This is a genomic window from Mucilaginibacter sp. CAU 1740, assembly GCF_039839285.1.
In the GTDB taxonomy this organism is placed as follows: domain Bacteria; phylum Bacteroidota; class Bacteroidia; order Sphingobacteriales; family Sphingobacteriaceae; genus Mucilaginibacter.
Genome location: NZ_JBDOQS010000018.1, coordinates 56864 through 114534, shown reverse-complemented (window position 1 = coordinate 114534; position 57671 = coordinate 56864). Strand labels below are relative to the sequence as shown.

Sequence of the window (57671 nt, the reverse complement as noted above, 5' to 3'; positions counted from 1 at the left end):
TCGGCAACTACGTTAAGGTTTTTAAACATGGTAAACTCAAGGCCCAGGTTAAGCTGGCGCGAGGTTTCCCAGGTAATATTAGGGTTTGCGTAGTTGTTAATGTAAACACCTTCGCGCCTGTAATCATTAAGGGTACCAAAATAGGCAGGGTTACCTCCATTAAGGTTAACATCCGACAGGAAGAAGAACCGTTGCTGGCCAATGGCATCATTACCCACCAAGCCATAGCTGGCCCTTAATTTTACGCGGTTGAATACATTGTACAACCCTTCCCAGAATTTCTCATCAGATACGATCCATGAACCACCAATGGTAGGGAAGAAGCCAAACCTATGGTTAGATGAGAAACGCTCAGTACCATTGTAACCAAAGTTAAACTCTAAAAAGTAACGGCTTTTGAACGAGTAAGTGGCACGACCGGCTACTGTAAGGTTACGGTATGGTAATGAATACTGTAATGTTGTGTACTTCAACACCGGATCTTTAGCATCAGAGTACACGGTTTGTTGGCGCGTGCCAATTAATGAAGCGCTTATGTTATGATCGCCAAAGGCACGGCTATAATCCAAAACACCCTGAAAAAAGATGTAGGTGTTCAGGTTATCGTTGTCCCTGTCACGGCTGTAGGTAAGGTATTCGGTAGGTATGTTTGGTATATTGTTACCGGTTTGCGAGTTAAGCCAGGTTAACTTATACGTATTGGTAGCTTTGTCATAGTTGTTTTCGTCCGCGAAATAATAAAACGGCGAATAATTCATGTGCGATTGAAAGTACGCGTACCTGTTGGTATGGAACAACCCATGAAAATTAAGCCCATCGGTAATGAAATTGAGCTTTTGGTTTAACTCCAATTGTGCTGAAAGCCTTGACTCCGAAAAGTTTTTATGGCCACGCAGTAATGCGGCATAAGGGTTATTATAAGCGATTGAGTTTGGCCCCGGAGAGGTGCCGTTAGCAACATTAGGTGCCGCGTTACCAAATAAAATGTGTTTGGCGTTCATGTTTGCCGAATCGGCCGGGAAATAGGCCGGGAACAATACCGGGCTGGTGTGCACGGCAACGTTATACAAATCGGTAGAGAACGAGGCGTCGCTGGTCATCGGGCCATTGTACTCGTTAAATGAACCTACTAATCTTACCACCAGTTCGGTGCTTTTAGTTAGGTTAATGTTCACGTTTGAACGGAGCTGGAAATTCTCGAACTTAACGTTGTTATTATTATTGTTGGCAATATCCTCACGTAAAATACCGTGGTCAACGTTGTATGAGCCTGATACATAATAACGGGCAACATCACCACCACCGTTTACGCTAATATCGGCACGTTGGGTGGCGGTACGTTTTTTGAAAAGCATATCCAACCAGTCTACAGCCGGGTAAACGTATTTGTTACTGCCCGGATCACCGCGAAGAGCTGCTTCGGTATTTAATATTTTATTAGGGGTAAAGGGTGGAGGACTTGTTGGGTCGCGGGTGATGGTAGCTTCGTTAAAAAGCTTCATATAGGTAATAGGATCGGCAAGCTGTAGCGTTTTGGCCGATTGGCTGATCGAGTTCTCCACACGGGCGTTGATCTTGGCTTTACCTACCTTACCTTCTTTAGTGCTTACCAAAATAACACCGTTTGCACCACGGGCACCGTAAAGGGCTGTAGCGCTGGCATCTTTTAATATCGAAAAGCTGGCAATATCATCAACCTGCAAACGGGCAAGGTCATTAGCTGTCAACTCCACGTTATCAATCAAAATAAGCGGATCTTTTTTGTAACCAAAGGTTGTCACACCGCGGATAAAGAAGTTAGAGTTATCCAAACCCGGCTGCCCGTTAGGCTGAAAAGCGATAACACCCGCAACCTGGCCAGCCAAAGCATTGGTTAAGTTACTGGCCGGGATCTTCAGATCCATCGGTTTAACGGTTGTTACGGAACCTACTACGGCTTCGCGGCGTTCCTTTTTACCGTAGGCCAAAACTACAACCTCATCAAGGCCTCGTTTTGATTCTTTAAGTACGATGTTAACCACCAGCTTGCTGGCCGAAACGGTGAACGTTTGATCAACAAAAGTTACATACGATACTTTCAGGATGGTGCCCGGCTCGGCATCTATCACGAATTTACCGTTAACATCGGTAGTGGTAGCTACGTTTTTACGGTTAGTGGCTATGATGTTAGCCCCGACAATTCTTCCGCCAAGGGTATCGGCCACGGTACCGGTAATAGTTACCTTAGTTTGCGCATGTGTAAGGTTTGCCGAGAAAAGCAGGCTCAGCAGCAACAATACAAAGCAATAAAAACCCGGTGCAGGTTTGTATGGGAGTTTGCGCTCCCCCCGGGTTTTGATCATTGGGTAAAGTTTGTTCATAAATTTGGTTTAATAAATTGGTTAAGAGGTTTTTGAAATTGGTTTGAAGGGTTTTAGTTCGCGTTTAAGTACGAAGCAATGGTTTTGCGTTTGGTTTAATCATTCTATTAGGGGTTAAAATATGTTAGTTTGACAATTAAAATTTCAGGTACGGGTATGTGCTTTGCTACTATCCTTTTAAAAAAATCAGTTGGTTAAAAAGTAGATCACCTGGCACGTATTCCCCTTGCTGTTAGTGTTTTTATTGTTGTCGATTTTAAGCTTGAGTGTGTGGTTGCCCTTTTTTAGATCGGTACTGAAGGTTACATACCAGGGCAGGTACAGCCACGAACTGAACTGCGTGTACAGGTCCATTGATTTTTCTGCACCGCCATCAATGCTGTAGCTGATAATACCTGCATCCGGGCCGGATACTATAGCCATGCCGATAGCAGTTCCTTTAAAAGGCAAGGTTAGGCTTGAGCCTGATTTTGTACCGATAAGCATTGGCTTATGCACAAAGCCCTCGCGGGTACTGGTATTATCTGTAGGTGCCCAGTCCGGATTGATTGCCCATCCGTTTAGATCTCTGGCGTTTTGGATACTATAGTATTGACCATTGCTAATACTTAAGGTATTCAATGGTTTTGGGAGCGATTTATTGACTGATTTTTTACCTGCCGGTTGTTCATCAGTAAAACATTTATCCAACAGGCTTTTTATCGAAGCGAAATAAAGCTCCTGCCCGTAAATGGCGGGGTGGAGGTCTTTAAAATCATATTGCCATGAAAACTCGTGGTTGTTTAGTTTATCGGTTACTTCTTTAGCCAGGTTAATTGAGGGCAGGCCATAGTAACCAGCGATCAACTCGTGGTTTGCAATTTGAAAAGGTGTTTTGCCATTGTTATAATCCCTGATCTTGTCGGGATCAACAAACTCCATCATCACCACATCCATTGCCGGATTGGCTGTTTTAGCGTGGCGCACAATGCCTTCTAATGTTTTAACTTCGGTGAGGCTATCTAAACCGTTCACGTTATCGTTTACCGCGGCTTCAACAAACATCAAATCAACTTTGCCCGAATCCAACACATCGCGCTGTAAGCGGAACGAATGCGGTACACTACCCAAAGATGGAATACCGGCCTGTATAAAATGAAATTTGGTAGCCGGGAAACGCTCGGTAAGGTAACGGCTGATTTTTTCGCGCCAGCCTGGGTTGTAGGTTATTGATCCGCCTAAAAAAGCAACCGTAGCGGTTTTATTCGATTTGAAAGCAATAAGGCTGTTTGTTAATCCGTTACGGGTATTGAAATAATTGTTATAAGGCAGTGCTTTCTTAACCGGATAGCTATAACTGATAATCAGATTAGCCCATTGTTCCGGGTGCTCAATAGGGAAGTGGTGCCCATTCAACTCCTGCGGACCGGCAGTTACCGGGTAAACCATCATAGGCCCACCTAAAGCGGTGTAACGTTGTGCAAGGATATTGGTATTCTCTGCATTTGGCACTATTTTGTCATCAATACCGATGATGTGCATTACCGGTACTTTGAACGCGGCAAGCCCATCAAGGTTGTCGATAGGATTATCATGATAGGCAAGTGCCTGTTGTTCAGTAAAGTGATAAACTTGCTGTAGCTCTTTCCACAAAGCGGTATCGCCAACACCGGATAGTTTGCCACCCGGCCAGCTTTTAATATCGCATACCGGGGCTTCGTTATAAATACAGCTTACTTTATCCGGGTTGCGCTTGGCCCAGCCGTAAACGTACAAACCACCGCGACTAACACCTTCAAGTGCCACTTTTGCTGCAAAGCCTTGCTGTGCGGTTAAATACCGGTAAAAAACATCCCATACCTGCAAAGCGTAGGGGCTGCCATATTGGTTATCAACGTTAACATAAGCAACATGAAAACCCTTACTAAGCAAAATGCTATCGATATCAGTATGCCAATCGGGGAATGATGCACGCCAGATCCATGGATTTCCGTCGAGCGATTTTTTAGGATTTACAAAATATGCGCTATGTGGGCCTATGCTAAGGTTTACGCGCTCAAAACCCTTCCAACTGTCGTTGGCTGTTTTTTGAACACTATATGCGGCTGGGGCATTGCCCGCAAGCCCATTTTCATGATGCTGTGCTGAGGCAATACCGGCCGCGAACCCAAATAATAGCGCAATTAGTAAAGTTTTGATCATTCAGTAATGGTTATAGCAATCCCAGTCCAGGTTTGAGGCTCTTTTTTTCGGGCCGCTGTACCTGGTTTAATTCTTTTTAGTAAACCTTCAGTAGTTGTTGTTTATAATTAAGATAAAAGTATAGTGTACGTTACCAATAAATTGCGCTAAAATTGATTAGTTTCAATACTATTTTGACTATGTATTTTGGTAGATGTGTCAGAAAAACGATTTAGGAACAATTTACTTGCAATAAGTGTGTATTCAACAACAAAATAAGTGCAACTTTTTTATTTGTTGTTGCCAAAATTGTACAGAAATTTGAACCCGCATACCGCAAGTGGCAAATGAGGGTAAAACGTTTTAAAGTGCAGACCATCTGCCATTTTTTGTCTATCTATGCGGCGCAAAAACATATACCCCTATGAAAAAACATAAAATAGCCTGTTGCGCAATATTTTTGATGTTTGTTGCGCTAACTCAAGTATCTGCCCAAACAAAATCCCTAACCACCCGCGTACTGGTGGTAGAAAATTCAAAAAGCCCGATCTCTATCGCGATAGCAAACGACTACATGAAACGTCGCGGTGTAACTAATTTTATAAATGTAAGCTGCCCGGATGGCGCTGTAGATCAGCAAGCCGAAAGCATCAATTACCCGGATTATGTTACCGCCATCGAGACGCCTATAAAAGCCTATTTAAAAAGCCATACCGAAATTGATTTTATAGTTTTTACCAAAGGCGTACCCATCAGGGTTTACAACACGCCGAATAAACCTTATGGAGGCGTATGCTCCTTAGATAGCCGGATCTCGACGCTTGGATATGAGGCCGACCCAACCTCGAGCATTATCAACGTTACCGATCCTAATTATGGGAGCGATTATGTTGGCGATGCCTGGGCCAATAAGTTTTTTAACAGCGAAAGGCGTTTTAGCCATGCACAATTTGGCGGCTACCTGGTAACGCGCCTGGATGGATATACCCAAGCCGATGCCATAGCCGTAACCACACGCTCGTTAGCAGCCGAAAAGAACATGGAAAATGGTACCATTAACCAGGGCCCTATATTACTGGATGCCTGCTTCGATTTCGGTTTTCCGAATAAAGAAGGGCAACCATATTCATTGATCCCTGCTAATTACAAACCGGGCCAAAAGCTGTTTATTACTAAAGAGAGCGTGTATGGCGAATATAACTCTGATATGAGCGTGGCGCACGATTACCTGCTGAGTAAAAAGATCCCGGTTTTATATGATAGCACCAATGTTTTTGTTGGGCACAAATCTGGTTTGATGGGGTATATATCATGGGGGAGTAATGATACGCATTATGATCCGGCAGCCTATAACTCGTTAAAATTTGCCGCCGGTGCATTGTGCGAAACCGCCGTATCAACCAGTGCCCGTACATTTTTACCAACTGAAGGTGGACAATCATTAATTGATGATATTGTAAAACAAGGCGTAACCGGTGTTAAGGGTTATACTGACGAGCCCCTACTGCAGGGGATAGCTTCGCCAAGCATCCTGTTTAACCGCTACACCCGAGGCTGGACCCTGGCCGAAAGCTACTACGCGGCATCGCACATGGAAGGCTGGATGGGCATAGTAATTGGCGACCCGATTTGCCGGGCTTATGTTGATCCAACCATTGTTCCGGTTTTGCCGGATAGTACGGTTGTGCTGTATCCTAATCCCAGTGTCGATACCGTGCATGTAAACCTTGAAGGCGATCATACCTTTAAAATTTATGATATAGGAGGAAAGCTTTTAAGATCTGGTAAATTGGTTGATAAACAGATCAGTATTCGGGATCTGGAGGTTGGGGTTTACATTGTTACGATCTCAAACGGTGGAAAAGAGATCAGCAGGAAAGTGATCAGGAAGAATTGAGAGGTTTTAATAAAAAACTTCGCTATTCGAAGTCTCTGACTTCGAATTTCATATGTATGGAGTTTGTAACTCCATACATATGAAAAAGTGTTAGCCGTGCATGTTACTGGAGTTGCAAACTCCAGGCATAGTCGTCCGAAGTTGAAAACTTCGGACAGCATAAGAATTATTCTACACTCAATGCGCTATCACCCTCAATACCGCACCTTCCGCATCCTCAGCCAAAGCCTTATGCTTCACAACATACCCCTTCATCCCATAAAATAAAACATACAGGTAGCAAACCAATGGCGCTATAAATGCCAGCTTAATGCCCGAATGATCGGATATTAACCCCATTACAGGCGGAATAATAGCCCCGCCCACAACGCCCATGATCAATAATGAAGAGGCTACCTTGGTGTACTCGCCAATATTTTTAATGCTGAGCGTAAAGATGATCGGGTACATAACAGAAGTAAAGAAACCCACCAGCGATAAGGTGATGATAGCCACATAACCCTGCGTTAGCACCGAAACCAAAATCAAAGCGAATGCCCCGGCACTGCAAATAATGAGCACTTTATTAGGTTTGGTATGTTTTAAAACTAATGCACCTAACAAACGCCCGGCTAATACCAGCGCCATGTAAAGGGTAATGAACAGGGCGGCTTTCTTTTCGGTCATGCCAATAATGTTCAATGTTTTGGTGTACCTGATGATAAAACTTACCACCCCAACTTCGGCACCCAGGTAAGCGAAAACGGCCAGCACGCCCAGCATGGTGTGTTTAAACTTAAAAACATCCGATAGTTTTTTTCTTGATATACCTTCGTTGATAACCGGGAACTTTAAAAAGTACAGTAAAATACAAAGCGCTATAAACAAGCCTGCCAAAGTAAGGTATGGCGTAATAACCATATGTGCCTCGTTGTTTAAAAAGTTTTTAAGCTGTTCGGGATTGAAGGAAGCGATCAGGTCTGCAGGGATATCCTTATCATGCAACAAAAACGCCGAGCCTAAATATGGCCCGATGGTTGCGCCTACCGAACCTATTGCGGCAGCTAAACTCAACCGGCTTGAGGCATGGTCAGGATCGCCAAGTTTGGAGATGTATGGCGTTGCTGTAACCTCTAAAATAGCAAAGCCCGAGGCCATGGTAAACAGGGCGAGCAGGAACACCGGGTAAAATCTGGTAGTTGCCGCCGGGTAAAATATGGTTGCGCCAATAGCTGCTAAAACCAGCCCGGTTACCATTCCCGTTTTATAGCCCTTTTTTTCGATAAACCTGCCAGCGGGCAAGGCCATCAAAAAATAGGCCCCAAAAAATGCCGACTGGATCAGCGACGATTGCAGATCGCTCAACTGGCAAGCCCTTTTTAAGTGTGGGATCAGCACATCATTAATGTTGCGGCTCAGGTTCCAGAAAAACATCAGGCTCATCACTATCAATAGCGGAACCAAATATTTCGACGAATTACCGGTGGTTTTACTCATAGCTTTAATTTTATCTTCTGTAACCTAATTCGGCCCCGCCGCTTACCGGCATAATGCAGCCGGTTACAAACCTTGCCGCGTCCGAGAGCAGAAAAACCGCCGCATCGGCCACTACATCACCTTCGGGGCAATAGCCAAGCGCGTGGATCTCATTCAAATATTTTTCTATCGATCCGGGATCGGGCTGTTCTGCCGCCCATTGCTTAAGCAGCGGTGTCCAAACCCCGGCGGGCGAGATAGCGTTAACCCGGATGCCGAATGAAGCATAATCCAAGGCCATTGATTTGGTAAGCGCGTTGATTCCGCCTTTGGTTGCCGTATAGGCCGCATGCAGACTTTGGCCGATATCGCCGGCCATGCTGCTGGTATTTAAAATGCAGCCTTTTGATGCCTTGAGCAAATTGATACCATGTTTGGTTGTCCAAAACAGGCTTTTTAGGTTGATGTTCATCAGCGCGTCCCATTCATCTTCGTCGGTTTCATCAACCGGTTTTGAGGGGTGGGCAATGGCCGCGTTGTTATGGATGGCATCAAGCCGACCATAATGTTTTTCTATTTCATCAATAGCGGCTTTTACATCGGCGCTTTTTGATACATCGCCGGCAATGCCTTTATGGTTGCCATCAAAGCCTGCAAGTACTTTAGCCAATGCCCGTTTGTTTACATCCATTATAAAAACGGTTGCTCCCTCACGTATGTAGGCCTCGGCACAGGCCAGGCCAATGCCCGACGCGCTGCCCGTAATAAAAATTACTTTGTTTAATAACTGGTTCATTTTTGGTTTTTAGCTGATCACTAAATCACTGCTGTTGCCCGCTTCGGCAGGTACGGCATAGTAGCCGCCGCTTATATTGGCCGGATGTTTAAAATAACGAGCCAAATGCGGTATATGTTCCAAAAATAAGTTTTCGTGACCAATAGCCACATGGTTAAACAACACTAAATGCTGATGGATCTGCCCCATATCGCCCACATGCGGAACAACAGGGATATTGAACTTTTTAGCCAGCAGGCTTATTGTCAAAAATTCAGACACGCCACCAACGCGCACGCAATCAACCTGGCAAAAATCCATAGCCCCGGCCTGCAAAAAGTTTTTGAAAATGATCTTGTTGGGAATATGCTCGCCCGCGGCTATTTTAAGCGGGGCTATCTCTTTAGCCAGCGTTTGGTGGGCAATTACATCATCGGGATGGGTTGGTTCTTCTATCCAATACGGGTTTATCGAACTTAACTCTTTACAAATACTAATAGCCTGTGGCAGGTTCCACTTCTGGTTGGCATCAAGCATAATGGTAGTTTTGTCGCCAGCCTCGGCACGTACCAGCTTTGCCCTGCGGATATCGCGTTGAGGATCGTTTGAGCCTACTTTTAGCTTCATGGCCGTAAACCCGCGGTCGATAGCACGGGCCACGTTCTCTTTAATTTTCTCGTCGGTGTAGTTGAACCAACCAACAGACGTATCATAAGCTTTATAGCCTGTTTGCAAAACGTTGTTACGTAAACCGCGACCGGCAAAATTGTTGGTTAAGATGCTTTCGGCCTCTTCAACGGTTAATACCTCTTCAAGATAATGAAGATCAAGTGTGGCTACCAGTTGCTGAGGAGTCAAGTCCATCAACAGCTTCCAGAGCGGTACCTGGCGGCTTTTGGCCCAAAGGTCAAAACAGGCGTTTACTATCGCGGCCAGTGCCAGTTGCATAACACCTTTATGCGGCCCAAGCCAGCGGTAGGTAGGCGAATCCAGTATCGAACGGTAAACTGAACCAAAATCGGCCATCAGTTCTTCAATTTCTTTACCTTTTAATGTTTCGGACAGGTATTGAATAGCTTTGCAAACCAAATCGTTACCGGCACCGAGGGTGAAAGCGAGGCCTATGCCTTTAATATTGCTATCGGTATGCAGTTCGCAAATGGCATAGGCGTATTGCGTTGAATCGTTCACGGCATCAGAACCCGCGCCGTTGCCCAGGTTAAAGCGTTTATCAATAACTTCAATTTTTGTGATATACATGTAAATAAATATGTTTTTTAAGGGGTGGTATCCCTTTAAAAAATGAAAACCTTGTTAGTTGCGTATTTATAAATTGGTTTTAGCTGCCTTTTCCGGATGAGGTATGCTGATGTAAAATTAGGCGGCCCGATTTTTTTACTTTCATTTAAATTGGCAATTTTCGATAGTATTTTTGCTTATATTTAAATCCTCTTCACCAATTTTGTTAAAATGAAACCAATTTTAGCCGTATTATCCGACGGGGTACAGTCGGAAGACCTTTTTTTAGCCAAGGAGGTAAAGCTCCCTTTTTTCTCTAACGAGTTTCATTTTCATGAAGAATGCCAGTTGGTGCACATCGTAAAAAGTTCGGGCAAACGCATTATTGGCGACCTGGTAGATTATTTTGAAAGCGGCGAATTAATTTTTTTGGGATCAAACATCCCACATGTATGGCACAACACCCAGGAGCAGGCTGTGGATGATGAGCAGATACCTTATGCGCACTCATTATCTATCTATTTCAACCCATCAAAACTGTTGATGCACCTGTCGGCGTTTGGAAATGTGCGTAAGATAGAATCGTTTTTAAATAAAGCCCAAAGAGGGGTGGAGTTGAATGGAAAATGCAGGGAGGCGGTTGTGAAGCTGATGTACCAGATATTACAGCAGGAAGGTTTGCAGAAGATCATCACCCTGCTGGAGATCCTGAATATCATGAGTTCGGACGAAGAGTATAGCCTGCTGGCCAGTATCAACTATACCAACCAATACCAATATCACGATAGTAAGCGCATGGACCAGGTGTTTAAATACATCTTTGATAACTTTAGGGAAGATATATCCCTCAATACTATTGCTGATGTTGCCAACATGAACACCTTTGCATTTTGCAGGTTTTTTAAAGCGCGCACCCAAAAATCTTTCACCCAGTTTGTAAACGAAACAAGAATAGGCTATGCCTGTAAACTGCTGGCCAATAAAGACCACAGTATTACAGATATAGCCTATGAGTGCGGTTTTAACAACGTATCAAACTTTAACCGCTTTTTTAAGGTGATCAAAAAAGCAAGTCCGCGCGAGTACCGTAACCAGATCCTTGCTTAGTTATCGTAGCTGTTAAAACGGGCCATTAAATTATTTGATGTGCGGGTTTCGGCCCATTTTATTTCTTCGTTCATAAAATGTTCGGTACGGCAGCCATTGTTACGGATGCTTTTTATGAAATCGAAGTAAAGGTCGTTAAATACGTACACGTTTTCTTTAAGTATGGCGTAGTTGCTTAGGATAAAGCCTAAGGTGTTCACTTTAACAATGATCTGTCTCGAATCGTCGCATAGTTTGATCAAGCTTTTAATGTTGTTCACAACTAAAGTATGATTGGTTGCAGGCAGGGTGAGTTTTATTTTCAAGCCTTCGTAAAGCACTTTCATAAAAGTTGTAAAACCACCTTCCTTCTCGTTGTATTGGTCGCTTATCTCGTTAAATATTTCCCTGGCTTTTTCTTCATAACCCGATGTTAGGTATGATTCGGCCATAATGGTTTTCAGGATAAAAGCATATCCTTCCGACTGGTTAGGGTAAACCTTATTAAGGCCGTTAATGAGTTTTGCTGCTTTGTTATGTTTTTGGCAAATGGTTGAAGTATAAAGCGCCAAAAGATTTATCAGTTCGTTAAAGCCTTTGGAGATACCCACGTTTTCGGTAGGATTGAAATAAAACCTGGTGATCTGGATCAGCGCGTCTTTCTTTACAATGCCATATTTAAGATAGAAAAGTATGGTTTCAATACAATCAATAGGGTTAATGGGCAGGTTTTGCAGACTTTTTTGATTATACAGTTTTAAGTCGTTAAGATGTTTTTCAAGCTTTGTCAGATCAAGCTGCATAACAGCTATAGCAGCCAGGCAGGTTTTTATCAGGATCTGCTGTTGGCTCGAAAGGCGGAAGTGTAAAAACGTTTCCAATACCTGTTCGTAGGCCACATCAATAAACTCAAGGCTGATGAAATAGTTAAAAAAATCTTCACTGCACACCTGCCTGAACAGGTCTTCCATCCGTTCAGATTTATTGTTGTTTGCGCGTTGAATTTTCAATAACTCGCCAATAAAACTAATGATCTCCGATTTTTCGGCAGGCGACATCCGTACATTTAGCAAAGCCTTCAGGTCAAACTCGTAATCTTTGTATATCGAATTATAGATAAACCATTTGATAATAGGCAGTTTTTTCTCGCGCGAGAAAACAAGATCGGCCAGGTTTACCAGGTTTTCATCAAACACATAGTTGTTGTTATACATCAGTATCATGGCCAGTGCGTATTCTAACGTAACTTCATCGCTCATTTTAACAATAAAGTTTAGTTTGCTTTCGCGCGAAAGGTTCAATTCTTCAACAATGCCAGAACTGATCATTTCCTGGTAAGCCGGGCCATACTTTTTAAGCAACTCATATACCTTAAGCTTGTTAACCTCATATACATTATTATCGGTGTCCATTTGGTTAATGATACCGGTAATGAGCAGCACTTTTTCAATGGCATAGTGCCCTTTATATATATTATGGTAATAATTGGCGGCTACCAGGTGGTAGTAAGTAAGATCATTAAAATGGGTAAGACTAAAATTATCGCTGTATTTCTGATAGTAGTATTGAAAATACAGGGGCAGGCTTAATTTATCGATGATAGGTAAAGTTATTTCATGCGTAACATTGGGGTTTATGTTTTCACAAAGTTTTTTGATCTGCTCTGATGACAATGGAGGCACATTGCGTTTATGCTCATTATCCATCATAAAGCCGGTAAACCATACATCCGGTTTGGCTATAATATCCTCACGGAAATTGGTCCAGGTAGATGAGCGCATGGTTAATATCACTTTAAACCATGGGTATTTGTGATACATGCTAATGATATCGGCCAGCTGGTTAAAAGTGGTTTCGAAATTGTTGTTTTTGAAGTAGAAATCATCAAAACCATCAATTATCAATATAAACCTACCATTAAACCCTTCAACCATATCAGCCAAACCATCAAGGTCTTCATCTGCCGAGAGGCCTATCAAACCCATCAGCCAATCATTTAAGTTGATGTTTTGTAAAGACGAATTGATGGTATTGCCGTTAAAAAACAAGATGATGTCTTTATTTTCTTTATCGATATTGGTTTTTACCAGTTCCTTTACCCAATGGCACAGGCCAATTGTTTTACCATAGCCGGCAGGGGCGGTGAACACTGTAGCGGTGTAAGGCTGCTGCATAAATATCGACAGCTGCTCCTCCACAAAATTACGCGGTATGGTGTATTGAAACGGGATACCCGAATGGTTCATTTGGGTTTGCAACGTAAAATTGGTGATCCGCTCGGCTTTGGCCGTGATACTACAAGGTTTGTTTTCGGCGTTGTGTTGCTTTTTTGCAGGTGTTTTTTGCCTGCTTTGGCAAAAAGCATCCCAACCGGTATAATCGCAAAATTCGGCCAGCGCGTTCATTGTGAATAACGAGGGCGTGAATTTGCTGTACGCGAAGCCAAAAATCCGCTTTAAAGTGGTTTCGCTGATGCTTTTCTGCGTTTTGTTAAATAATGCCAATGATAGCGCTTTGCAATCGGCAGGAGTAATGTAGGTCATGTTGGCCTTTTCTGTCAACTCCTTCTTTAACAGATCAAAATGATACGTCGAAAATAAATGCATTAGGTCAGGTTTTAGGGTGAATACTGTTAGCAATTAGCATTTATGTTTAAACAAACATAAATGATGTAAAAAGTCAGTTTCTTAAAAAAATGTATCAGCTCAGGTTTACCTGAAAACCCCTGGGGTAACGGAGTTTTTTATTTTATGTGGTTAAACAGATATTGGCACCTGTTTACCTACACCAATAATACGTATGTTTTTTGCATTTGGATTTACGATTTGATCAAAAACATATTCCGCGTAGTTGTATTTCCGGAATGAATAAAATGAACAAAATATTATTAGCGAACAAAATGAACTAATAGTAATAAATACTGAATAATATGGCCGGGGTAATGTTTAATGAATGAAAAGCCACGTTGAGTTTGATTTAGCTTGATTTAGCTTTACTGCATAGTTCTAAACATCTATGCCTTATGAGAAACCTCGCCTTCCCTAAGAACGCTTTATTGGTGTTATTTATTTTGTTGGCTTCGTTTAATATTAAATATGCGAATGCACAACGCTCATACGCCACCAGTGAACAACATGGAGCCACCGGCGTTGCCTGTGTTGATTGTATTGTTGTAAATCCAACAAATGCCTCAGATGGTAATGTACAAACATACTCGTCGTTAAACGTAGTAGTTGGCGTTGCCGCTCAAACTTATCAAACCCTTATTTTTGCGGCCGCTAAAACCGCGGGAACGCCGGTTACTGTTAAGCTGGGATCAGGCGATAAGCTTTTAAGTTTAACAGCCCTGGGCGGAGTTTACCTTCAGGCATACAACGGTAATATAGCTATCGGAACCCCCGTAGCTGTAGCCACATTGTTAACGGCGTTAAGCAATAACAACCAGGTTGAGGTAAGCATAGCGCCAACACAGGCCTATGATAGGATCAGGGTGACCGTAAATGGCGGATTGGCCGGTGTTTTGGCTAATACTTATTTGTATGATGCTTTTACAACCACAACGGGCGCTGCCAATTGCAGCGCGGCGATAGATGAATTACACGGCATATCATCGGCCTTACTTGGTTTAGGGGCCAATTTAGGCGGGGTTGCCAATCCGCAAAACGCTATTGATGGCGATATCAATACGGCATCAACATTAAACGCAGGGGTAGGTTTGTTGGGCGCTTATGCCCAGCAGACCATTATTTATAGTAATCAATCAGTAATTGGCGATTCGATCAGGATGACCTTATCCATTCCGCAAGCGCTGATCGATGTAGGTTTGCTATCTAATATATCGGTAGCTACTTATTTAGGCAATACTTATAACGGTGATCAGACACCAGTAAACGCGTCGCTTTTAAACCTTCGTTTACTTGATCTGAGTAATAACAGGCGAAAAGTAACCGTAACTTTTGCACCAACCAAAGTTTTTGATAGGGTACAGCTTACCTTGGGTGGAGTAGCCAATGTGCTCTCGACCCTTGATCTGTATGAGGCAGTTCGCCTTATACCGCGCCCGGTGGCCAGTATCAATGGCATATTAGGAACAACAGCCCTGATCTCTCCCGAAAACAAAGCAACATTAACTGTAGGTGCTGTGGCTAATACCACTTTTCACTGGTACACCCAGGCTACAGGTGGCACAGCCGTGGCAACGGGAGCATCATATACAACCCCGGTTTTAAATGCCAATACTACGTATTATGTTTCGGCTTCACGCACCGGTTGTACCGATGAATCGGAACGGACACAGATAACACTAAATGTAGGCAACCCGGTTACACCACCGGTTGTGCCGTCAGGGATACGTACTTATGCCAACGCACAGCAGTTTGGTACGGGAGGTTTGTGTATAGGATGTACAGTGCTTAATCCGAGTAACGCTTCGGACGGCAATGTTCAAACCTATTCTACCTTTAGCTTACCGGTTGGTGTTGGGGGACAAGTTTATCAAGATTTGACCTTCCCTGGCGGAACAAAACCTGCCGGTACGCCGCTTTCGGTTAAATTAGGTTCAGGTGATAACCTGCTGAATTTAACCGCGCTCGGTGGGATTACTGTTCAGGCTTATAATGGCAATACACCTGTTGGTAGCCCGGTTTCGGCAGCTACTTTGGTATCCGTACTAAGCAATAATAACCAGGTTGAATTGAGTTTTGCTCCAACCGGGGCCTATGATAAAGTAAGGGTTACGCTGAATGGCGGATTGGTTGGTGCCTTAAGCAGCCTTTATTTATATGATGGATTTGTAACTACCGCTGGTGCCGCTACCTGTAACACTGCTATTGATGAATTACACGGCATATCATCAGCCTTATTGAATTTAGGGTTAAACGTCGGCGGTGTGGTAAATCCGCAAAACGCTATCGATGGAAACCTGAACACAGCATCTACATTAAATGCAGGTGTTGGCCTGTTAGGAGCATATGCGCAGCAGACTGTCATCTTTTCTAACCCATCAGTAATTGGCGATTCGGTGAGGATCACTGTATCTGTACCCGAGGCCCTGTTACAGGTGGGTTTACTGGCAGGGTCATCAGTAAATACCTATTATGGTAATACTGACAATAATGATCAGGCTTTTTTAAGCTCATCATTGCTTCAGCTTCGTTTACTTGACTTGACAGGTACCCGGCGTAAAGTGGTGATCACTTTTGTACCAACTAAAGTTTTTGATAGGGTACAATTGAGATTAGGCGGCGTAGCTAATGTGCTTTCAACGCTCGATCTGTACGAGATACAACGCGTAATTGCCAAACCAATTATTAAAATAAACAACGCGGTATCAACCAATGCCAGCATCTGTACCGGAACAACCGCTACGCTTACTGCTACCGCGGTGCCTAACACAGTTTTCCACTGGTACACCCAGGAAACAGGCGGATCGCCGGTATTTACAGGAGCAGCTTTTACAACACCTGTTTTAACCGCCAATGCCACTTATTATGTTGCGGCCATGCGTGCAGGATGTACCGATGAATCGGACCGAACCAAAGTAACCGTAACTGTAAACGCTGTACCGGCTGCCCCGGTTATAGCCACCAATACTGTTAGCGTTTGTTCAGGGCAAACCGCTAACTTTGCCGCCACCAGTGTAGCCGGCGTTACCATTAATTGGTATAGCGCCGCTACCGGCGGTACTTTGCTGCACACCGGCGACACTTACACTACAGCCGCCATCACAGCAACAACAAGTTTTTATGCCGAAGCTGTGGTAATAGGTGGCACCTGCGCCAGCGCAACGCGTACCAAAGTAACCGCTACTTTGAGCGCTCCGCCGGTTGCCCCAACACTTACTGCTGCTAACGTTACTATTTGCAGCGGCAACGTGGCAACTTTAGCGGTGAGTAACCCGGTTGCAGGTATCACTTATACCTGGTACACTGTGGCAACAGGTGGAACACCGGTATTTACAGGGCCAACCTACACCACTGATGCTTTAACAGCTAACGCTACTTATTATGTAGAAGCTGTAAACGCTACAGGTTGCAGCAGCGCCCAACGTACAGCAGCTACGGTAACTGTAACCCCGCTGCCCGCAGCGCCAACAGTTTCAGCTGCTAACGCTAACCTATCCGCAGGGCAAAAAACAACTATCAGCGTAACTGCTCCGCAGGCGGGTTTAACCTATAACTGGTATACATCGGCCAATGCGGCTTCATCGATATTTACAGGTACCAGTTTCGAGACACCATTATTATATACTAATACCACGTACTACGTTAGCGCGGTTAATGCTACCGGTTGTGCCTCATCAACCCGTACCGCGGTTACCATCAATGTAACTATCAATACCAATGCGCCTTGTACCTTTGCCAATCAGCAAACCGTAACTGTAAACGGGCTTTGTATTGGATGTACCGTTACCAACCCTGCTTTAGCTACCGATGCGGATACTACCACGGCATCAACCATTAATGTACTGGCTGGTTTATTGGGCGGCAATGCTCAGCAGGAACTTCGCTTCCAACAGCCGGGCTTTGCAGGTGATACTATCAAACTGGTATTGCAAAATCCTAATGGATTACTTGGTGCAGCCGTGTTAGGTAATATAGGCGTAACGCTTGCCAATGGCACTACCACCACAGCCAGCTATCAACTTAATAATGGCCTAATAAAAGTATTCCTGCTTGCAGGCAGCTCAAACAAATACGCGGTTTACATCCCTGCAACCGGCGCTTATGATAGGATCACTATCAGTATCAACTCGGGCGTGGCCAGTTTATTAACACCGCTTAATATTTACTATGCTTCACAGCAGTTCCCGAAACCTGTATTTAACCCAACCGCTCCCGAAATTTGTAAAGGCAGCAGCGCGGTAGTGAATATTACATCACCTGCTAACGGAACATTTACCTGGTACAACGCCCCAACCGGCGGCACCGTAGTTCATACAGGCTCATCATTCTCCACCCCGGCATTAAATGCCAATACTACTTATTATGTAGAATACACCCGCGGTAGCTGTGCAGGTACTGTAAGGTTCCCGGTTACTATTTTGGTTGATGATGTACCTGCCGCACCGACTGTTACCGCGCAAAATGTAACCATCACCAGCGGCCAAACAGCCACCTTAAATGCAACTGCCAGCAACGGAGCAACTATACAATGGTACGATGCCGCCACCGGTGGAAACCTGGTACATACAGGTAACCCATTCACAACTCCTGTCTTAACAGCAAATAAAATTTACTACGCCGCCACCGCTTTAGGCAGCTGCGTATCTGCTACCCGCACCCCGGTTAATATTACCGTACAGCCTATAGTTATTCCTACAGTATCGGTAACTCCGCCTACCGTAGCACTTAATGCAGGCCAAACAACTTCATTTACTGCTACTTCAACTACGCCTGGCGTAACCTTTAACTGGTTTACTACGCCAACCGGTGGTACAAGCATCTTCACCGGCGCTACTTATACTACACCTCCGCAATTTGCCAACACCACTTATTATGCCGAGGCTACCGTAACTGCCACCGGTGTTAAATCAACCACAAGGGCTCCAGGCGCGGTAACTATCAACAACCAGGCTTCAAGCCCGGTACCTTGCGATGCCGCTATTGACCAAACTAACACTACCAGCGGTTTACTGTGCGTAGGTTGCGCGGTGCTGAACGCAGGCGGTGCTGTTGATGCGGATAGAAATACTTTCTCGCAATTAAATGTGCCGATAGGGTTGGTAGCATCATACGCCAGCCAGACTTTACGTTTCGCCAACGCAGGTATTGCCGGGGATAGTGTTGTGGTAGAGTTAGGCGTTCCGGGAACCTTGGCCAGTGTAAGTGTGCTATCACAGATCCAAATAGGTACTTATAATGGTGCTACCTTTAATAACGATTACTTCAGCGTAAATGGTTCGCTCATCAATATTCAATTACTAAGCGGAACAAATCGTTTCCGTGTGGCCTTTAAAGCAGCCAACGCTTTTGATAGGGTAGAGGTTAGATTGAATGCCGCCTTAGCCGGAGTGTTCAGCGCATTGAATGTGTATGATGCTTCACAATCGGTAGCAGCGCCGGTTATATCGGCTACATCAGTTGCTACCTGTTCAGGCTCGCCGGTAACTATTTCTGCTACTGTGCCTGCTAACGTAATTGTAAAGTGGTACACCTCGGCCACCGGCGGCACCGCTGTTGGTACAGGTGCGAACTTTACCACACCTGCCTTAACCGCTTCTACAACCTATTATGCCGAAGCAAGCCGCAGCAGTGATGGTTGCGTACAAACCGTACGTACACCGGTAAATATCAATGTTACTACAATCCCTACCGCGCCGGTAGTTGCCACACCAAACCAAACCGTTTGCGCAGGGCAAACCACTACTTTCAACGTAACTCCGGTTAGCGGTGTAACCTACAACTGGTACAGCGCCGCAACCGGCGGCACTTTAGTGCACACCGGCAATAGCTTTACTACGGCCGCTATCAACGCTACTACCAGCTACTATGTTCAGGCAGTATCTGGTGGAAGTTGCGTAAGCACAACCCGTACACAGGTAACCGCTACCTTAGCGCCGCCGCCAACCGCTCCAACATTGAGTGCTACAGATGTAAGCATTTGCGATGGCAGCGTAGCAACTTTAGCGGTAAGCAACCCAGCTGCCGCTACCACTTATAACTGGTACACTACCGCTACCGGAGGTACACCTGTATTTACCGGCCCAACTTATACTACCGCAGCATTGCATAGCAACACCAGTTATTATGTAGAAGCTGTTAACGCGGGCGGCTGTACCAGCGCTACACGTGCTCAAGCTAACGTAACGGTAGTTCCCCTGCCTGCTAACCCAACTTTGGCTGCCAACAACACATCGGTAGCTGCAGGGCAGAAAACTACTATCGGTGTTACTAATACCCAAACAGGAGTTAGCTATAATTGGTACACATCGGCCAATGCCGCCACACCTGTATTTACAGGTACTACCTTCCAAACACCTTTATTATATAGCAACACAATTTATTATGTAAGCGCGGTTAACAGCACCGGTTGTACATCGGCCAGCCGCACTTCTATCACTATTAATGTAACTATTAACACCAACGCGCCTTGTACATTCGCCAACGCGCAAACCGTAACGGTGAATGGTATTTGTATAGGTTGCGGGGTTGATAATCCGGCACTTTCTACCGATGCTGATACAACCACCGCTTCAACTATCAATGTTTTAGCAGGATTGTTAGGCGGATACGCGCAACAGGAACTCCGCTTCCAGCAACCAGGTTTTGCTGGTGATACCATTAAATTGGTATTGCAAAATCCTAATGGCTTGTTAAGTGCTGCAGTGTTGGGCAATATCCAGGTAACACTATCTAATGGTGCTACCCAAACCGCAAGCCTTGCTCTTAACAGCGGCCTCATCAAAGTTTACCTGCTGGCAGGCAGTTCAAACAAATACGCGGTGTATATTCCTGCAACCGGCGCTTACGATAGGATCACTGTGCGGATCAACTCGGGCGTAGCAAGCGTGCTAACCCCGTTAAATATATATTATGCTGCACAACAGTTTCCACAGCCAGTATTTAACCCAACTGCTCCCGAAATTTGTAAAGGCAGCAGTGCGGTTATCAATATCACCTCACCAGCTAACGGAACATTTACCTGGTACGACGCTCCAGTAGGCGGTACTGTGGTACATACCGGTACCTCGTACACTACTCCGGCTTTAACTGCCAATACTACTTATTATGTAGAGTACAGCCGCGGTTCATGCGCATCTACCGTAAGATTCCCGGTTAGTGTTATTGTAGATGATGCTCCGCCCGCTCCAACTGTTACCGCTCAAAACGTAACCATCACCGCCGGACAAACAGCTACTTTAAATGCTACCGCCAGCAATGGCGCAACCATACAATGGTTTGATGCCCCAACAGGCGGCAACCTGCTGTTTACCGGTAACCCATATATTACCCCGGTATTAACGGCCACTAAAACTTACTATGCAGGTACCGCATTAGGTAATTGCGTATCGGCCACCCGTACGCCGGTAATTATCACCGTGGTACCTGTGGTGATACCTGATATAAACGTTAACCCGCCTACAGTTACTGTTAGTCCGGGCCAAACAACATCGTTCACTGCATCATCAACCACTCCGGGCGCTGTATTTAACTGGTTTACTACCCCAACCGGCGGTACAACCATATTTACAGGCGCTACTTATACAACCCAGCCCCAATTTAATAATACTGTATATTACGCCGAATCGAGCATCCCGGCAACGGGTGCTAAATCGGCCACAAGGGCTACCGGTATAGTTACCGTGAACCAACAAGGTACCAATCCTGTACCTTGCGACGCCGCTATTGATCAAACCAATACCACCAGCGGTGTACTTTGCGTTGGTTGCGGTGTGCTCAACGTGGGCGGATCTGTTGATGCCGACAGGAATACCTTCTCTCAATTAAGTGTACCTGTTGGTTTATTGAACGCCTATGCAAGCCAGACTTTGCGCTTTGCCAACACAGCTATTGCTGGCGATAGCGTAATTGTTGAGTTAGGAGTTCCGGGAACATTGGCCAGTGTAAGCGTACTATCTCAAATTCAGATAGGTACTTACAAGGGCGCTACCTTTAATAATGATTATTTTAATGTAAATGGCTCGCTGATCAACATCCAGTTGCTAAGCGGTACCAGCCGTTTCCGCGTAGCCTTTAAAGCAGCCCACGATTTTGACAGGGTAGAGGTGAGGTTGAATGCTGCCGTAGCAGGCGTATTCAGTGCGCTGAATGTTTACGATGCCTCACAATCAGTACCTGCTCCAGTTATTGCCGCTTCGCCGGTTACTACTTGCGCAGGTTCGCAGGCTACACTTACTGCTACGGCTCCGGCTAATGTAACTGTAAGGTGGTACACATCAGCAACAGGTGGTTCACCAGTATTTACCGGTGCAACCTTCACTACACCGGCCTTAACAGCCTCAACCACTTACTATGCCGAAGCCAGCCGCACAGCCGATGGTTGTTCGCAAGCTGTACGCACACCAGTACAGGTTAATGTTACTCCGCCACCGGCCGCTCCGGTTGTGGCAGTGCCTAATACTACAGTTTGCTCAGGCCAGCCAGCTACATTTGCTGTAACCGCGGTTAATGGAACAACCTATAACTGGTATTCGGCAGCTACCGGCGGTACTTTAGTACATACCGGCAATACATTTACTACCGCGGCCTTAACCGCCACAACATCATACTATGTAGAAGCGGTTAACGGCGGTCAGTGCAGCAGCAGTGCCCGCACCAAAGTAACAGCTAATGTTACCGCTACCCCTGTCGATCCAACTGTTTCGCAGGCCAGCACACAAACCTGCTCCGGTTCATCAGTTACTTTAACTGCTTCATCAACTCAGCCTGGTGTTACCTTTACCTGGTACACAACTGCTACCGGTGGTACTCCTGTACATACCGGTGCACAGTTTGTAACCCCGGCTTTAACTGCTAATACATCATACTATGTTGAGGCTTCAACAGGTACCTGTACAAGTGCCAACCGTGCCAAAGCCGATGTTATTGTAAACCCTGCCCCGGTAGCACCAACGATTACCGTGAACGCGGCAGGCGGTCAGATCACTTCCGGTCAGACAGCGCAACTATCTGCCACATCAACAACTGCTAATGTTACCTTTAACTGGTACTCATCGGCTACGGGCGGCACCGCGGTACATACAGGCGCAATCTTTACTACGCCAGCTTTAACTACTAATACTACTTATTATGTGGAGGCGGTATCAAACGCTACAGGTTGTATCAGCACAACCCGTACGCCGGTTACCGTAATTGTTAACCCAGTATTCTCAACTTCCTGCGATTTTGCATCAACCCAAACTAACAGCGTAAGCGGCGTGGCCTGCTTACTGTGCGGTGTAACAGGAGGCGATAATTCGGTTGATACTGATACTACCAACTTTAGCCAGTTAACACTTGGTGTTGGCGCGGTAGGCTATGTTGGTCAGAAGATGATTTTTGGCGATGCTGGTCTGGCGGGTGATACCGTGACTGTGAAAATTAAAGTTCCGGTTAACCTGGCATCGGTAGGGGTGTTAAGTCAGTTACAGATAGGTTCATTTAATGGCAATACCGATAATGGTGACCGTATAGCGCTGAGCAGCACTGCCATCAAGATCACTATACTGGCAGGTGGCCAAACAGCCCTGGTTAAATTTGTTCCGAAAGCCGCATACAACGCGGTTGAGGTTCGCTTAACCACCACGGTATCGTTATTCAATTCATTAAATATTTACTATGCTACCAAGCAGGTGCCTATCGCGCAGCTTACAGCTAAAAACGTTAATATCTGCGCAGGCAGCAGTGCTACATTTGCTGTGGCTAACCCCGTTGCAGGTGTTACCTATAAATGGTACTCATTAGCTGCGGGTGGTACGTTGCTGCACACAGGCAATACTTACACCACAGCTGCATTAAGTGCTACAACTACTGTTTATGTAGAAAGTAGCCGTACATCAAATAGCTGTCCTAATCCTAACAGGGTTGCGGCTACCGCCAACGTTACACCAGCTCCTGTAAACCCTGTACTTGCTCAAGCAGCGGTATCAATTTGCTCTGGCGATGCTGTTACGCTTTCGGTAACTAACGCAGGCGGTGCTACAGTAAACTGGTACGATGCGCCAACCGGCGGTACTTTAGTATTTACCGGTGCTAACTACCAGGTTTCGCCTATAGCTACAGTAAGCTATTATGCTGAGTTGGTTAGCGCGACTTGTACCAGTCCGTCGCGCACGCAGGCTACTATTACGGTAAATCCTCGTCCGGCTGCACCGGGTGTGCAATCTGCTAACGTACAGGTTTGTCCAGGCAGTACAGCTATACTTGCCGTGCTGAACCCTGTGGCAGGTGTTAACTATGTATGGTATTCGGCCGCGACAGCTGGAACAGCATTGCATACAGGCAATACCTATACAACAGCCGCTATTACTCAAGATCAGACGTTTTATGTAGAGGCTGTAAACGCCACTACAAGCTGCTCAAATAATGGTGCCCGTACCTCGGTAAATGTTACCGTTACCAACCAGTTAACAGCTCCGGTGCTGAACGCGGCTACAACAACAGTGTGCAGCGGCGGTACAGCTACCTTGAGCGTTCAAAATCCGGTTAATGGTTTAACTTACAAATGGTACACAGCGGCAACCGGCGGTCAACCTGTATTTACAGGCTCAAGTTTCACCATCAATAATTTAACTGCCGATGCATCATACTTTGTTGAGTCATCAAACAGCTCGGGTTGTGTAAGTGATACCCGTGCCCGTGCAGATATCACGGTAACACCTATACCAAACGCGCCACAGGTACAAGCCAGCGCGGGCGGCCTGAATATCTGCACAGGCGAATCAACCAGCCTGAGCATTGTTAACCCGCAAACAGGTGTGGTTTACCGCTGGTACACCGCGGCAACTGCTGGTACATTGTTATTCACCGGTACGCAGTTCAATACTCCGGTGCTAACTGCCAATGCAACTTATTATGTAGAGGCATCGCAGGCAGGTAACTGTAACGCTTCAACACGCACAGCAGTTACGGTAACGGTGAACCCAATGCCGGCAGATCCGGTACTGGCATCTGCCAATACCCAGGTTTGCTTAGGCTCTCCGGCTACGTTAAAAATTCAATCACCTGTTGCAGGTATCACTTACCAATGGTTTAGCGATGCCGCGCAAACTACCAAGGTGTTTGAAGGCACAACCTACGTAACTGGGCCAATCACTGCCAACACTACTTATTATGTAGCAGCGGTTAATGCTTCGGGTTGCCAAAGCGCAAACCTTACTTCGGCACAGGTTACTATCCAGGCTGCTCCATCGGTACCGGTGGTAGCTAATGGTACTACTACAGTACAAACCTGTGTTAACAGTAATGTAACTCTGAATATTTCAAATTCGCAGGCGGCCCTAACCTATAATTGGTACAGTGCTGCAAACGGCGGTACTCCATTGTTTACAGGTGCAAGCTTCACCACCCCGGCATTGGCAGGTAACACCACCTACTATGTTGAGGCTGTGAACAGCACGGGTTGTACATCAACCGGCCGTACTTCGGTAGCTATCAACGTAAATCAAATTCCAACACCACCAACTGTAACAGCGCAGGGGGGCGGCAATACCGTTGTTTGCTCGGGAGGTACTATTACATTAGTAGCTACCAGCACAACCCAAGGTGTAAGCTTTAACTGGTACACTGTTGCAACAGGAGGCCAACCGGTATTTACCGGCGCAACCTATACTACGCCGCCAATTACCGCAGCTACTACTTACTATGTAGAAGCCGTGAACACCGGTAATTGCGTGTCAACCACACGCACCGCGGTACAGGTAACCATCGGTAACACCACCGCGCCAACGCCACAGGTTGACGCCGCCGACCTATCGGTTTGCCAAAACAGCGCAGCTACCATTCACATTACTAATCCGGTTGCTGGTACTGCTTATAACTGGTACTCGGTAGCAACAGGTGGAAGCTCATTGTATACTGGTACAGCATTCACCACACCGGCATTATCGGCTAATACCACTTATTACGTTCAGGCTTCAAACAGCCAAAACTGTAATGCTTCGGCAAGGCTGGCGGTTAACGTGGTGATAGTTCCGCAGCCAAATACGCCTGTGCCAACCCTGGCTAATGTGCCGGTTTGCGTGGGCGGAACAGCCGTATTATCGGTACAATCGCCGCAGGCTGGTGTTATTTATAAATGGTACAGCAATGCTACCCGTACCAACCTGTTGTTTACTGGTCCGACTTATAACACTGATCCTATCCAGGCAAATACAAGGTTCTATGTAGATGCCAGCAATGGTTCATGCTCAAGTTCATCTGTTGCAACCGTACAGGTTAGCGTGGTTGCTCCTCCATCGGCACCGCTGTTGGTTAGCAATGCGGTTAGCGCTTGCGTTGGTGCACAGGCTCAGCTGAGCATCTCTAATCCGCAAAATGGCTTTACCTATAACTGGTACACCAGCGCATCGGCAACTACCCCGGTTTATACAGGTACAGTATTTACTACACCTTCCATAGCTGCCACCACCAGTTACTATGCCGAAGCTGTGAATGCCACAGGCTGTTCATCTACATCACGTACATCGGCTACGGTTAGCGTTATCGCTTCGCCGGGCGCGCCTACTGTTGATGCGCCTAACGCGGGTATCTGTCCGGGAAGTACTGCTACGCTTAATGTAAGCAACAATAACAATAACGCAACCATCAGGTGGTACACAGTGGCTACCGGCGGAACTGCAATAGCAACCGGTAACAGCTTCACTACACCGGCGCTTAATCAAACCACGACCTACTACGTCGAGGCTTCAAACGCCAATGGTTGTAACTCGGGTGTGCGTACCTCGGTAACGGTACAAGTACTGCAAAAACTGGATTCTCCGGTTGTGAGTGTTGGCGAAACCACACCTACTACCATCACCTTTACATGGCCTGCCGTTCAGGGTGCAACAGGATATGAGATCAGCCTGAATAATGGTTCAAACTTTACCAGTGTGGCCAATAATTTAAGTTACCAGGTAACCGGTTTGCAACCACAGCAAAGCGCCACCATTGTGGTGAGGGCATTAGGTTCATCAGCTTGCCAGTTGAGCGATAATTCGGCAGCGGTAACCGGTACCACTACCAATCCGTTGGGCAGCAGCATCTTTATCCCGAATGCCTTTAGCCCTAACGGGGATGGTAATAACGATATCTTCCTGGTATTTGGCAACCAGATCAAGGGTATGAACATGTCGATATACGATCAGTGGGGTGGATTGCTCTTCAAGTCGGTCAACCAGTCGGCCGGATGGGACGGAACATATAAGGGTACGGCACAGCCGGTAGGCGTTTACGTGTACTACGTTGAGGCAACGCTGACAAACGGAGAAGTGATCAAAAGAAAAGGAACTATCAATCTACTACGATGAGAAATAAAATCACAATTGTAACCCTGTTGCTGCTTATGGCAGCGGCAGGACGGTTATCAGCACAAGTTGATCCGCATTTTTCACAATACTACGCGTACCCTTTATGGCTTAACCCTGCACTAACCGGAGTTATAAATGGCGATTCGCGCGTAAACGCCAACTTTAAAAGCCAGTGGGCCAATATCAATAATGCCTACCAAACGGTGGCGGTATCTGCCGATATGCGCACTACTGATAAGGTAAGCTTAGGTGTAAATATCCTCGATCAATCATCGGGTGGGCATAGTTTCAACTACCTGAGTGCTTACGGCGCTTTGGGCTACGCGATCTCTATCTCGCAGGATGGTAACCAGCGTTTAAGCTTTGGTGTTCAGGCCGGTATCATCAATCGTAGTTTTGATATGAACAAATTACAGTTTGGCAGCCAGTACAGCCCGGTTGGCGGTTTCGATCCTAATATGCCAAGCTTCGAGAACTTTAATACGACCAACAGCACCGTATTTGATGCCAACGCCGGGATCTTTTATTACGATGGCGATCCGTTTAAATCGGTTAACGCCTTCGGTGGTGTGAGTGTTGGTCACCTGTCAAGGCCAAGAGATGCTTTCTCTGCCAATACCAAAGGCAAGATCCCATTACGTTACACCGTTCACGGCGGTTTCAAGATCAAAGCTTCCGACTTTTTTGACCTGGTACCTAACGCCGTTTACATCAAACAGCAAAATGCCGATATCAAAGGCCTGGGTGCATATTCCGAATTTAAATTTCAGAACGATAATGGTTTGATAGTGGGCTTTTTATACCGCTTTAAAGATGCCGCCGTGGCCGATATCGGATATCACGTAAAGAGCCTCATTATCGGGGCCAGTTATGATGTAAATACCTCATCGTTAAACCGTGCAACCGGTGGTAATGGCGGTATCGAATTGTCGCTCAGTTATGTATTCCGTAAACGCATCCAGGAACCAGAGCCCGTTTGCCCAAGGCTTTAAACGCTAAACCATGAAAATAACCATTATAACCATTGTATTATCGGCCATTACATTAAGCTGTTTTGGTCAGTATGGTAAGAATTTTCGTAACCTGGGGGATAGGGCTTTTGCTGAGAAAGATTATTACGAAGCCGCTTACTACTATCGTAAAGTTGCCGAAGGTATGAACCTGTTGCAACGCCAGGAGGTACCTTTCCAAACCATGAACAAGGCAACAAAGAAGGATAAGCCTTCGGATGCTACCTATGTAAGCTACCGTTTGGCCGAATCGTACCGTCTGTATGAAAACTACATAGAAGCCTTACCCTGGTACAAAAAAACTGTAGAAGCTCCCGATGCCTCAACTTATCCGTTGGCCAGTTTGTGGTATGGTGTAACCTTAAGGGCAACCCAACGCTTTGATGATGCCATTACTCAATTACAACAGTTTTCGGCAAGCTATCAGCAAAATGATGATAACAAGGCTTTGGCGCAAAGGGAAATCGTAAACTGCAATTTTGCTAAGGAGCAATATAAATATCCGCAGTTATTGGAGGCTACCAAGCTGAAAGGAGATTGGAACTCTGATGGATCAGACTATGCCTTACTGCAAACCGGCGACAAGTTTATGTTCACTTCATCGCGCTTTGCTAAGGATGATAAAAAGCACATTAACCGCATTTACACCGCTGATGCTTCGGGCAAGCCAGTGCAGATCAAACTAAAAGATAACAATCAAACTAAAGAGACCGAATACGGCACGCCGTCGTTAAGCCCTGATGGCAAGCGTATGTATTTTACCCGCTGGTACAAAGAGGGGAGTAAAACCTACCATGATATTTATTTTACCCAATTACAGGATACTACCTGGCAACAGCCACGCAAATTAGGTAGCAATGTAAATGCTGATGGATATAACGCCATTCAACCATTTGTTACCGCCGATGGTAAGCGACTATTTTTTGTATCGAACAAACCGGGTGGTTTTGGTGGCGATGATATCTGGGTAAGTGATCTGGGTGATGATGGTGATGCTACCAATGCTGTTAACCTGGGCAGCATCGTGAATACTTCGCGCGATGAGCAGGCTCCTTATTATAATGCTGATGAGAAGCGCCTGATCTACAGTTCGAAAGGTTTTGTTGGTTTGGGTGGATTTGACTTTTTTGAAAGTAAGGGAGATGCCACCAGCTGGACCGCCCCGGTAAACATGGGCTACCCCATGAACTCGCCTAAAGACGACCTGTACTTTATGCCCGATAACAAGGATAAAAGCAAATGGTACATCAGTTCGGACAGGGAATCAGATTGCTGTTTGAACCTGTTCGAGGTGCATGATAAGCATTTCATTTTAACCGGTATAGTTACCGATTGCGAAACCCGTAAACCGCTGGCTGGTGTTAAAGTGAGCTTTGTTGATTCGTTGGCTAAACAAACTTTAAAAGAGACAACAACAGGTGCCGATGCACGGTACACGTTTACCGTAACCTCAAAACGGCCATATAACCTGAAGCTTGAAAAGGCGGGTTACTTCACCAAAATATTGCCTATCCCAACAAGTGGACAAATGAGCAACGATACGTTGTACAGTCCGGAGATCTGTTTGCAGGCCTTTGAAAAAGACAAGCCTATCGTAATTAAAAACGTGCTTTACGATTTTAATAAAGCCACGCTGAGGCCCGAGTCGAAAACCGTGCTAAATGAGCTGGTAGTTATCATGAAAGATAATCCTAAGATCATAGTACGGTTAGGCGCGCATACCGACTCGATTGGTAGCGAAAAATATAACCTCAAGTTATCACAAGCCCGTGCGCAAGCCTGCGTGGACTATATCATTTCGCAAGGCATCGCTACCGAGCGCATCTACGCTAAAGGATATGGAAAAAGCATGCCAATAGCACCAAACTCGTTGCCAAATGGTAAGGATAACCCCGAAGGCAGGCAGCTAAACAGGCGTACAGAATTTACAGTAACAAAAACAGAGTAATCATTAATTAACCTAAGCATTAACTTATGAAACAGTCAGCAACATTTCACCGTCCGTTTTTAAGAACTAAAGGATTTTCAACCTTTCACATTCACATTTTCGAACTGATACTGCTTGGCAAAGCCAATCGTGAAATTAACCGGCTGATGGGGTACACCCCCAAATCGCACATGGTGGTTGACCACTCGCGCCAGGTAATGAACAAGTTGCTTTGCTACGAGGGCTTGTGCAAAAAGGACTATAAGGATAGGGTAGTGTACCCACGCAAATACCAGTTTTGGTGGAAAAAACTGCTGGAAAAACATAAGTATATGCTTACACAGAAAGCCATAATTCCGGAGTATTACGATGAAACTATAACTCCCGGACTATAAAGATAATTGGGCATATTTTAGTTGATATGCCTTAGGGTTGCAATGGTTAGTACAAGCCCTGCAGATGAATTTCTGTGGGGTTTGTTTTTTGGAAACGAGATAATGTTTTAATAAAGAAACGCTGTTCGAAGTTGGGAAACTTCGGGGATATGAGAGATAGCGAGTTTGATAAATACTCTATCTCTCATATTCCCGAAGGGCGTGTCCCCACGCCCGATTGCATGCTTTGCGACAAGAATCACCAGGCGGTAAAATTCGCTGTCGTGGAGACACGACAGCGTGGTGTAAAGAAATAATCCCGTGCTGTTCGAAGTTAAAGGCTTCGAACAGCGAAATAAAGTACTTGTCACCCTAAGCTTTTGTTAACGTTATCACTCCAATATTAGGCAGCGCCTGATAAATCACATAAGTGCCTTGGTCATCTTTATCCACTTTAACTTTTACGCTCTTCTTCCCCTGTAAAACCTTAACCGATACCCAACCCGATGCCACATACGTTTTAAGCGTTACCGGCAAATAATACATTTTGCTATCCAAAGTATGGCTCACCTTAACCTGTACACTATTGCCTGCCACGGTAGCTGCCGCTTTACCATGTTCACGTTCGCGCATGTAGCGGGTCACGTCACCAAAAGTGGCTATCCAAAGTTTATCGTCTTTACTTTTAATGTACCTGAAATACTCGTCGAGCAAGGTGCTGGGCAAGGCTTCGTACCCCATTCCGTCAATACCGTGGAAAACCAGCACCAGCCAGGTATTTGTATGGGTAAGAGTGGTATCAACCCAAAGTTTCATCATCGGTAACGGCGTTTTGGTGGTTGCGCCACGCTGCCATTGAATATAATCCTTATCTGTTGAGCCGGGCGATTGTTTGCTGGCGCGATCAATTTCTTTTAGCCATGGTTCGGGCATACGGTTGCGTAAGGCGGGGTATATTTTAAGGGCATAACTCATTACACGGTCGTTTTCAAAGCCGTAAGGGCATTCGGCCGAAAAGGTGTGTTTGGGGCCGAGCTGCGCCAGGATATCTGCTTTGCTTTTCTCCAGTTCCCAAAGCAGGTTAGGCTCATCGAGGCCGGGCATACTGGGGTGGGTAATGGAATGACTTGCAAATTCATAGCCCCGGGCGGCATCTTTCCTGAAATCATCCCAGGTTGATCCTACCGATTGTTTAAATTCATCGTTAGGCTCATAGCCGGGTTTTAATTCGCCATTGCGCGCTTTGGCGTAAATATCATCCAATATTTTAAACGCTTTTTCTTTTTTACCGCTATCGTATAAGCTGCCCGCCTGTGTGTGTGCGGCAATGGTGCCCATGTAGCCTAAATAACCTGTAGCCGAACATCGCTCAAAAAAGTTTTGATCATTAGTTGGTATAGTAGCCGACTCTTTAATGATCTCCTTAACCGGCCGGCCGATAAACCTTCCGTGATATTTTGAGCCGGGGATGGAACCGGTGATAATGAAAAACGTGGCTGGCACTTTAACTTTATCCATAACGGGTAAGGCTTTCCTGAACTGATTCATCGAACCGTCATCGTAAGTAATGGATACAGCGCCAGTTTTGCCGTATTGCCATTTGGTTATTTCGGTAGTGCCAATTTTGGTTTGGGCGTGGGCAGGTAGGCTTTGCAGGCCTATCAGCGCTGCAGAAAGCAAGGTTTTTACAGGTTTATAATTGGTGGTGATCATAACTAAAATTAACTTTTTAAATTAATTTACAAAGTAATATTGCTGTTTCAATTGGCTGGATATGAGTGGTTCATCGCGATTATGGAAAAATGAGTGAAGCAGCATCTTTTAAAGGAGAGTCTCGCAAAGACGCTAAGGTTTTTAAGGTTAATAGTTTGAGATTTTGAGCACGCAAAGGCGCAAAGACGCTAAGGTTTTTAAGGTTAATAGTTTGAGATTTTGAGCACGCAAAGGCGCAAAGATTTTTAAGGTGAATAGTTTGAGATTTTGAGCGCGCAAAGACGCTAAGGTTTTAAGGTTAATAGTTTGAGATTTTTTAGCGCGCAAAGACGCTAAAGCGCAAAGGTTTTTAAGATGAATAGTTTGGATTTTTAAGTTAGGTAGGCGCTTCAGCTCGATAAGCTTTGCGGCTTTGCGTCTTAGCGTGCGCAATAACTGTTAAAAAATGCTAAATTTTATGCTGATGGATATTTTATATCTTGTTCTGTCGTTAAAACATCAACCCAAACCGTTAACCTGTATGTTATCACGCTTTATAAAAATCGGTACATCTGTTCTCTTTTTATTGTTATCTGTCAGCATAAAAAATGCTTCGGCACAAAGTAAGTATGATGCTATTGGTTTTAAAATAGACTCGCTTGCCGCCGTTGGTTTGCCCAAATCAGCATTAAAAGAGGTTGATAAGCTGGATAAGCTTGCTCATAGCGAGAATAATGCTGCCCAGCAGGTACATGCGGTTATTTACCGGATGACTTTTCAATCGTACATTGAAGAGAATGCACTGGTTGCAATCATCGCCAAATTAAAAGCGGATATTGCCAAAGCCGGGTACCCGGTAAAGCCGGTGTTGCAATCTATGCTGGCCGAAATGTATTGGAATTATTATCAGCAAAACCGGTATCAATTCAGGCAACGAAGTCATCTTGAAAAGCAGGGCGATGACTATACCAAATGGGACCTGCAATCCATCATTGCCGAAGCTTCGCGCTTGTACAATCTTTCGCTTGCTGATGTTAAAAGGGAGCAGGAAACGCCCATAGGCATACTGGATGGCGTGTTAAAAGGAGATAAAAGTATTCGCTATTTGCGACCAACACTTTACGACTTTTTGGTGCAGCGGGCGTTTAACTTTTTTTTAAGCGATGAGCCAAATCTGATCAAGCCCAAATTGCCTTTTTCGCTAAATGATGTCGCTTTTTTTGCAGATGCTCGTTCATTTATCAATGTAAGGGTCAAAACTACTGATACTGCCTCAATCTGGTACCAGGGAATTAAATACCTGCAACAGGCTACTGCTTATCATCTGAACCAAAACGATCAGGAAGCGCTTGCCGATCTCGAAATGCAACGGCTTGGCTTTTTGTATGGAAATTCGAAATTAGAAAAAGTGGATTCACTATATCTGCAAGCTTTAAAAAATATAGCAGCTAATTATGCAACTAAACCAATAAGCGCCGAAGCTTTGGTGCATATAGGCCTCTATTACCAGCAAATTGATAGCCTGGTTGTTGCTCGTGGTTATTATGAAAAAGCAAAAGACGCTTTTCCTAATAGCATCAGCGGAAAAAACGCGGCGGTTTATATCAAACAAATAGAAACAAAAGTTTTATCGGCCCAGATTGAAAATATATCGGCTCCCGGTAAACCACTCTTGGTCAGTTTGGAATATGGGAATTTGAAAAAAACAAAATTCGCAGTTTATAACCTTACTAACGATTTGATGGGCCAGCTTAAAATAGACGGGGAGCTGGACGAAGGAGAAGATATCAGGCTTAGAAAAGAAACATTTGATATCATAACCAAATTAAAACCCGTTGAAAGCGGCGAACTGCAGTTACCCGAAGTAAATGATTACCGCAGCCATAGAACAGAATTTAAAATAGCACCATTACAGCCCGGCAATTATATTTTAATGATTGATGATGCTTTGCCAAAGCAATCGCCGTTAGCCGGCCTGGTAAGGTTTAAAGTAAGTGGACTTGCCTATGTAACCCGGCAACGGCCCGATGGAGTAAAAGAAGTGATAGTGTTGGACCGTGACAGTGGCGCGCCGCTAAAAGGTGTTAACGTTAATGTATACAACACTTTTAATGATAAAGGAAAGGTGCTAAAAAATGCCATTAGTAACGGCGTATCCGATGCCGGGGGCAAATTTACTTTCACATGCCGGGGGAGTTACTATACAGTAGAGCTTTCCGCTGGGATGGATAAATTAACAGGTAAAAATAATTATGTGAACGAAGCATTTGAAACCTCTCAACCCAAAGCAGAACCTATTGAACATACCATGTTGTTTACCGACAGGCAGATATATCGTCCCGGACAAACAATTTATTTTAAAGCACTACAGATAAGTACTTTTAATAATAAAAGCAGCATTGTGCCCAATAAGCAGGTTAATGTTAGCTTGGTTGACGCTAACAGGCAAAAACTGGACAGTGTTAATATCAAGACTAACGAATACGGTACCGTAGCTGGTTCGTTTATTATCCCTCAACAAACGCTTGGTGGGCTAATGTTCCTGACTACAGATCATGGCGGCGCATTAATCCGTGTGGAGGAATATAAGCGACCAACCTTCCTGGTATCGTTTTCGCCGGTGAAGGAAGTTTACCGGTTTAATGACTCGGTTCGTGTAAAAGGGAAGGTGACGGCTTTTTCTGGTTATGGCCTTTCAGGTGCTAAAGTTGCTTATCATGTTAAGCGGATGATGATCTATCGTCCGTATTATTTAAGAACGAGAAACACCGATTTTAATGGAGATGATCGAGAAGCCGAAATTGCATCGGATACCATTAAAACCAGTGATAACGGCGAATTTACGCTTGCTTTTAAAGCTTTGCCGGGCGATGGGAAACTTCCTGATATGTACAGCTACAGTATCGCCGCCGATGTAACGGATGGCAGCGGCGAAACCCGATCGGCCAACACTGTAGTTAAAGTAAGCAATAATGTGTTGGATCTGGATGTGACAGTGCCAGAACAGTTATCTACAAGGGATAAAACCGAGATTCCCATAAAATTAACCAATATAAACGGCGAACCGCAAAGCGGCGTGTTGAATATAAAAGTTTATTCTTTGGCCCAACCTGTCGGAACATTCAAAAAACGATTATGGGATATCCCTGATCAGTACCTGATGAGTGCCGCGGAGTTTAAACAGGCTTTTAACGGATATGCTTATAAAAATGAAGACGATAGTAAAACCTGGCCGATAAATAAAACGGTTATTGATGCAGATGTTAATGTGAGCGATTCTATAGGTAGTCAGCTTAATTTGGCCGCGTTAAAACAACAACTTACCGGGGTTTATAAACTGGTTATAAACGCCAAAAGCAGTAAAGGTGATACCACCTCGCAAACCTATTTTATTAAGCTTAATGCTGATGTTGGGCAAGCTACAGATTTGGATAGCTGGATAACTAACATTAACAGCGATGTAAATAAAGCAGGCGAAGCGGCCGAATTTTGGTTAGGCATAAGTAGGGAATCGCGCATCCTGGTTGAGCAATACGAGGGTGCTAAGATGCTGTCGGCTCAATGGCTTACGGTGGGAGGAACTCATCAGCAGCACTTAAAAATATCTGTACCTGCAACGGCTAAAAATAACTTTACCGTACAGTTTTTAATGTTGAATGATAATCGCTTATACACGTTATATAAACATATCAATATAAAAGATAGTACCCAAGCGCTTAATATCCGCTTGCTTACGTTCAGAAACAAGCTGCAACCCGGCGAAAAAGAACAATGGAAATTACAGGTATCAGCACCAGGTAACGAAAAAGAACAAGCCGAACTGCTGGCCGGCATGTACGATGCCTCGCTTGATGATGTAGCCCTTCCACAGAGCTGGAATCAGCAGTTGCCGAAATATGGGTATAATCCTGATTATTTTAACTGGAGTGTCTATTTCAATTTTGTAAGGGCTGTTTATACATCTGCTTTTAGAAATAATTTATATTACAGTGAGCCTGTTTTGAGCTTTAATTATGAAACTCTTAACTGGTTTGACTATAGTTATTTTGGAGGCGAAAATTATGGATACAATACCTATCTCGAATCTGTAAAAGAACATCAAAAAAAACTTGCAAAAGATAAACAGATTGAAGCCGGCTTTATCCGGAACGCGGCACTTATTAAAAATGGCTATGTTGTAACGGGTAGGGTTATTGATGGTTATAACGCACCTTTGCCTGGGGTTAAAATTACAATTAAGGGATCGGATATCAGTACGTTGTCTAATTCGTTCGGGTATTATAAAATCAAAGTTCCAAAAAGCTCTACCCTGGTTTTTAGCAGTAAGCTTTTACCAACCAGGTATATGAGTCCGCCTGTAAATGGGTATGTACAAATGAGCTTTAAAAAGCCAACGCGGATAAGAACGAACGGAAAAGATTTTATGGCGGCCGATGTTACCAACGAAATCAGGATTAATGAACCGGTAGGGAATAGCGATGTGCAAACAGTAGTAGCAGCGGATATGGCTTTCGCTCCTCCTGCTGTAGATCAATCGAGAAAATCGTATGGATTCATGGGCAATGGTCCTAACAAAGTAATAATGCGGGAAATACGAACTAAACCGGGTATGATGTATGATAAAGAAGACTTTTTGCGACGTGTTGAATTGTTTTCCAAACCAATAGTCCCACGCAAAAACTTTAACGAAACCGCTTTCTTTTACCCCCAGCTTCGTACTGATGAAAAAGGGGAGGTGTTAATTGAATTCACTATTCCAGAGGCGCTTACTAAGTGGAAGTTCCGGGCATTTGCACATAATAAACAATTGCAGTTTGGCTATACCGAGGCCGAAGTTGTTACCCAAAAACAATTGAGCATTAATGCTAATATGCCCCGTTTTTTAAGGGAAGGCGATACGGTTGCCGTTTCGGCCCGTTTGGCAAACCTTACAACCGAACAGTTGAAAGGAAAGGTTGATTTACAGCTTTTTAATGCCATTAATATGCAACCAGTATCATTATTAATAAACAAGGCTGATGCACAGCAGAAGTTTGAAATAGATGGTTCATCAACTAAGTCTGTTTCCTTCAAACTGGTGATCCCTGCCGGGTTAGATGCATTAACATATCGCCTTACCGCGGATGCCGGCAAGTTTACCGATGGTGAAGAGAATACGATCCCGGTTTTGCCAAACAGGATGCTGGTAACCGAAAGTATGCCTGTGAGGGTAAGGGCAGGCCAAACTAAAACATTTAATTTCGAGAAGCTCATCAATCAAAACAGTACTACTCTGCAAAATAAAACGCTTACACTCGAATACACCCAAAATCCGGCCTGGTATGCCGTGCAGGCTATTCCTTATATGATGGAGTTTCCTTACGAATGTTCAGAGCAGTTATTCAGTCGTTATTATGCTAATAGCTTAAGTACCGATCTGATAGCCAAAATGCCGGTGATCAAACAGGTGTTTGACCGCTGGAAAGATGGCGACAGTAAAGAGTTGCTCTCCAATCTCGAAAGGAACCAGGAATTAAAAGCTACACTTCTTGAAGAAACCCCATGGCTACAGTCGGCAATAGGCGAATCGGAACAAAAGAAAAGGATTGCCCAGCTTTTTGATCTCAATAAAATGAGTTATGAAATGAAGGCTAACCTGGATAAGCTGAAGCAAAAACAACTACCAAATGGTGCCTTCCCATGGTTTGGGGGCAATTATGCCGACGAATACATAACCCGCCACGTTTTAGAGGGGATAGGACAATTAGTTCATTTAAACATAGCATCGGCAAAGGATAGTAAAGACCTGGCGGTTATAGGTAATAAAGTCCTTGCTTACATGGACGGGCAACTATTAAAGGAAGACAAAGAAGCCAAAAAGCAGAAAAAATATGAGTCGCGTGATATTGGTGCCGATGAAGTACACGCCTGGTATGTGCGTAGTTATTTTACAGGTAAGTCCTTAGATGCTGAAATGAAAGCGGTGTTTAATAACTATTTAAAACGCGCCGAAGATCAGTGGGTAACGCAAAATATTTATCAGCAAGGTATGATAGCCCTCACTATGGCACGTAACGGTAAACTGCCGGTTGCTAAAGCTATCGTTAAATCGCTGATGGAAACGGCCCAACAATCCGATGAGATGGGAATGTATTGGGGCAAAAACCTGTTAGGCTATTACTGGTACCAATCGCCTATTGAAACGCAGAGTTTAATGATCGAACTGTTTACCGAAGTTGGTGGAAATGCCAAATTGGTTGAAGAAATGAAGATCTGGCTGATGCGCAACAAGCAAACCAATAACTGGAAAACCACCAAAGCAACGGCCGCCGCTGTTTACGCGCTGCTATTAAAACAAGAAAACTGGTTGAAACCACAGCCATCATCCGAAATAAAAATAGATGGCAAGCTACTTTCTGATTTGAAACCCGGTACAAAAGCCGAAGCCGGTACAGGTTATATCAAAACAAATTGGACCGACGAACAAATAAAACCCGAAATGGGTAAAGTTGAGGTGAAGAATAATAGCTCATCCATAAGCTACGGCGCTGTGTATTGGCAGTACCTGGAGCAAATGGGTAAGATCACACCATCGAAAACAGATATCCAGCTTGAACGAAAATACTTCATCAAAAAACAAACTGATGCCGGCCCGGTATTGCAGGAAGTAGATGCTGCACATCAACCCAAAACCGGCGATCTGCTTAAAGTAGTAGTATACCTGAAAGCTGGTCGTGATTATGAATATGTGCAATTGAAAGACCTTCGCCCGGCTGGGACGGAACCGGTTAGCGCACTATCGGATTATAAATACCAGGATGGTTTGTGGTATTATCAGGTAACCAAAGATGTAGCAACAAACTTTTTTATCAGCCAACTTAGTAAAGGAACTTATGTATTTGAATATGAGTTGAGGGTTGCACAGCCAGGCAATTTCTCAACAGGGATAACCAGTATCCAATGCATGTACGCCCCGGAATTCAATGCCCATGGCGAGGGTAAGAGGGTAATATTTAAGCCATAAAGATAAAAGCACGCAAACCGCTTTGAATAAGCTTAGCGGTTTTGCGTGCTTTTATTTTTTATTGCATACTTAAATCAGTTTTATATATTTGCTGCACAACAAAATGACAGCAAGTTTAAAACATAGCACCTGGGGATACCCTATTCCCGTTAAGCAGGCTTTTCTTGCGTCCGAATCCTTTTTTAACGATTCGCCACCAGCTTTTTACTCATAAGCTCCGCCACCGTATTTCAACTACGGTTCTTCTATCAGGTTTCCTAATAAATATTAATTTTTACTGATGGGATGCACGCATGCATACCACTCTTTATAGCATTAGCAAAAATGAAAAAGACATTCATTATACTACATATTGCAGTTTTGTTGGCCGGCTTTACCGGTGTTTTCGGCAGGTTGATCTCATTAAACGAATATTTACTTACCTGGTACCGTACCGGGTTTTCCTTTCTGTTCCTGTTAATATATGTACTGGTTAAAAGAACAAACTTCAGGTATCCAATAGCCGATGTATGGGCTATGGCTAAAGCGGGTTTATTGATAGGGTTTCACTGGGTGTTTTTTTATGCCAGTATCAAATACTCAAATGTATCTGTAGGGGTAGTTTGTTATTGCTTAACAAGTTTCTTTACCGCCCTAACCGGACCAATATTCAATAAGCGGCCTTTTAACTGGACCGAACTTTTTTTAAGCGCTGTTACCCTTGCGGGTGTTGGTTTAATATTTCATTTTGATACCTCGTTCCGTACGGGGATTTTATTAGGAGTGATATCATCGTTTCTCGCATCTTCATATACTCTTGTAAACGAGCGATTGGTTAAAAAGTACGATGTAGCAGTTATTAATATGTACCAGATGTTTTCGGGTAGTATAGGTTTAACGGTTATGTTGCCGGTGTTTCTTTATTTCTTCCCGGTAAAAACTATTGTTCCTGGTTCAACTGATCTGGTTTACCTAATATTGTTATCTCTGTTTTGCACCGTAGCCCTTTACATTTTAGTAGCCGAGACGCTGAAAAAACTATCTGCTTTTTCCGTTAACCTTACCTTTAATCTTGAGCCGGTTTACAGTATTGTGATTGCTATTGTGTTGTTTCATGAATCGAGACAGCTAAACATTTCCTTTTACGGAGGCTTGGCGCTGGTTATGATATCTGTATTGCTGCAAGCCATATTGAATAGAAAAGAGAAAGAGCCGGTAGCTGTATTATAAGTAATACCTTATGGATTTTTGCCCAACACCGTAAGCATATCCCCGGCGTTGGGCTTTTTTATGTTAAATTATGATGATTTTTATGTCTCGTTATTCGTTTTAAATTAAAGATTTTTCTCATCCTTTATTTGTTGAAAATATCATCTTTTTAACAGATCGTAAGTATCGATGAAAATATTTCGGTAATTCCTTATAGGGTTTGAATAATCTGTAAAAGTGGCGTGTTCGAATTGATGAATTGACCGCGCTGTAATAGGTTTTGGCTATAGAATTATAGAATTAATCGATTGTGATTATAACTTCCTATCTCCTAATTTTATAAAAAATCAGGCAGAATACCTGTAATAATCCAATACCAAAACTTATAAAAAACATGGAAAACGAATCAAACGACATCAGCAAATGCCCGTTTCACAATGGCACGTTAAAGCATAATACCGGCGGCGGCGGAACCCGCAACCGTGATTGGTGGCCAAATCAGTTAAAACTGAATATCTTGCGCCAGCACTCATCACTGTCCGACCCAATGGACGAAGGTTTTAACTATGCTGAGGCTTTTAAATCGCTTGACCTTGAGGCTGTAAAAACAGATCTTCATGCGTTGATGACCGACTCGCAAGATTGGTGGCCGGCTGATTTTGGCCATTACGGTCCGCTGTTTGTGCGTATGGCATGGCATAGTGCCGGTACTTACCGTGTTACTGATGGCAGGGGTGGGGCAGGAGCCGGTCAGCAGCGTTTTGCGCCGCTTAACAGCTGGCCGGATAACGTAAGTTTGGATAAAGCTCGTCGCTTACTTTGGCCTATCAAACAAAAATATGGTAATAAAATTTCATGGGCCGATCTGCTGATCCTTACCGGTAATGTGGCTCTTGAATCGATGGGTTTTAAAACATTTGGTTTTGCCGGTGGCCGTGCCGATGTTTGGGAGCCGCAGGAGGATGTGTATTGGGGAAATGAAAGAACCTGGTTAGGTGGTGACTTACGTTACGCACACGGTTCGCCCGGTGTAAAAGAAAATCATGGTGTGTTGGTGTCTGACGATGATGCGGATGGAGATATTCACTCGCGTAATTTGGAAAAACCACTTGCGGCGGTGCAAATGGGCCTGATCTATGTAAATCCTGAAGGTCCGGATGGCAACCCTGATCCAATCGCGGCAGCTAAAGATATCCGTGATACTTTTGCCCGCATGGCAATGAATGATGAAGAAACCGTTGCCTTAATTGCAGGCGGACATAGCTTTGGTAAAACCCATGGTGCTGCGCCAGCTACTAATGTAGGTAAAGAACCGGAAGCAGTTGATTTGGAACTGCAAGGTCTCGGCTGGAAAAACAGTTTTGGAAGCGGTAAAGGTGCTGATACCATTACCAGCGGCCTGGAAGTAACCTGGACCACAACCCCAACCCAATGGAGCAACAACTTTTTCGAAAACCTTTTTGCTTTTGAATGGGAACTGACTAAAAGCCCTGCCGGCGCACATCAATGGGTGGCTAAAAACGCGGGCGATATTATTCCAGATGCTTACGACGCTTCAAAAAAACATGCGCCAACTATGCTTACTACCGATCTTTCATTAAGGTTTGATCCGGTATATGAAAAAATATCACGCCGTTTTCTGGAAAACGCCGATGAGTTTGCTGATGCTTTTGCAAGGGCCTGGTTCAAATTAACCCACCGCGACCTTGGTCCTCGTGTTCTTTATCTTGGTGCCGATGTTCCGGCCGAAGAACTGTTGTGGCAAGATCCAATCCCAGCGGTTGATCATAAACTGGTTGATGAAAGCGATATCGCAGCTTTAAAAGGAAAAATATTAGGATCGAGCTTAAGCGTTTCAGAACTTGTTTCTACTGCCTGGGCTTCAGCTTCTACTTTCCGCGGTTCGGATAAACGTGGTGGTGCTAATGGTGCACGCATCCGCCTTGCCCCTCAACGTTACTGGAAGGTAAATAATCCATCGCAATTGCAAAAAGTACTTGGCGTGCTGGAAGGTATCCAGAATGATTTCAACGGAGCGCAACAAGATGGTAAGAAAATCTCTATTGCCGACCTGATCGTTTTGGCAGGTAGTGCCGCGGTTGAGAAAGCAGCAAAAGATGCCGGACAGGATATTAGCGTACCATTCGCTGCCGGCCGTACAGATGCTTCACAGGAGAAAACAGATGTAGAATCAGTTGGGTTCCTTGAGCCGCAGGCCGATGGTTTCCGTAATTACCGTAAGTTTAAATCTTCTGTATCTACCGAAGAATTGCTGATTGATAAAGCGCAGCTACTTACCTTAACAGGGCCTGAACTAACTGTACTGGTAGGAGGGTTGCGTGCCTTAAATGCAAACTTCGATGGTTCTGCCGATGGGGTATTTACATCACGCCCCGGTGTACTCACCAACGATTTCTTTGTAAACCTGCTTGATATGGGCACCGCCTGGAAAGCCATATCTGAAGATAAAGAGTTATACGAAGGCTCAAGCCGTGCTACCGGTGAAGTAAAATGGACAGCTTCGCGAGCAGACCTGGTATTTGGATCAAACTCCGAATTAAGGGCTATTGCCGAAGTTTATGGTAGCGCCGATGCGCAAACAAAATTTGTAAAGGATTTTGTGAAAGCCTGGACCAAGGTGATGAACCTGGATAGGTTTGATGTAGCGTAAGTTTTTAAATAGAATCACTTACTGAAGCGTTGCCGGGGATATAACCTATCTCTGGCGGCGCTTTTGTTGTTTTGTACGATGTTGATCTGATTGCGCTGGTTGAAAATTTAGCAAATTGCTATAAAACAAAAAGCAAACCATTTCTGATTTGCTTTTTGTTTTTGGAGGTGATCCCGCTGGGATTCGAACCCAGGACCACTACATTAAAAGTGTAATGCTCTACCAGCTGAGCTACGGAATCATTCTTTAAATTCTCGCTTTTGGCGAAGCTGTTAAAGGGCAGCTAATGTTGTAAAATAAAACCTTTTTAAGGGTTTTGTGATCCCGCTGGGATTCGAACCCAGGACCCCAACATTAAAAGTGTTATGCTCTACCGGCTGAGCTACGGAATCATTCTTTAAACTTCTTGGTTTCGATTACCGTTTCCGTTTAAAGTGGTGCAAATATAGGGTTCTTTGTAATTACCTGCAAGCTATTTTTTAAATTAATGTAAAGCTTTTTTTAAGCTATTAATTTACAATAAACTACATTTTAAATATCGCTATTTTACCTCCGTTGCCGGCAAGTAAAACCAGTTTTCCGTGTTTAGCTTTTATGCAAACATTAAAACTTGTGGTATCTATTTGCCTCCATGTAGTGCCGCCATCGGTTGTAATATTGCTACCCGGTGTTCCGGTTGAGAGAAAAGTATTGCCTCCTAAGTGCTCTACAGAAGATTGAAAGCCCTGCGGACCGTTTTTTGCCAGTTTGAAATCGGGCTTATTTGCTGAAGCTTGGATAAGGGCAACTGAATCTACTTTTTTATCGTTCGCGTAGTCTCCGCCAACAATAATGCTTTTGTTTTGCGTAATTGATACAGAAAATGCGCCTTCGCTGCTTTTGCCTTGTGTAACAGGTAAATTTAAGTACTGCCATTGGTTTGCTCCTGGTTGCTGGCTGATAAGCCGACTGCTTTTGCCTCCTGAAGCGATATAAATGCCCTCATCTTTTTGAACACGAAGGCAGGTACCGCTTGCAGCAAACGATGCTTCGCCCGGTAATGCTTCAGGTGGATTTACTGATTCTGCCCATGTTTCGCCACCATCTTTGGTTTCAAGTAGCAGAAATTTGTTATTGATCGGATCGCCTAAAATGTAACCATGCAGGTGGTCGGCAAAGTCCATAGCATCTAAAAAGTAAGTGGTGTCGGTTTTTTGATATTTTTCCTGCCAGGTTTTGCCGCCATCTGTTGTTTTAAGTATGTAGGCTGGCGTGCCTGAACTCATGATCACAGCTTCTTTATCGTTAAATGCCTCAATATCCCTAAAATCTGATTTTTCATAACCTTTTATTTGTTGCCAATCCCAGGTTTTACCACCATCATTTGTTTTGGCAATGTGTCCTTTGCTGCCGCTGATCCATGCTGTTTTATCATCAACAACTGATAAGCCGCGAATACTGGTTGGCTTATCTTGCTGTAAAATAGTTATGGTTTGTGCATTTAAAGTGCTTGAAAACGAAAGCAAAAAAATAAAAACGCTAAAACTGAAAGAGAAGACCTTTTTCATTGGCTTTGATATAAAGTAAGTTACAAGGCCTAAGTTATAGTTTACAAAGCCGACAATCAACTTAGCGCCGATTTTTTAATTTATTGAGTTTGCTTTTTGAAGGAAACGATTATATTTGCACGCTTGTTAATAAAACGATAAGCCCGGATGGCGAAATTGGTAAACGTTGCGGTCTCAGAAGCCGTTGAGAATTGTCTCTTGAGAGTTCGAGTCTCTCTTCGGGCACGCCGGAATCAAAGTTGTTAGTCTTAAGGAACACTTAAGGCTAACACTTTTAAAAAGCCCAGGTGGCGAAATTGGTAGACGCACCATCTTGAGGGGGTGGCATTCGTAAGGATGTACGAGTTCGAATCTCGTTCTGGGCACCACACCTCTTTATCTTCAGATACTTAGATCCCTTTTTTCTCTTTAAGTTTAGCTACATCCTGTTGTAGGATAGCAACTACTACCGTTTTTAAACTCGAAAACCCTATCGGTTTTATTATAGCTTTTGATCTTGCTTTGTAATATTGCCGAGCTGTTGTAAATAGTAAGGGCATCGCGCAGGGCACCGGCTTTAAGGTTTGGGATATCCTGCCCAACTATGGTAACTATATGCTTAGGGTTTTCGGCAGCGAGGCAAAATAGTACTTGCTCAATGGCGAAGGTTTTGCCGCTGCTGGTGCCGCCCTGATTTACTACGATATGCGCTTCCGAAAAATAATTTTGCCTGAAGAGTATTGAGCCTGTAAGGCCCGCGGATGTTATAAATAGTTCATCTGTTATGGGTGTTTCATTGGTCATAGGTTTAGTGTTAATGAGCGAGGGTTAAGCGATAGGGGATATACCTATAAAGTCACATCTTTTTCGTTGCCTGCGGGTTCGGGGCCTCTATTCTCTACCATTACCTTCAATACGTTGTCTGTTTCGGTGCCGGCTGGCGACGGTTCGGGCTTCTCTTTCCAACCCATGCTTTTTAAGGCAAACATGGCACCTGTTGTGTTTTGATGCAGATTTGCCTCATAACCCGCTTCAACACGCAGCATGGCTTGTTTCACAACATCAGCAAATTGCCCGTTATGCAGGTATTGTTCAAATTGTTGCCTGCTGTTAAAGCCCAGCGCCAAAGCAAGACCGGATATAGTAACCGGCTCTGGCGGGCGGTCCCAAACTTTTTGTTCGATGGTTTCTACATGGTCTTTTCCGGTTTTTACAGTTTTTTGTTCGATGTGATATTCGCCCTGGATGTGGACAAAATACTTTTTAACGAGCCGATCAACCTGAACGGCTTCATTACATGATAAGATATTTGGTTTCATTATGTTTAAAATGCCGAACGGCATAAAGGAATGATCAAAGATAAGATAATTATTTTACATATGCTAATTTTTTTGGCAAAATAGCTTCAGGTAAATTTTAAAGCTTATAAATAAGCCTGAGGTAATTATTGGAAGAAATGACAAAAACAAAATGTAAATATTTTCTATTTAAATAGAAAATATTTACATTTGTATATGAGTAAAGCAATCAAAAGCCGTAATGCAGGCCCCCAACTAAGAGCAGGGCAGGCCGAGCCAAAGCCATATGTATTTACAGATGCGCCAATGCAGGTTTTTAATGATCTGTTGGTGCCTTATGAAACCTATTTTAAATCGCCTTTGGCAAAATTGGGCGCTATTAAAAATGGTTTAGGCTCAAACTCTATCACCGATCTGTTAAAAGTAACAGGCGCTACTCAAGGTGATATAGCTAAATGGCTGCATATTACTGAGCCAACTTTGCGTAAACATTTGCAAAGCCCTCATGATTTAAACCAGGGCCTTAGTGAGCACATTATCCAACTTTTTGAACTTTTTGATAAAGGGCTTGATACCTTTGGTTCGCACGATGAGTTTAAAAGCTGGTTAAAGCATTACAACCCCGGCATTGATGCTGTACCTTATGATTTGCTCGATACTATTACCGGCATCAGTATTGTTATCAGCCAGCTTATCCGTATTGACTACGGGGTGCTTGCGTAAATTAATTAGTGAGTTATCGAATTAGTGAATTATTGATTTAGATTAAATCAGTAATCCTTTTTATAAATCTATCCATCTATCTTTTGAACGTTTATCGAATAAGCCAAACAAAGTATGCCTACGATAGGAAGGGCCCCGGTATTGATGGCCGCTGGAACTCGTTAGGGCAGTATATGGTATATACCGGCGGTTCGCTGGCTTTATCATGTTTGGAAAAATTGGTTCACACGCCCGGTACTTCTTTGTACACCGGCGATTTTTCGGTTATCATATTTAATGTGCCTGATGATTTGCCGGTTTTTGAGATCGGTATTGATAAACTCCAAAAGCTTAATGCCGATTGGCACAAGGTAATTAACTATCCGGTAACCCAAATGCTGGGCGATACCTGGTTGCGTAAAATGGAAACCGCTGTACTAAAAGTACCATCAGCAATTATTGATCTTGAATATAATTACCTGTTTAACCCGGTTCATCCCGATTACGAAAAGATCACCATAGGTAGTGTAAGTAAGTTTACTTTTGATCCGCGACTTAAGGCGCAATAAAAACACTAAAACAAATAACTTCAATAATTATTTTATAATTGCAGCGGCAAACCTTTGATCTCCCCTGCAAAAAGTAATTATAAATGGGTGTTAATAAATTAATTGTTTTAATCTTCGCAGGCCTGTTGGTTGCCCTCGGCGCTCGTGCCCAGGATAAGCGATATATCCCCATAGGGCACACTAAATATAAAGATACCGTACTGGTTACCCATCCCGATACCACTTTTGAGAAAGATCTTTTTGATGTTATTGGCTCGGTTTTTCACGAAAGTAAAAAGCTTGGCAAGGTTGATTCTGTAACTTCAAAACCGGTGATCTCCATAATACCAGCGGTTGGTTATACTTTGCAAACGGGGTTGGCTGGTACAGTATCGGGCAACGTGATCTTTAGGATGGCGCCTAATACCCGTATCTCTACCATTACTGTGAATCCGGCTTATACACAAAATAAGCAGGTGATCGTCCCCATACAATCCAACATCTGGTCAAAAAACGATAAGTATAATTTTATTGGCGATTTCAGGTTTTACAAATACCCGCAAAGTAGTTTTGGTTTGGGCAGTAATTCGAGTATTGGAAACGAAAATCCGTTGGTTTATAGTTTTTTCCGTTTCCATGAAACAGTACTCCGTAACATAACCGGCAATTTTTACGCCGGGCTGGGTTATATTTTTGACGACAGGTGGAACATGTACGAAAAAGGCCAGCTAAATGGCCAGGTATCAGACTATGAGCGATACGGGCCTGTTGATAAATCCATCTCTACCGGATTTACTTTCAGTACGCTGTACGATAGCAGGGATAACCCTATCAATGCTTCAAAAGGATTTTATAGTTCGCTGCAATATCGTGATAACTTTACTTTTTTAGGCAGTACCACGGCTTGGCGCTCGTTAATTATTGATGTGCGCAAGTATTTCAGGTTTCCGGAACATTCTGATAACGTATTGGCCTTTTGGTCGTACAACTGGTTGGTTATTCATGGCAGGCCTGCATATCTCGATTTGCCAGCTACCGGTCACGATCCAAGTTTTACTACCGGAAGGGGGTATATTCAGGGGCGTTTTCGCGGGGCACAAATGGTTTATCTCGAAAGCGAATATCGTTTTAAATTAACCCGCAACGGTTTACTTGGCGGAGTGGTTTTTGTTAATGCCGAATCATTTTCGGCAGCCCCCGGTACCGCCTTGCAAGGGATACAGCCAGGCTTTGGTCCAGGTTTAAGGGTAAAACTAAACAAGGTATCAAAAACCAATATCGCTATTGATTACGGTTTTGGCAGGCAGGGGTCAAAAGGCTTGTTCATTAATGTGGGCGAAGTGTTTTAATAGTGTCTCTGACTATTTGGCTTATAAGCGGTTAACTGCCCAATCCTGATTTTTAATTTTATATATTTTTCGGAAATTTTGCCAGGAAAACGACCTGTGTAAATGTATTTTTTACATTTTTTGTAAAAGTGTTATTTTTATGCTTGAATGTAAGTGTTATAGCATGAAAATTGCTGTTTGTAAGGTGAAGGTTAAAAAAAGTTAAACATTTATTTTGATCAACATATTTGCTGAAATTTGTAATAATTTATTGTATGTTTAAGCACCAATAAGCCTATGATCCGTAACAGCTTTACCAAGTGGTTTTTTTTACTGATGTTATCCGTTTCGGTGGCTGTGTCTTCATGTCAAAAAGACTCGGAAGTAAAGGATATAGACGAGGCTAAAACTACCGCAAGTAAGGATAGCGTATCAGCAGTAAACATCATTAACACTCCTGGTAATTTTCTGGCTGGTAAGGGAACATTAAAAGTAACCATAGAAGATTCGACTTATACATTTGATGCAGTTAAAGATTCGATAGCTTTTATTAACGTACATGATGGTGATAGCAAGTACTTTGGTATCACTGCAATAAATAAAGCTCATAACATGAGTTTTGGGATAAGCTCATCAGGTTTGGCAACGGTTAAAACAACCAGCGATGTTGCCGGAAGCCAGTTTTTATTTAAAATTGATGATAAAAAGCCCCTGCTGCAATACACGCTAACTAAGTATGCCAGTCAGCAGGATTTTGGTAAAATTGATATGGCCGACTATAATCATGATAGTATGATAGCTAAAGGTACTTTTTTTACATTTTTAGCTAAGGATGATAAGTCCGATTCTCCATTTTACCGGGTAGAGGGTAGTTTTGAACTTCAACTCAAATAGTAAATTGTTTCGCTGCTGCGTTATCACCAATCTGTAGTTTCTGCGTAATATTATGGTAAAAAAGCCATTATCTGCAAGCAATTACATCTCGATTCAATGCTAATCTGCCTCTTTTTTTGTACCTTTGCATAAATTTTAAAAATATTGATGAAAGTATTTATTGCAGGTCTTCCTTTAGAAGTAGATGAGGCCGAATTAACAGCTGTTTTTGGTGACTTTGGGCCTGTTAAATCGCTCAGGATCATTAAAGATCGCGAAACAAAAGAGAGTAAGGGTTTTGGTTTTGTGGAGATGGTTAATGAAGACGAAGCTAAAGAAGCAATCCGTTGCATGAACGGAGCAAGTTACTATGGTCGCAGGATCACTGTTAACGTAGCTGAAGATAAAGGCCCAGGCTTTAATAATGGCGGTGGCTCGAAAGGCGGCTTCAGGCGCAACTAATAGTAAAAGACTTATTCTTTTTTGAACATATTAGCCGGCATCGTCCGGCTTTTTTGTTTTAAGGCGATATAATTAAAGTCATGTAAAATATATGGTTTGATTATAAAATGCTGAAAAAAGAAGTTAATTTAGCATGTTTATTAATTTTTGATAGCCTGCTGAAATTAAATAAGTTACCACAACCTTACTCCAATTTAATGATCTTTGATATTCGCGTACCCCGTATCGCCAGATCTGTGAATTGAGTTTGCATAAAAATTAAACCTATGCGCTCATTACTAAAACCGGTACTCATGGTATTAGTACTTTGGCTTTTCGCTGTGGCTGCGTTTGGTCGGGTGCCGAATATGTCTGTGTTTAACGCGGGCAGACCCGTTGTTGCGGATGGGGTAAAGGGTGGCAGCCTGTTGTTTAAAAACAGGGACTTTAAAAAAGTATCTCACCCAATAAAAGTAATAACATGCAATTTTGGTCCCTCGTTTCCTTTTGCCGCAGTTACCAAGCCCGATATCACTTATATCACCCCCAATACCTACGTTAAAAATATTGCTATTCCCCCTTTAAGTCCGACTAATACCGGTGGCGCTGTGCCTGCTACTATTTATGGCGAAACTAAGGTTATTGCCGGTACCGGTCAGTTTGGCAGTGTAAATGGTGATGCATCTACTGCGCAGTTCAAGTTGCCTTATGGCATAAGCATTGATGCCGGCGGGAACACATATATAGCCGAAAGTGGGGGAGGCATCCGCATGATCAGCGCATCGGGTCAAGTTTCATCCATAGGTACTGATGCTTTGCCTGGGCCGCCGTTTAATGTGCCTAAGCTCAACAACCCGCGCGGTGTAGTTAAAGATAGGGCCGGTAATTTATTTGTAGCTAATTATAGCAATCACAATATCCTGAAAATTACGCCTGCGGGTATAATTACAGTTTTTGCCGGTATCAACCAAAGTGGCACGGCTGATGGGCCAGGTAACGTGGCTAATATCATCAACCCAAGTGGGATCGCTATTGATAAAAATGATTATTTATATGTAACCGATGGAAATAACGCCATTCGTCAAATTTCACCGGTTGGTTATGTATATACTATTGCCGGACAGCCAACTGCGGGTACCGCCGATGGGCAGGGAAGAGCTGCTGAATTTAATAAACCTGCAGGCATAGCGGTTGATAATGATGGGGATATTTATGTAGCCGATCAGGCGGGTTTTGTGATCCGTAAAATTACGCCCAGTGGTTTCGTTTCTACCATAGCCGGAAAAGGTACATATAGCAGCAATGACGGCATAGGTACATCGGCCGGCTTTCAATCGCCCCAAGGGATCACCGTAGATGCATCTGGTAATTTATATGTAACCGAAAGTGGCCTTGGAACTATTCGCCGGATCTCGCCCGATGGAGAAGTTAAAACTATTGCGGGTGGTGGACCTAATGGTGTAAATAGCGGGGTTGGTACTGGTGTTTATTTTGGTAGCCCGGAAGGTATCACAATGGGGCCGGATGGAAACCTGTATGTGGCCGAATATGGTAGAAACGCTATTAAGCAGGTTATCGCTACCGGTTATACTATTGATAAAGCGTTGCCGGCCGGTTTAACGTTCGATCCGCGTACGGGCATCATTTCTGGTACCCCCACCGTGTTATGGCCCCGTACAGATTATACTATTACTGCTTATAACGCAGGTGGAAGCGATAAATTTATTTTAAGCATCGAAGTTAATGATGTTGCACCTCCAGAGATTGGAGTGGGCGATGTTAGTGGCATCGTTACGGCTTGCGTCGGTTCGGCATCGGTTGGTTATCAACAATTTTCTGTTTCAGAAATTAACCTTATCAATGATGTAATAGTAACAGCTCCAACAAATTTCGAAGTGTCATTATCTCCCAATAGCGGCTATAGTAATAGCCTTGTTATACCACTTGCCGAGTTGCAGCTCCCGCCTGACGGTGACGGAATTACGGTTTATGTACGTTTGGCAGCGACAGCGCCTATTGGGAACCCTACAGGTAATGTTACTTTACAATCCACAGGGGCCAGCAATCTCTTCGTGCCGGTAAGCGGCGTTGTAAAACCTTTAATAACGCCATCAGTAACGGTTGAGCAGGTTGGAAACGCATGTCCCGGCCCAATTGTTAGTTTTAAAGCCAAGCCTGTTAACGAAGGTATTAACCCCGGTTATCGTTGGTTTGTCAATAACATCGACCAAAATAAAACCGGCCCAACTTTTACAGCACCTGCCACAATAACAGTGGATGATAAGGTAACAGTAAAGCTTACCAATACCAGCGATTGTACAAATCATCCAACCGTATCTTCTTTGCCTGTTTCGCCGGTATATAGTCCTCAAACTCCGGTGGCAGTTACTATTTCCGCTCCGTCTGTTTATCCGGTTTGTGAGGGGATAGATCAGATATTTACAGCGCAGGTATCGCCTAATACAGTTAGCGGTTTAACTTATCAATGGCAACTGAATCAGGTAAATGTAGGCTCAAATAGCTACCAATACAGTAGTAATACCCTTAAAAGTGGCGATGTATTAACATGTTTGGTAAGCAGCTCCGCTCAATGTACCCTCCCCGGAGTAAGCGATGGATTTGTTGTTCAAACTTTGGCGTTGCCTACAGTAGCGTTTAATGGCGAGCTTTCTATCAAAAAGGGAGCAAGTATCACTTTATCTCCAACTTTGTTAGGTGATATAGCAAGCTATAACTGGTCGCCGTCTGTAGGGTTAAATAGTTCGGATATAAGAAATCCGATAGCATCGCCAACCGAAACTACTACTTATACATTAACTGTAACATCAATAGGTGGTTGCCCTGTATCTGCCAGTGTTAAGGTTAATGTGCTTGAGCAAATGATTGTGCCTAACTCTTTCACACCTAATGGCGATGGTGCTAATGATACCTGGAGTATTCCTGGCTTGGCGGCTTACCCCAATTGCAAGGTAAATGTATATAACCGGTATGGAGCAGGTATTTTTAACTCGATAGGTTACGCCAAAAACTGGAATGGTTCGTTTAACGGGTATGTATTGCCGGCCGGTACTTATTATTATACCATTGATCTGAAAGACGGTAAAAAACCTTTATCTGGTTATGTGGTACTTTTAAAGTAATGTACCGCCCGATAATTGATGTTGTCAGTAGTTTAAGAAGCCTGTGCCAGCGAGGTATTACCCAGGTTGTTTAGCAAGCCATCAAGCTTAAGGTTAAATTCTTTTAATGGAATATCCCCTTTTTCGAAGGCCTTGGTAAGGTTTGCCAGTTCCTGTTCAATGTTATTTGGAATAGTATTATTAATAGTGTTGCCGCTTTTTTGCAGATCTTCAATTACCTCTATTTTATGTTCGGCTGCTTTAAGCAGGTATAGCTGTTGCACATCGGCAGATATGTGGCTGCCTTCGGCGTGTTTGGTGTTTTGTTGTTTGTTAAATTCAACTAAAAGTATGGCAGCAATAATAGCCACAATTACCAGCATCATAACAGGATCCATCTTCTTCTCTTTATTATGCCGAAAGGGAGGTTTCCGGCGGTTTATAATTAAAATAAATATAATACAATATGAAATAAACCTGAAGCTGGGTGTTGATAAAATGGTTTATTGTTGATAACTATTAAGAAAAATAGTAGCTATGGCAACAAAATACTGCTTAAAACGAGAAAATAAAGCTTTGGATTTAGTTTTGAACCTTTTTGAAGCTTATTATTAAAGACTATGCAAGCCTTTTTTCATAACATAAAAACCGTAAACCTGGCTTTCTTTTTAAACTGATCTCACCTGCCAGTGTATAACCCAATTTCGGAAATAATTTTTGGGTGGCCTGATTTTCTGTATTGGTATCAACCCGTAAAACTTTTATATCCCTTTTTATGGCTTCAGTTTCGGCCTGTTGTAAAAGCGCGGCTGCAATGCCAAGGCCCTGGTAGTGAATATTTACGGCAAGCCTGTGTGTTACAATAGCTGTTTGGGCAATGTCCAGCCCGGCATCAGCATACTCATCGTCCTGATCTGTAGTAATGGCAGATATACCTGATATCTGACTATCTATTTCGGCTACCCAGAGTTGGTTAAGCTTAATATCTTCGGTAAAAACCGCTATGTTAGGATAATTTTCGTTCCATTGGTAATTACCCGCCGCTATCATTACAGGTACTACATCAGTAATAAGAGCCATTATTTGCGGGATATCATTAACTGTAGCGAGGCGGATTATCATAATAGCGCATGAAGTGAATATACGCTAAAATAAATAAAGTTTAACTGATGAAAGTTTGTGGTTTGTAAGAAATTTAGTAAGGAAAGTTATTTAGATACCGCCTGTCTTTTTGTGCTTTCGCGAGAACTTGTTTTTATCTGTACGGATATAACCCAGCCTAAAAGCGATATTAAAGTATAAAACGCAAGGTTCTGAGCCCAGTTTCCTACACTTAACTCATTAATAACATATTGCAGGGCGTCGTTTTCCATTTGTGACTATGTTTACAAGTAAGGTTTGGTTAAATAATTACAGGTAAATTCAACCAAATTTCGATTGCTAAATTGTTATTCCCTTCAAAAAATAAAGGTACGATTGTTATTACAACTATTAGGAGTGAAATTGATTTTGAGTTGAATTGTTACAACTTCATGAATAACTTGTTACAATATGTGAAAAAATCACTCCTTTTTGTGTAATTAACAGTAGATTTTGAGAAATGTTGTAATAAATATTAATCATAGCAAAAAGAAACTTGCCCTATGGGTAATAAAAAAGCAGGATGTGGCATAATCCTGCTTTTAATGATAGCGTAGTTGGTAGTTTAATGATTATGCTTTTTGTGGATGTCTTTAACCAGGCAAAGCTTTTTGATATCATTTACCTTAATGATGAAAGGAGCGTACTTTAAGCGGTTGCCTACCATTTCAGTGGTGTTATCTGAGTGGGCAATTACCTCGTCGGGGTTATCGCCCGCCAATAGGCGTTTGTACATTCGATAGTCGCCCCATTCAATATAATATACCTCGCCTGGCAGTATCTTTTTGTCGTGAATAATCTTGAGTGCAACCCAGCACCCATTTTCAAGATAAGGGTACATGCTATGGCCCCAAACGGGTAAAGCGAAATCGCAATCCTCAATGCCCGGAAAGTTCATGTGCCCAACCGGCTGCGAATCATTAATATCGTTATAAACTTCAACACCCGAAGCAGTTGCCGAAATTTCGTACATCGGGATCCCCTCGCGATGTTTTTTTACAGGGATTTTTTCAGAAATATCTTTTTTGTTTTCGCCTGTTATGTATTCTTTGTATTTTTCTTTAAAAATACTGAGTTTTTCTGGGTCGATGTTTTGGCGGCTCTTAATGATCTCGGTAATAGAACTGGCCGAATTGAATCCTAATACTTCGGCAAGTTGCGCGTTGCCGCTAAATGCTTTTCCTTTTAATTGGGTATATAGGATAATAAACTCCAGTGTTTCCGGGCGTACGGTTTTTATTTTATTGGGTTTTGATCCTTCTTCCATGTTAATAAGTTTTTAAAGATTGTTCTTGATTTAAATAAAGATTATTCTGTATATTTGTTTCATTGATGATTGCTAATGTAGATTAAATTATTGTAAAATCAAAATCTGCAATAAGTATTATAAAGAATTTTCTCTTTTTAAAATACAGGAATTGTTGGCATAGAATAAAGAAATAATATTAACAGATAAACGATAAGCCTTATATCATGTACATCGCATTTTCGGCCCTTGGCCAACAATCAATTAATGAAGCGGGGCAAATTAATGCCGAGGTTTTAGAAGATAATGAAGCAGTATTACGCTTTAAGGCTTACCAGGCGGCTTGCGATAAATACAGAGATGAGATCCGGGCCATTCAAAAATATATGCCGGGCTGGATACCTGCTTTTAACAGGTAACAATGCAGATGCCTTATTAAATAAACAATTCAAAACAGAAATACCATGATAAAAATTTCGCAAAAACTAAAAAGCCACCTTTGGTGGATGATCATATCTGTTGATTATGATTATAGCCGGATAACAATAGCCGAGCACGATCTTACCGATGAGGTGCTTACCCTTTGGTTGGAAGATAAGCAGGATTTTAAAAACTCGATTGATGAATGCCTGCAATTGGATATCCGAACCCGCGATTTTGCCCGCGTTATTAAAACAGAAAACTTAAACAGCTATGAAGGAACAAAATTGCATCCAACAAAAAACTTCGCCTACAAAGCCCGGATCGAGATCAATACGCCGGTACAATGGTACAAACATGATGCCTCGGCGGTTGAGCAGCAGTGGGCACGTGAGGCTGTTTTGAAAGCGTTGCTAACCCAGCTTGTTGAAACAAGTGTTGCCGGGGATCATGATTTTTAATGGGAATTAATTATGCTAAATGGCATTTTATTCATAATTAAATAAGCGCTTTTTTACGGTTGCATTTCCTTGGTTTTAATTAGTAAATAACTAATCAATAACAAGTTGCGGGCGAGAGGTACTGTTTAATGAATTGAAAAAAGTGATTTGTGCAAGCTTCGGTAAACGCTATTATTTAACCTTAACCTGTTCACGTTCTTTTACACCATGCTCAACAAGCTCTTCAACCTCGTTCAATTCTTCGGCTGGTTGAGTGGCGTAGTTGAGTTTGCGGAAACGCCATTGCGCGAAGGCCGGTTCCTGGAAGCGATTGATGAGTTTGAAAAATTTTGGGAAGTTATGCACCTCTTCTAACAGCACACCGGTTACTATGCCGTTGTTGTCAAGTATCTCGCGGATAGTGTATTCTTTATCTTTAGTTATCCAGATCTCGAAATCGCGACGTATTTCCTCCATCTTTTCGGGATCTATCTTATCGTTGATGCAAATTACTTTGTCGCCGGGTTTCATAGTGCTGTTAACAAATATTTACGCTTTTCTGTTTAGGAAAAGCACAGTATGCAAATGTGGGCTTTTTTAACGTATTTAAAAACTTGTGCGCCTGATTATTGCTATAAAATGTTTTTCGTTTAAATAAATATTTTGAAAAAAGTTTAAATTATTGTGCAACCTTATAATTCCCGTTATCGTATTAAAATGTGTAATGAGTGTTTGATATAGAGTATTTTATATGAGCTATTTTTATATTTTTTTAGTAGGAGGGTCGGCGTTAGTGTTTCTTATTTTACAATTTGATAAACAACAACGCAAACGGGTTAATACTTTACTTAAAAGTACAAATGATGTGCAGCCTTTGCTAATGATGCAAAGGATGGGGCAAAAGCTTAGCGAAATAAATACCGTACTAACGGCAAGCACCCATAACACGGATGTGCCTGCAAACGTTAAACGTGAAATTGAATTGCAACTGCGGCAAATAACATATGATTATAACAATGGTCATATCAGCCTGCAGGCGTATAATAACAAACTGAGCGATTTGCTTGAAAAAGCAGGAGCGAGGTAATTAACACACGAGTTTATTAATTGTATATAGTTTTTGTTGGTTAGTTTTACTTTAGGTCATTTGCTGTTGGGGCATTTGACCTTTTTTGTTTTTAAGGGGTTGTCAATAAAATAAATATGTATTGCGTGGATAAACAAAATGATTATTATTGCAGTCACATATGTCTGACGAAGCTATTATAAAACGGTTAAAGGTTGTTGTGAAAGAACACGGCGGTCAGTTGGGGCTTGCAGGGGCTATTGGTGTTGACCAGGGCTTTATTAGCAAAGTGATCAACAAAAAGCAGGATATAAGCTATTACCTGATCCGTAAACTTTGTTTTCAACTTAAATACTCGCCCGAGTGGCTTATACTTGGTACTGGCGAAAAAATGATCAACAAACCTGAGTCGGCCAAGCTGATCACCGAGATCCAAATGATGCGTACCGAAGTTGATATTTTACAGGCCCGTATGCGCGCTTATGAAATTGAGCTTAAAGAGTTGCGCGAGCAGCTGCCCTTAGCCGAAAGTAAGGCCAGTTAATTTTAGCCCAAATGTAAAAGCCCCTTGCGGGGCTTAGTGTTTTTTATTCGATCAGTTAATAGTTATTTATCTATTACGCAATCTGTTGGCAAAAGGTTTTATTTGCAATACTTATTAATTGATTCCGCGGCCTCTTTTAATCCCATGGCCAATGCTTTATTCATATCCGCACATCCGCCGGTTTTATCGTTAAT

At 43.3% G+C, this 57671-nt stretch carries 35 protein-coding genes and 4 tRNA genes (2 of these 39 running past the window's edge); 21 read left to right on the top strand and 18 right to left on the bottom strand.

Annotated features, from left to right (window positions below):
- Positions 1-2360 carry the 5' portion of a TonB-dependent receptor gene (locus tag AAFN85_RS29390; RefSeq protein ID WP_347531542.1) on the bottom strand. 976 nt of this gene lie to the left of the window's left edge, so 2360 of the gene's 3336 nt are visible here — the first part of the coding sequence; it begins with the start codon at positions 2358-2360; the stop codon falls past the left edge of the window.
- Positions 2361-2546: 186 nt separating this feature from the next.
- Entirely contained in the window at positions 2547-4541 is a 1995-nt protein-coding gene (locus tag AAFN85_RS29385) for an SGNH/GDSL hydrolase family protein (protein WP_347531541.1), read from the bottom strand.
- A 403-nt stretch (positions 4542-4944) separates the two neighbouring features.
- Between AAFN85_RS29385 and AAFN85_RS29380 the strand changes: the two genes are divergently transcribed.
- A complete protein-coding gene (locus AAFN85_RS29380) occupies positions 4945-6417 on the top strand; it encodes a TIGR03790 family protein (protein WP_347531540.1) in 1473 nt (490 codons plus the stop codon).
- Positions 6418-6594: 177 nt separating this feature from the next.
- On the opposite strand, the gene fucP is transcribed toward AAFN85_RS29380, so the two are convergent.
- Genes fucP through AAFN85_RS29365 form a run of 3 tightly spaced genes read right to left on the bottom strand, consistent with a single transcriptional unit; the run spans position 6595 to position 9907 of the window.
- Positions 6595-7893, bottom strand: coding sequence for an L-fucose:H+ symporter permease (gene fucP / locus AAFN85_RS29375; protein ID WP_347531539.1), 1299 nt, complete (start codon positions 7891-7893; stop codon positions 6595-6597).
- Between the two features lie 10 nt (positions 7894-7903).
- Positions 7904-8668 (bottom strand): SDR family oxidoreductase, encoded by a 765-nt coding sequence (locus tag AAFN85_RS29370; protein WP_347531538.1) that lies wholly within the window; start codon positions 8666-8668, stop codon positions 7904-7906.
- A 9-nt stretch (positions 8669-8677) separates the two neighbouring features.
- Entirely contained in the window at positions 8678-9907 is a 1230-nt protein-coding gene (locus AAFN85_RS29365; RefSeq protein ID WP_347531537.1) for an enolase C-terminal domain-like protein, read from the bottom strand.
- 210 nt (positions 9908-10117) lie between these two features.
- Between AAFN85_RS29365 and AAFN85_RS29360 the strand changes: the two genes are divergently transcribed.
- Complete coding sequence (locus AAFN85_RS29360) at positions 10118-10993, top strand: AraC family transcriptional regulator (RefSeq protein WP_347531536.1); 876 nt, start codon at positions 10118-10120, stop codon at positions 10991-10993.
- Here the strand turns inward: AAFN85_RS29360 and AAFN85_RS29355 are convergent.
- A complete protein-coding gene (locus tag AAFN85_RS29355; protein ID WP_347531535.1) occupies positions 10990-13578 on the bottom strand; it encodes a hypothetical protein in 2589 nt (862 codons plus the stop codon). The genes AAFN85_RS29360 and AAFN85_RS29355 overlap by 4 nt on opposite strands.
- 416 nt (positions 13579-13994) lie before the next feature.
- On the opposite strand from AAFN85_RS29355, the gene AAFN85_RS29350 reads away from it, so the two are divergent.
- From AAFN85_RS29350 to AAFN85_RS29335, 4 genes are read left to right on the top strand one after another with little or no spacing between them, the layout of a single operon-like run.
- On the top strand, positions 13995-26921 hold the full coding sequence (locus tag AAFN85_RS29350; RefSeq protein WP_347531534.1) for a gliding motility-associated C-terminal domain-containing protein: 12927 nt from the start codon (positions 13995-13997) through the stop codon (positions 26919-26921).
- A complete protein-coding gene (locus AAFN85_RS29345; RefSeq protein ID WP_347531533.1) occupies positions 26918-27913 on the top strand; it encodes a PorP/SprF family type IX secretion system membrane protein in 996 nt (331 codons plus the stop codon). Before AAFN85_RS29350 ends, AAFN85_RS29345 begins: the two co-directional genes overlap by 4 nt.
- Before the next feature lie 10 nt (positions 27914-27923).
- Positions 27924-29879, top strand: a complete 1956-nt coding sequence (locus AAFN85_RS29340) for an OmpA family protein (RefSeq protein WP_347531532.1) — start codon at positions 27924-27926, stop codon at positions 29877-29879.
- Positions 29880-29905: 26 nt separating this feature from the next.
- On the top strand, positions 29906-30253 hold the full coding sequence (locus AAFN85_RS29335; protein WP_347531531.1) for a hypothetical protein: 348 nt from the start codon (positions 29906-29908) through the stop codon (positions 30251-30253).
- A 351-nt stretch (positions 30254-30604) separates the two neighbouring features.
- On the opposite strand, the gene AAFN85_RS29330 is transcribed toward AAFN85_RS29335, so the two are convergent.
- Both AAFN85_RS29330 and AAFN85_RS29325 read right to left on the bottom strand, forming a co-directional pair.
- On the bottom strand, positions 30605-31945 hold the full coding sequence (locus AAFN85_RS29330; protein WP_347531530.1) for a polysaccharide deacetylase family protein: 1341 nt from the start codon (positions 31943-31945) through the stop codon (positions 30605-30607).
- Between the two features lie 147 nt (positions 31946-32092).
- Positions 32093-32377, bottom strand: a complete 285-nt coding sequence (locus AAFN85_RS29325; protein WP_347531529.1) for a hypothetical protein — start codon at positions 32375-32377, stop codon at positions 32093-32095.
- Positions 32378-32390: 13 nt separating this feature from the next.
- On the opposite strand from AAFN85_RS29325, the gene AAFN85_RS29320 reads away from it, so the two are divergent.
- From AAFN85_RS29320 to katG, 3 genes are all read left to right on the top strand, one after another.
- Positions 32391-38927 (top strand): alpha-2-macroglobulin family protein, encoded by a 6537-nt coding sequence (locus tag AAFN85_RS29320; RefSeq protein ID WP_347531528.1) that lies wholly within the window; start codon positions 32391-32393, stop codon positions 38925-38927.
- Positions 38928-39251: 324 nt separating this feature from the next.
- Complete coding sequence (locus tag AAFN85_RS29315; RefSeq protein ID WP_347531527.1) at positions 39252-40136, top strand: DMT family transporter; 885 nt, start codon at positions 39252-39254, stop codon at positions 40134-40136.
- 373 nt (positions 40137-40509) lie between these two features.
- Entirely contained in the window at positions 40510-42786 is a 2277-nt protein-coding gene (gene katG, locus AAFN85_RS29310) for a catalase/peroxidase HPI (protein WP_347531526.1), read from the top strand.
- Between the two features lie 168 nt (positions 42787-42954).
- Here the strand turns inward: katG and AAFN85_RS29305 are convergent.
- From AAFN85_RS29305 to AAFN85_RS29295, 3 genes are all read right to left on the bottom strand, one after another.
- Positions 42955-43027: transfer RNA gene (locus AAFN85_RS29305), tRNA-Lys, on the bottom strand.
- Positions 43028-43105: 78 nt separating this feature from the next.
- Positions 43106-43178: transfer RNA gene (locus tag AAFN85_RS29300), tRNA-Lys, on the bottom strand.
- Between the two features lie 132 nt (positions 43179-43310).
- Positions 43311-44333: a YCF48-related protein gene (locus tag AAFN85_RS29295; protein WP_347531525.1), complete on the bottom strand. Its 1023-nt coding sequence runs from the start codon at positions 44331-44333 to the stop codon at positions 43311-43313.
- Between the two features lie 141 nt (positions 44334-44474).
- On the opposite strand from AAFN85_RS29295, the gene AAFN85_RS29290 reads away from it, so the two are divergent.
- Both AAFN85_RS29290 and AAFN85_RS29285 read left to right on the top strand, forming a co-directional pair.
- A tRNA-Leu gene (locus tag AAFN85_RS29290) sits at positions 44475-44558 on the top strand.
- 56 nt (positions 44559-44614) lie between these two features.
- Positions 44615-44701 (top strand) — tRNA-Leu (locus AAFN85_RS29285).
- Between the two features lie 46 nt (positions 44702-44747).
- Here the strand turns inward: AAFN85_RS29285 and AAFN85_RS29280 are convergent.
- Together AAFN85_RS29280 and AAFN85_RS29275 are read right to left on the bottom strand one after the other, a co-directional pair.
- Positions 44748-45116 (bottom strand): hypothetical protein, encoded by a 369-nt coding sequence (locus tag AAFN85_RS29280; protein WP_347531524.1) that lies wholly within the window; start codon positions 45114-45116, stop codon positions 44748-44750.
- Between the two features lie 44 nt (positions 45117-45160).
- Complete coding sequence (locus AAFN85_RS29275) at positions 45161-45631, bottom strand: terminase small subunit (RefSeq protein ID WP_347531523.1); 471 nt, start codon at positions 45629-45631, stop codon at positions 45161-45163.
- A 195-nt stretch (positions 45632-45826) separates the two neighbouring features.
- On the opposite strand from AAFN85_RS29275, the gene AAFN85_RS29270 reads away from it, so the two are divergent.
- The 6 genes from AAFN85_RS29270 to AAFN85_RS29245 all read left to right on the top strand — a co-directional run bounded on the left by AAFN85_RS29270 (position 45827) and on the right by AAFN85_RS29245 (position 52642).
- Positions 45827-46333 (top strand): antitoxin Xre/MbcA/ParS toxin-binding domain-containing protein, encoded by a 507-nt coding sequence (locus AAFN85_RS29270; protein WP_347531522.1) that lies wholly within the window; start codon positions 45827-45829, stop codon positions 46331-46333.
- Between the two features lie 83 nt (positions 46334-46416).
- Complete coding sequence (locus AAFN85_RS29265; protein WP_347531521.1) at positions 46417-46881, top strand: RES family NAD+ phosphorylase; 465 nt, start codon at positions 46417-46419, stop codon at positions 46879-46881.
- Positions 46882-46964: 83 nt separating this feature from the next.
- Positions 46965-48209, top strand: a complete 1245-nt coding sequence (locus AAFN85_RS29260; RefSeq protein WP_347531520.1) for a hypothetical protein — start codon at positions 46965-46967, stop codon at positions 48207-48209.
- Positions 48210-48485: 276 nt separating this feature from the next.
- Positions 48486-49082 (top strand): hypothetical protein, encoded by a 597-nt coding sequence (locus tag AAFN85_RS29255; protein ID WP_347531519.1) that lies wholly within the window; start codon positions 48486-48488, stop codon positions 49080-49082.
- A gap of 147 nt (positions 49083-49229) precedes the next feature.
- Complete coding sequence (locus AAFN85_RS29250; RefSeq protein ID WP_347531518.1) at positions 49230-49523, top strand: RNA-binding protein; 294 nt, start codon at positions 49230-49232, stop codon at positions 49521-49523.
- Positions 49524-49789: 266 nt separating this feature from the next.
- On the top strand, positions 49790-52642 hold the full coding sequence (locus AAFN85_RS29245) for a gliding motility-associated C-terminal domain-containing protein (protein ID WP_347531517.1): 2853 nt from the start codon (positions 49790-49792) through the stop codon (positions 52640-52642).
- Positions 52643-52674: 32 nt separating this feature from the next.
- Here AAFN85_RS29245 and AAFN85_RS29240 read toward each other — a convergent pair whose 3' ends face one another.
- From AAFN85_RS29240 to AAFN85_RS29230, 3 genes are all read right to left on the bottom strand, one after another.
- Positions 52675-53019 carry a hypothetical protein gene (locus tag AAFN85_RS29240; RefSeq protein ID WP_347531516.1) on the bottom strand — a complete coding sequence of 115 codons (345 nt, stop codon included), beginning with the start codon at positions 53017-53019 and terminating at the stop codon, positions 52675-52677.
- Positions 53020-53239: 220 nt separating this feature from the next.
- Positions 53240-53743 carry a GNAT family N-acetyltransferase gene (locus tag AAFN85_RS29235; RefSeq protein ID WP_347531515.1) on the bottom strand — a complete coding sequence of 168 codons (504 nt, stop codon included), beginning with the start codon at positions 53741-53743 and terminating at the stop codon, positions 53240-53242.
- Between the two features lie 583 nt (positions 53744-54326).
- Positions 54327-55028, bottom strand: coding sequence for a S24 family peptidase (locus tag AAFN85_RS29230; protein ID WP_347531514.1), 702 nt, complete (start codon positions 55026-55028; stop codon positions 54327-54329).
- 206 nt (positions 55029-55234) lie between these two features.
- Between AAFN85_RS29230 and AAFN85_RS29225 the strand changes: the two genes are divergently transcribed.
- Positions 55235-55426, top strand: a complete 192-nt coding sequence (locus AAFN85_RS29225; RefSeq protein ID WP_347531513.1) for a hypothetical protein — start codon at positions 55235-55237, stop codon at positions 55424-55426.
- Positions 55427-55471: 45 nt separating this feature from the next.
- On the top strand, positions 55472-55888 hold the full coding sequence (locus AAFN85_RS29220) for a hypothetical protein (RefSeq protein ID WP_347531512.1): 417 nt from the start codon (positions 55472-55474) through the stop codon (positions 55886-55888).
- Positions 55889-56059: 171 nt separating this feature from the next.
- Here the strand turns inward: AAFN85_RS29220 and AAFN85_RS29215 are convergent, their stop codons facing one another.
- Entirely contained in the window at positions 56060-56398 is a 339-nt protein-coding gene (locus AAFN85_RS29215; RefSeq protein ID WP_347531511.1) for a hypothetical protein, read from the bottom strand.
- A 220-nt stretch (positions 56399-56618) separates the two neighbouring features.
- Here AAFN85_RS29215 and AAFN85_RS29210 point away from each other — a divergent pair, with 220 nt between their 5' ends.
- Complete coding sequence (locus AAFN85_RS29210) at positions 56619-56954, top strand: hypothetical protein (protein WP_347531510.1); 336 nt, start codon at positions 56619-56621, stop codon at positions 56952-56954.
- Positions 56955-57114: 160 nt separating this feature from the next.
- The gene (locus AAFN85_RS29205; protein WP_347531509.1) at positions 57115-57477 is read left to right on the top strand and encodes a hypothetical protein; all 363 of its coding nucleotides are present in this window, start codon (positions 57115-57117) and stop codon (positions 57475-57477) included.
- A gap of 98 nt (positions 57478-57575) precedes the next feature.
- On the opposite strand, the gene AAFN85_RS29200 is transcribed toward AAFN85_RS29205, so the two are convergent.
- Positions 57576-57671: the end of a tetratricopeptide repeat protein gene (locus AAFN85_RS29200; RefSeq protein WP_347531508.1), read on the bottom strand. It continues 2139 nt past the right edge of the window; 96 of the gene's 2235 nt are visible here — the last part of the coding sequence; the start codon falls outside the window, past its right edge; its stop codon occupies positions 57576-57578.

Excerpts from the sequence above, each read along its gene's own strand:
- AAFN85_RS29240 (WP_347531516.1), bottom strand. The coding sequence starts at position 53,019 with ATGGATCCTGTTATGATGCTGGTAATTGTGGCTATTATTGCTGCCATA.
- AAFN85_RS29225 (WP_347531513.1), top strand. The coding sequence starts at position 55,235 with ATGTACATCGCATTTTCGGCCCTTGGCCAACAATCAATTAATGAAGCG.
- AAFN85_RS29330 (WP_347531530.1), bottom strand. The coding sequence starts at position 31,945 with ATGATCACCACCAATTATAAACCTGTAAAAACCTTGCTTTCTGCAGCG.
- AAFN85_RS29280 (WP_347531524.1), bottom strand. The coding sequence starts at position 45,116 with ATGACCAATGAAACACCCATAACAGATGAACTATTTATAACATCCGCG.
- AAFN85_RS29355 (WP_347531535.1), bottom strand. The coding sequence starts at position 13,578 with ATGCATTTATTTTCGACGTATCATTTTGATCTGTTAAAGAAGGAGTTG.
- AAFN85_RS29235 (WP_347531515.1), bottom strand. The coding sequence starts at position 53,743 with ATGATAATCCGCCTCGCTACAGTTAATGATATCCCGCAAATAATGGCT.
- AAFN85_RS29335 (WP_347531531.1), top strand. The coding sequence starts at position 29,906 with ATGAAACAGTCAGCAACATTTCACCGTCCGTTTTTAAGAACTAAAGGA.
- fucP (WP_347531539.1), bottom strand. The coding sequence starts at position 7,893 with ATGAGTAAAACCACCGGTAATTCGTCGAAATATTTGGTTCCGCTATTG.
- AAFN85_RS29270 (WP_347531522.1), top strand. The coding sequence starts at position 45,827 with ATGAGTAAAGCAATCAAAAGCCGTAATGCAGGCCCCCAACTAAGAGCA.
- AAFN85_RS29315 (WP_347531527.1), top strand. The coding sequence starts at position 39,252 with ATGAAAAAGACATTCATTATACTACATATTGCAGTTTTGTTGGCCGGC.
- AAFN85_RS29245 (WP_347531517.1), top strand. The coding sequence starts at position 49,790 with ATGCGCTCATTACTAAAACCGGTACTCATGGTATTAGTACTTTGGCTT.
- AAFN85_RS29370 (WP_347531538.1), bottom strand. The coding sequence starts at position 8,668 with ATGAACCAGTTATTAAACAAAGTAATTTTTATTACGGGCAGCGCGTCG.
- AAFN85_RS29320 (WP_347531528.1), top strand. The coding sequence starts at position 32,391 with ATGCTAAATTTTATGCTGATGGATATTTTATATCTTGTTCTGTCGTTA.
- AAFN85_RS29205 (WP_347531509.1), top strand. The coding sequence starts at position 57,115 with ATGTCTGACGAAGCTATTATAAAACGGTTAAAGGTTGTTGTGAAAGAA.
- katG (WP_347531526.1), top strand. The coding sequence starts at position 40,510 with ATGGAAAACGAATCAAACGACATCAGCAAATGCCCGTTTCACAATGGC.
- AAFN85_RS29345 (WP_347531533.1), top strand. The coding sequence starts at position 26,918 with ATGAGAAATAAAATCACAATTGTAACCCTGTTGCTGCTTATGGCAGCG.
- AAFN85_RS29220 (WP_347531512.1), top strand. The coding sequence starts at position 55,472 with ATGATAAAAATTTCGCAAAAACTAAAAAGCCACCTTTGGTGGATGATC.
- AAFN85_RS29275 (WP_347531523.1), bottom strand. The coding sequence starts at position 45,631 with ATGAAACCAAATATCTTATCATGTAATGAAGCCGTTCAGGTTGATCGG.
- AAFN85_RS29255 (WP_347531519.1), top strand. The coding sequence starts at position 48,486 with ATGATCCGTAACAGCTTTACCAAGTGGTTTTTTTTACTGATGTTATCC.
- AAFN85_RS29340 (WP_347531532.1), top strand. The coding sequence starts at position 27,924 with ATGAAAATAACCATTATAACCATTGTATTATCGGCCATTACATTAAGC.
- AAFN85_RS29385 (WP_347531541.1), bottom strand. The coding sequence starts at position 4,541 with ATGATCAAAACTTTACTAATTGCGCTATTATTTGGGTTCGCGGCCGGT.
- AAFN85_RS29365 (WP_347531537.1), bottom strand. The coding sequence starts at position 9,907 with ATGTATATCACAAAAATTGAAGTTATTGATAAACGCTTTAACCTGGGC.
- AAFN85_RS29215 (WP_347531511.1), bottom strand. The coding sequence starts at position 56,398 with ATGAAACCCGGCGACAAAGTAATTTGCATCAACGATAAGATAGATCCC.
- AAFN85_RS29350 (WP_347531534.1), top strand. The coding sequence starts at position 13,995 with ATGAGAAACCTCGCCTTCCCTAAGAACGCTTTATTGGTGTTATTTATT.
- AAFN85_RS29380 (WP_347531540.1), top strand. The coding sequence starts at position 4,945 with ATGAAAAAACATAAAATAGCCTGTTGCGCAATATTTTTGATGTTTGTT.
- AAFN85_RS29250 (WP_347531518.1), top strand. The coding sequence starts at position 49,230 with ATGAAAGTATTTATTGCAGGTCTTCCTTTAGAAGTAGATGAGGCCGAA.
- AAFN85_RS29260 (WP_347531520.1), top strand. The coding sequence starts at position 46,965 with ATGGGTGTTAATAAATTAATTGTTTTAATCTTCGCAGGCCTGTTGGTT.
- AAFN85_RS29230 (WP_347531514.1), bottom strand. The coding sequence starts at position 55,028 with ATGGAAGAAGGATCAAAACCCAATAAAATAAAAACCGTACGCCCGGAA.
- AAFN85_RS29295 (WP_347531525.1), bottom strand. The coding sequence starts at position 44,333 with ATGAAAAAGGTCTTCTCTTTCAGTTTTAGCGTTTTTATTTTTTTGCTT.
- AAFN85_RS29210 (WP_347531510.1), top strand. The coding sequence starts at position 56,619 with ATGAGCTATTTTTATATTTTTTTAGTAGGAGGGTCGGCGTTAGTGTTT.
- AAFN85_RS29360 (WP_347531536.1), top strand. The coding sequence starts at position 10,118 with ATGAAACCAATTTTAGCCGTATTATCCGACGGGGTACAGTCGGAAGAC.